The 43908-nt window shown below is 71.7% G+C and carries 39 protein-coding genes and 2 pseudogenes; 32 read left to right on the top strand and 9 right to left on the bottom strand.

The annotated features are described in order from the left end of the window. Positions 1–375: 375 nt before the first annotated feature. A complete protein-coding gene (locus ACFYR3_RS42000) occupies positions 376–798 on the top strand; it encodes a hypothetical protein (RefSeq protein ID WP_389287485.1) in 423 nt (140 codons plus the stop codon). 150 nt (positions 799–948) lie between these two features. Here the strand turns inward: ACFYR3_RS42000 and ACFYR3_RS41995 are convergent. Beyond that, a pseudogene (locus ACFYR3_RS41995) lies at positions 949–1269 on the bottom strand (FAD-linked oxidase C-terminal domain-containing protein); the annotation flags it as partial. Between the two features lie 545 nt (positions 1270–1814). Here ACFYR3_RS41995 and ACFYR3_RS41990 point away from each other — a divergent pair. From ACFYR3_RS41990 to ACFYR3_RS41980, 3 genes are all read left to right on the top strand, one after another. Then, positions 1815–2630 (top strand): endo alpha-1,4 polygalactosaminidase, encoded by an 816-nt coding sequence (locus ACFYR3_RS41990; protein ID WP_389287483.1) that lies wholly within the window; start codon positions 1815–1817, stop codon positions 2628–2630. A 1163-nt stretch (positions 2631–3793) separates the two neighbouring features. Continuing rightward, complete coding sequence (locus ACFYR3_RS41985; RefSeq protein ID WP_389287481.1) at positions 3794–4198, top strand: DUF6009 family protein; 405 nt, start codon at positions 3794–3796, stop codon at positions 4196–4198. A gap of 264 nt (positions 4199–4462) precedes the next feature. Next, entirely contained in the window at positions 4463–5998 is a 1536-nt protein-coding gene (locus tag ACFYR3_RS41980; protein ID WP_389287479.1) for an FAD-dependent monooxygenase, read from the top strand. Here the strand turns inward: ACFYR3_RS41980 and ACFYR3_RS41975 are convergent. Beyond that, positions 5991–6659: a ScbR family autoregulator-binding transcription factor gene (locus ACFYR3_RS41975; RefSeq protein ID WP_326783049.1), complete on the bottom strand. Its 669-nt coding sequence runs from the start codon at positions 6657–6659 to the stop codon at positions 5991–5993. The two genes, ACFYR3_RS41980 and ACFYR3_RS41975, sit on opposite strands and share 8 nt — an antisense overlap. A 197-nt stretch (positions 6660–6856) precedes the next feature. Between ACFYR3_RS41975 and ACFYR3_RS41970 the strand changes: the two genes are divergently transcribed. Beyond that, positions 6857–7708: an NAD(P)H-binding protein gene (locus tag ACFYR3_RS41970; RefSeq protein WP_355857226.1), complete on the top strand. Its 852-nt coding sequence runs from the start codon at positions 6857–6859 to the stop codon at positions 7706–7708. Positions 7709–7786: 78 nt separating this feature from the next. Here ACFYR3_RS41970 and ACFYR3_RS41965 read toward each other — a convergent pair whose 3' ends face one another. Then, the gene (locus tag ACFYR3_RS41965) at positions 7787–8776 is read right to left on the bottom strand and encodes a ScbA/BarX family gamma-butyrolactone biosynthesis protein (RefSeq protein ID WP_389287477.1); all 990 of its coding nucleotides are present in this window, start codon (positions 8774–8776) and stop codon (positions 7787–7789) included. Between the two features lie 829 nt (positions 8777–9605). Here ACFYR3_RS41965 and ACFYR3_RS41960 point away from each other — a divergent pair. Next, a complete protein-coding gene (locus ACFYR3_RS41960) occupies positions 9606–10244 on the top strand; it encodes a ScbR family autoregulator-binding transcription factor (RefSeq protein WP_356785228.1) in 639 nt (212 codons plus the stop codon). Between the two features lie 111 nt (positions 10245–10355). Here ACFYR3_RS41960 and ACFYR3_RS41955 read toward each other — a convergent pair whose 3' ends face one another. Further along, complete coding sequence (locus ACFYR3_RS41955) at positions 10356–11351, bottom strand: ScbA/BarX family gamma-butyrolactone biosynthesis protein (protein ID WP_355857217.1); 996 nt, start codon at positions 11349–11351, stop codon at positions 10356–10358. 262 nt (positions 11352–11613) lie between these two features. On the opposite strand from ACFYR3_RS41955, the gene ACFYR3_RS41950 reads away from it, so the two are divergent. The 4 genes from ACFYR3_RS41950 to ACFYR3_RS41935 all read left to right on the top strand — a co-directional run bounded on the left by ACFYR3_RS41950 (position 11614) and on the right by ACFYR3_RS41935 (position 15499). Further along, positions 11614–11826, top strand: a complete 213-nt coding sequence (locus ACFYR3_RS41950; RefSeq protein ID WP_326783044.1) for an acyl-CoA carboxylase subunit epsilon — start codon at positions 11614–11616, stop codon at positions 11824–11826. 123 nt (positions 11827–11949) lie between these two features. After that, positions 11950–13560 (top strand): acyl-CoA carboxylase subunit beta, encoded by a 1611-nt coding sequence (locus ACFYR3_RS41945; RefSeq protein WP_389287474.1) that lies wholly within the window; start codon positions 11950–11952, stop codon positions 13558–13560. Between the two features lie 11 nt (positions 13561–13571). Further along, complete coding sequence (locus ACFYR3_RS41940) at positions 13572–14192, top strand: ScbR family autoregulator-binding transcription factor (RefSeq protein WP_356785231.1); 621 nt, start codon at positions 13572–13574, stop codon at positions 14190–14192. A gap of 452 nt (positions 14193–14644) precedes the next feature. Continuing rightward, a complete protein-coding gene (locus ACFYR3_RS41935; protein WP_355857431.1) occupies positions 14645–15499 on the top strand; it encodes an AfsR/SARP family transcriptional regulator in 855 nt (284 codons plus the stop codon). A gap of 116 nt (positions 15500–15615) precedes the next feature. Here the strand turns inward: ACFYR3_RS41935 and ACFYR3_RS41930 are convergent, their stop codons facing one another. Continuing rightward, on the bottom strand, positions 15616–16560 hold the full coding sequence (locus ACFYR3_RS41930) for an AfsR/SARP family transcriptional regulator (protein ID WP_356785232.1): 945 nt from the start codon (positions 16558–16560) through the stop codon (positions 15616–15618). Between the two features lie 195 nt (positions 16561–16755). Continuing rightward, positions 16756–16974, bottom strand: a complete 219-nt coding sequence (locus ACFYR3_RS41925) for a hypothetical protein (protein ID WP_355857437.1) — start codon at positions 16972–16974, stop codon at positions 16756–16758. 305 nt (positions 16975–17279) lie between these two features. Here ACFYR3_RS41925 and ACFYR3_RS41920 point away from each other — a divergent pair, with 305 nt between their 5' ends. The 12 genes and pseudogenes from ACFYR3_RS41920 (at position 17280) to ACFYR3_RS41865 (ending at position 30616) form a co-directional block, all read left to right on the top strand. Beyond that, positions 17280–18101: an AfsR/SARP family transcriptional regulator gene (locus tag ACFYR3_RS41920; RefSeq protein WP_355857440.1), complete on the top strand. Its 822-nt coding sequence runs from the start codon at positions 17280–17282 to the stop codon at positions 18099–18101. A 94-nt stretch (positions 18102–18195) separates the two neighbouring features. Next, on the top strand, positions 18196–19002 hold the full coding sequence (locus tag ACFYR3_RS41915; protein WP_326783037.1) for a thioesterase domain-containing protein: 807 nt from the start codon (positions 18196–18198) through the stop codon (positions 19000–19002). Further along, positions 18999–20273 carry a beta-ketoacyl-[acyl-carrier-protein] synthase family protein gene (locus ACFYR3_RS41910; RefSeq protein ID WP_355857444.1) on the top strand — a complete coding sequence of 425 codons (1275 nt, stop codon included), beginning with the start codon at positions 18999–19001 and terminating at the stop codon, positions 20271–20273. The genes ACFYR3_RS41915 and ACFYR3_RS41910 overlap by 4 nt, the downstream gene beginning before the upstream one ends. Beyond that, positions 20270–21520: a ketosynthase chain-length factor gene (locus ACFYR3_RS41905; RefSeq protein WP_389287469.1), complete on the top strand. Its 1251-nt coding sequence runs from the start codon at positions 20270–20272 to the stop codon at positions 21518–21520. The genes ACFYR3_RS41910 and ACFYR3_RS41905 overlap by 4 nt, the downstream gene beginning before the upstream one ends. A gap of 87 nt (positions 21521–21607) precedes the next feature. Beyond that, positions 21608–22185, top strand: a pseudogene (locus ACFYR3_RS41900) (IS607 family transposase). After that, complete coding sequence (tnpB, locus tag ACFYR3_RS41895; protein WP_389287467.1) at positions 22182–23642, top strand: IS607 family element RNA-guided endonuclease TnpB; 1461 nt, start codon at positions 22182–22184, stop codon at positions 23640–23642. Before ACFYR3_RS41900 ends, tnpB begins: the two are co-directional and overlap by 4 nt. A gap of 598 nt (positions 23643–24240) precedes the next feature. Continuing rightward, entirely contained in the window at positions 24241–25197 is a 957-nt protein-coding gene (locus tag ACFYR3_RS41890; protein WP_355857452.1) for an aromatase/cyclase, read from the top strand. Further along, on the top strand, positions 25194–26963 hold the full coding sequence (locus ACFYR3_RS41885) for an acyl-CoA dehydrogenase (protein WP_355857455.1): 1770 nt from the start codon (positions 25194–25196) through the stop codon (positions 26961–26963). Before ACFYR3_RS41890 ends, ACFYR3_RS41885 begins: the two co-directional genes overlap by 4 nt. A 136-nt stretch (positions 26964–27099) precedes the next feature. Further along, complete coding sequence (locus ACFYR3_RS41880; protein WP_355857458.1) at positions 27100–27921, top strand: 4'-phosphopantetheinyl transferase superfamily protein; 822 nt, start codon at positions 27100–27102, stop codon at positions 27919–27921. A gap of 210 nt (positions 27922–28131) precedes the next feature. Further along, positions 28132–29610, top strand: a complete 1479-nt coding sequence (locus ACFYR3_RS41875; RefSeq protein ID WP_355857461.1) for a condensation domain-containing protein — start codon at positions 28132–28134, stop codon at positions 29608–29610. Between the two features lie 34 nt (positions 29611–29644). After that, the gene (locus ACFYR3_RS41870) at positions 29645–29803 is read left to right on the top strand and encodes a hypothetical protein (RefSeq protein WP_326783029.1); all 159 of its coding nucleotides are present in this window, start codon (positions 29645–29647) and stop codon (positions 29801–29803) included. Between the two features lie 393 nt (positions 29804–30196). Next, positions 30197–30616, top strand: coding sequence for a TIGR03618 family F420-dependent PPOX class oxidoreductase (locus tag ACFYR3_RS41865; protein WP_355857467.1), 420 nt, complete (start codon positions 30197–30199; stop codon positions 30614–30616). A gap of 91 nt (positions 30617–30707) precedes the next feature. On the opposite strand, the gene ACFYR3_RS41860 is transcribed toward ACFYR3_RS41865, so the two are convergent. Beyond that, the gene (locus tag ACFYR3_RS41860; RefSeq protein ID WP_326783027.1) at positions 30708–31178 is read right to left on the bottom strand and encodes a nuclear transport factor 2 family protein; all 471 of its coding nucleotides are present in this window, start codon (positions 31176–31178) and stop codon (positions 30708–30710) included. 166 nt (positions 31179–31344) lie between these two features. Here ACFYR3_RS41860 and ACFYR3_RS41855 point away from each other — a divergent pair, with 166 nt between their 5' ends. The 10 genes from ACFYR3_RS41855 (at position 31345) to ACFYR3_RS41810 (ending at position 41934) form a co-directional block, all read left to right on the top strand. Next, complete coding sequence (locus ACFYR3_RS41855; RefSeq protein ID WP_389287463.1) at positions 31345–32817, top strand: FAD-dependent monooxygenase; 1473 nt, start codon at positions 31345–31347, stop codon at positions 32815–32817. A gap of 50 nt (positions 32818–32867) precedes the next feature. Further along, positions 32868–33566 carry an antibiotic biosynthesis monooxygenase family protein gene (locus ACFYR3_RS41850; protein WP_326783025.1) on the top strand — a complete coding sequence of 233 codons (699 nt, stop codon included), beginning with the start codon at positions 32868–32870 and terminating at the stop codon, positions 33564–33566. Positions 33567–33823: 257 nt separating this feature from the next. Next, complete coding sequence (locus ACFYR3_RS41845; RefSeq protein WP_326783024.1) at positions 33824–34153, top strand: TcmI family type II polyketide cyclase; 330 nt, start codon at positions 33824–33826, stop codon at positions 34151–34153. Beyond that, positions 34150–35421 carry a beta-ketoacyl-[acyl-carrier-protein] synthase family protein gene (locus ACFYR3_RS41840; RefSeq protein ID WP_326783023.1) on the top strand — a complete coding sequence of 424 codons (1272 nt, stop codon included), beginning with the start codon at positions 34150–34152 and terminating at the stop codon, positions 35419–35421. Before ACFYR3_RS41845 ends, ACFYR3_RS41840 begins: the two co-directional genes overlap by 4 nt. Next, complete coding sequence (locus ACFYR3_RS41835) at positions 35418–36632, top strand: ketosynthase chain-length factor (protein WP_355857476.1); 1215 nt, start codon at positions 35418–35420, stop codon at positions 36630–36632. The genes ACFYR3_RS41840 and ACFYR3_RS41835 overlap by 4 nt, the downstream gene beginning before the upstream one ends. A 61-nt stretch (positions 36633–36693) precedes the next feature. Next, positions 36694–36963 (top strand): acyl carrier protein, encoded by a 270-nt coding sequence (locus tag ACFYR3_RS41830; RefSeq protein WP_326783021.1) that lies wholly within the window; start codon positions 36694–36696, stop codon positions 36961–36963. 12 nt (positions 36964–36975) lie between these two features. After that, entirely contained in the window at positions 36976–37764 is a 789-nt protein-coding gene (fabG, locus tag ACFYR3_RS41825) for a 3-oxoacyl-ACP reductase FabG (protein WP_326783020.1), read from the top strand. 50 nt (positions 37765–37814) lie between these two features. Beyond that, positions 37815–38759 (top strand): aromatase/cyclase, encoded by a 945-nt coding sequence (locus ACFYR3_RS41820; protein ID WP_326783019.1) that lies wholly within the window; start codon positions 37815–37817, stop codon positions 38757–38759. A 2-nt stretch (positions 38760–38761) separates the two neighbouring features. Further along, positions 38762–40288: an FAD-dependent oxidoreductase gene (locus tag ACFYR3_RS41815; RefSeq protein WP_389287459.1), complete on the top strand. Its 1527-nt coding sequence runs from the start codon at positions 38762–38764 to the stop codon at positions 40286–40288. Between the two features lie 125 nt (positions 40289–40413). After that, a complete protein-coding gene (locus ACFYR3_RS41810; protein WP_355857485.1) occupies positions 40414–41934 on the top strand; it encodes an FAD-dependent monooxygenase in 1521 nt (506 codons plus the stop codon). A 151-nt stretch (positions 41935–42085) separates the two neighbouring features. On the opposite strand, the gene ACFYR3_RS41805 is transcribed toward ACFYR3_RS41810, so the two are convergent. Both ACFYR3_RS41805 and ACFYR3_RS41800 read right to left on the bottom strand, forming a co-directional pair. Continuing rightward, positions 42086–43168, bottom strand: coding sequence for a methyltransferase (locus tag ACFYR3_RS41805; RefSeq protein WP_355857487.1), 1083 nt, complete (start codon positions 43166–43168; stop codon positions 42086–42088). A gap of 338 nt (positions 43169–43506) precedes the next feature. Further along, positions 43507–43908 (bottom strand): zinc ribbon domain-containing protein (locus ACFYR3_RS41800; RefSeq protein ID WP_389287456.1); only part of this gene is annotated, 402 nt, incomplete at its 5' end.

The raw sequence follows: 43908 nt of genomic DNA, 5'->3' as shown, positions 1-43908 counted from the left end.
CACCACTGGTCAGACGGCCATCCACCGGGAATTCCGGTGGCCATCAGCCTGGACTCGACTGGCCACACACCTGGACTTTGCCACGGCCGCCGTCACGGGCGAGGCGATGTCTGATCCCACGGGCGGCGAACCGTCGTCGCAGGCGCCGGTAGTCACAGCCCTTGTCTCCGTGGAGCTTGGCGGGCTTGCGGCCTCCAAGCCGTTCTCGCCACCGTCCGACAGACCGTCTTCGGGCTCTTGTTCGCCCGTCGTGCGGCCAGCTGTTGCGCAGGCGAAGTTCGGCGAGGGCTTCGATCGTGTCGGGACCGGAGGTGGGAGTGGGATGATCCTGTCCTCTCCGGTACACCTGGCGACGCCGCGTCTACCGGGTCGCCGGTGACCGACGAGGAAGACGAAGGATCGATGACGCTGAACGTGGGCCAACGGGTGCGGCTGGCGGCGGAGCTCCGGTTGGCCGGGTCGGTGATCCCAGCCGGGGAGCCCCCGGAGGAGACGGGTGCCTTCGCCGCCTCTGTGGCCCTGGCAGCAGGCATCGAGGGCACTGTCGAGCGTGTGGACGAACATCACCGGCAGCAGAGCCACGAGGTCCGTGAGTATCTGCGCCTCAAGTCGCTCCTCGACGACTTCGGCCACCAGATGCCGCCGGCGAGCAGAAAGCAACTGGGGGAGCAGGTGGAGGCCTTGGAAGAGCAGTGGGCCGCCCACCAGCGACGGATGCTCCGCGTCACGGTCCGCGTCCGGCTCGACAACGGATTCGTCCTCGACGATGTCCCCGAGGAGGCTTTCGCCTGTGCCTGACCAGGCGTCGGGGCGCTCGCTTTCCGCGTGCCGGCCTGAAGTCGGGCAGGACACCCGGGATGGGGGAGGGGGATGGGGGATGGGGATGTGGTGCCGGTCGAGGCTGTTCTTGGCGGCTTGCAGCACCGGTGCGAAGGGTTCGGGCCGCTGGAGGTTGCAGGCGGGGTGGTGGCCGCGGCCCACGCCGTGTTGGTGGGTGATCGTGGTGCGGTGGCTGTGCAGGACGTCGGTCGCGGCGGCCTTGCTGTCGTCCCAGACCTGGACTTCGTCGCCGGAGCGGCCGGCCACGGCCATGGCGAAGTAGGGGGTGGCGCCGTCGGGGTAGGCGTGGGTCGGGCGCCAGGTGACGGGTGCCCGGTGGCCGGTGGCCTTCAGGGCGGCGGCGCCGACCTCGGCGTGTACGGCGTCGATGAGCGCGGGGATCCGGCCCCAGGTGGCGGCGGTCTCCAAGGTGTCGACGATCGCGCCCATGCGGGCCAGACCGTCACGCAGGTAGGGCATGCGAAGGAACGCCGAGCCCGCCGTGCGCTGACGGTCGCGTCGGCTCCCGCGCCGCGTTCGCCCGTCGGTGCCTTCGGCGAGCGCGATCTGTCCACCAGCGACTACGCCTGCACATGGGCCGACGGCATCCACCTACCCAGTACACCTGCACGAGGCGAAGTTGTGCGTGCTCGTGCTGATGGGCGTATGCGCTGACGGCACCAAAGAGCTGATCAAAAGAGCTGATCAGAAGAGCTGATCGCCATGAACGACGGCTGTCGCGAATCCGCCGACTACGTGGGCCGACCTGCTGCCGCGAGCGACGAAACGCAGGAATTCGCCGGCGAGGAGTTCCAGCGTTGACATCTTTACGGGCAGTCGCTTTACTCCCGGACAACACCGGAGCCGTGCTCCGTGTTCAGAGACACGCCCAGCCGGTATGCAGGCCTCGCGCCACGAGCCCGGCCCAAGTCGCCAGGACGTCCTTACACGTCCGAGGCGGGGACGTGCCCTCTTTCCCCTGGGAGCTCATCCACATGAGCCGATTCAGCCCCCCTTCCCGCAAGCTCACGGGCACCCTCATCGGCGCGGCAGCGCTGGTCGGTGCTCTGGTCGCCCCGGCGGCCTCCGCACAGGCCGCATCCGTGCCCCTGCCGCCCGCACACGTCGGCTTCGACTATCAGATCGGCGGTGCCTACACCCCGCCGGCCGGGGTGAAGGTCGTCACCCGGGACAACACCGCCTCCCCGGCGGCAGGCCTGTACAACATCTGCTACGTCAACGCCTTCCAGGCGCAGCCGGGTGCCGAGAGCCAGTGGGACTCCGACCTGCTGCTGCGCGACTCGTCCGGCAAGGTCGTTTACGACGAGGACTGGGGCGAGGCCTTCCTCGACGTCAGCACCGACGGCAAGCGGCAGCGGATCGCCGGCAAGATCGGAAGCCTGATCGACAGCTGCAAGACCAAGGGCTTCCAGGCGATCGAGCCCGACAACTACGACAGCTACACCCGTTCCGGGAACCGCCTGACGGCCGGCAACGCGCAGGCGTTCATCAAGCTGCTCTCCGCCCGCGCCCACGCGGACGGCCTGGCCATCGCCCAGAAGAACACTCCCGACCTGGCAGGCAACCACACCGCCAACGGTCTGGACTTCGCCGTGGCCGAGGAGTGCGGTCAGTACGACGAGTGCGGCGACTACACCAGCGCCTTCGGAAACAACGTGATAGTGATCGAGTACACCAACTCCGGCAGGTCGAAGGCCTGCAACGGGTGGGGCAGCACGCTGAGCATCGTCCAGCGCGACGTGGACGTGAAACCCGCGGGCAGCAGCGGCTACGTGCGCAAGACCTGCTAGACCGCGGGCCGACTCGAGTCGGGTGCCTGCCTGTGGCGGCCGGGGGTGCCGTCGCAGGCAGGCATGACTATTACCGTCCCGCACTCGGCCGTCTTCTTCGAACGGTCCAGCGGGACCCGGGATACCAGGGCTACGGCGTCCGGAACACCCCCGTTGTTAGGACCTCTTAGGCCCGGGAGGATGTCAAGGCAGTTGTTCCATCGCCTGCACGCTGCCTGTCCCCACCCTCGTCTGGACAGACGACCCCTGGCTGATCCCCAGGACCTTCGCCTTCATCCTCGACCGGTGGCAGGAGACCGAGCACGAACTGAGCACTGCCCTGTTTTCGTGCAGTGGCTGCGGCGCGCCCGGCCAGGATCGCTCCTGGCGCGTCCCGACCGCGAGCGGGTGGAGAGCACTGTCCCCCTGTGAAGTGTCATTGCGATGCCGGGGTGGTGGCGTCATTACTGAGCCGGCTTCAGGTTGACGGCACCGGCTCTTTGGGCTGGGTCGCTGCGGATGTGGCCGATGGTATGGCCGTGACGTTACGCGTGGCAGGACGTGACATCTCTGCTGGGCAGGGTCATGACACTTCCTGTGTGGGCCTGCGGGCGCGGTGGTTGGTGTCGTCCTTCGGCGGTACGCGTTTGTGCAGGTGAGCGTCCTTTGAGGTTGGTGCGGGGGAAGGGCCGCGGTCCCGGTCCTGTGCTGTGTGGCGGCTGAAGAAATCCAGTACGTGTCAGGTGCGACGCTGGGTACTGGCTCTTTTCAGGAGGTCCGCCGCGCCGTGGCCGGTGATGCGGACGGTGCAGCCGCGGTGGTCGTGGCCCCGTTGCAGCGGGTGGGGGCGAAGGAGCGGGGCTGGCGCTTGCAGGAGTTGACGGTGGGGGCGTGGAGGGGGCGGGTGGGGCAGTGCGGAGATCGGTCCGGCGGCACCGAGGACCACACCGGCCGTTTTCTCGCCGGGTCCTGCCGGCTGGAGGGTGACCTGCGGGCGGAACGGGCGCAGCTCTACGCTGCCTGCAAGGCGTGGTGTCAGAATGAGGGGCCCCGGTCGTCTCGTCACGCGCCTTCGCAGCCCGGGTCCGCGAAGTGGTGGGACTGGTGTCGCCCGAGGAGATGGTCCTGTCCGGCCGGCGCACGTACTGCCCGGGCGTCGGACCGGTCGCCGACGAGGAGACGGTATGAGCGCTCTCATCGCTGAGGACGAGCTCGTTCACGAGGCCGGCTTGGTCCGGCTCGAGGACCTCGGCACGCTCGACTGCGTACGGCGGAGCCTGGACCTGTTGCCGACGCGGCGCGGCAAGCCGTCCTGCCGCCGCGGCGGACGCATGGTCGGCTGCGCGCTGCTGGGCCCCGGCGCCAAACCGTCCCGCTCCTCGGGCACCTTCCGCCGCCGGGTGTTCTGGCTGCTGCCGCACGACCGCGACACCGGCCCCGAGGGCCTGTACGCGGCCGGGGTGCCGGCCGAGGCCGTCGGTCCGCGGACACCGGCGCCGGGCGGCAAGGGGTGCAGGACCGGGCGTTCGCAGGGCGGGCCGCCGTCGTCGTCGGCGATGCGGGAGCCGGGCGTGGCGCTGGCGTTGTAGCAGCGGGACCCGGGTGATGTGTTCTCCCGGGGGCCGTGTGCGCCTGCCGCCTCAAGCGAGGGGAAGCAGGACCGGCACCGCCGTTGCAAAGAAACCGCTCACCCGGTATATTTTTCTTCGCTCGTACGAACGAGTGAGCTGGGCAGCTCAACTCCTGCGGGGGAGGAGGGACGTTGTTCGGACGGGGTGGACGCCGAGGCCCGGTGCGCTGCGCCTCCTTCGCCTCGCCGCTCGTGTACTGGTCCACGACTGGGGGAGGTCCGGATGGTGCGCTGCGTACAAGGGCAAGTGGTGGTCGTCGGCGGGGGGCCCGTGGGGATGCTCCTCGCCTGCGAACTGGCGGGGCAGGGAGTGCGCACCGTGGTGGTCGAGTCGCGGACCGCCGTCTCCCGGTGCCCCAAAGCGAGCACACTGCATGCCCGCGCGGTGCAGAGTCTCGCGCGGCGCGGACATCTCACCGGGCTCGTGACCGAAGGGGAGGGCGACGGCCCGGCGCCGGTCAGCAGCCCGTTCCACTTCGCCGGCATCCCGGGGCTGGCCATCTCGGCCCCTCCCGCCGAGCCGCAGCCGATCCTGAAGTGCTCGCAGGAAGAACTCGAGCGCCACTTCGAGCGGCGGGCCCGGGCCGCCGGCGCGCGGATCCTGCGCGGACACCGGGTGGCGGAGGTGCGGCAGGGGCCGGGCGGCGTGAGCGTCACCGCGCAGGGGCCGGGCGGCGCGGTGGTCTGCACGGGCAGCTACCTCGTGGGAGCCGACGGGGCGCGCAGCCTCGTACGCCGTCAGGCGGGCTTCGCCTCCCGCACCTACCCCGCCACCATCTCGGCGATGGCGGGCGACGTCCGCGTCGGGGAGGGTATGGGCCTGGAGGCGGGGTGGCACCGCACCGAGCGCGGCTGGGTCGTCGCCAAGCACGTGGGAGGCGGAACGGTCCGCCTGCGGACTCTCAACTGCCAGGGCGCGCACACCCGGCGCGATCTGCCGCTCCTGCTGGAAGAGCTGCACCGCGAGGTCAGCTGGATCACCGGAGGGGACATCGCGATGCGCGATCCCAGGTGGCTGAGCAGGTTCAGCGACTTCTCCCGGCTGGTCGCCTCCTACCGCAAGGGGCGCATCCTGCTGGCCGGGGACGCCGCGCACGTGCACTTCCCGATCGGTGGCCAGGGGCTGAGCACCGGACTGCTCGACGCCGTCAACCTCGGCTGGAAGCTCGCGCTCACGGTACGCGGCAGGGCGGGCGCGGGGCTGCTCGACACCTACGACCGGGAGCGCCGGCCCGCAGCCCAGCGGGTGATCGACAACACGCGCGCCCAGCTCGCCCTGATGCGGCCCGGCCCCGAACTCGACCCGCTGCGCGCCCTGTTCGGCGAGCTGCTGGCCGGGGGAGGGGAGAGCGGTGTGCTGGCCTCCATGGTCAGTGCCCAGGACACCGTGCTGCCCGCGCGCGCCGCGGACTCCTCTCCCTGGGAAGGGACGTTTCTGCGCAACGCCGTCCTGCGGACCCGGGAAGGTACGGCCGATGTGATCGGCCTGCTGCGCGAGGGGTCCCCGCTGCTGCTGCTCTTCGGCGACAGGGGCGGCAGCGGCGGCTATGCCGAGCAGGCCCGGGGCTGGGCCGGGCTGGTGCGGGTGGTGCATGCCGAGCCGGTGCCTCAACTGCCCTGCGACGCCCTGCTGGTGCGGCCCGACGGCTACATCGCCTGGGCGTCGGGGGCCGGCGGGCCGGCCGCCGCCCTGACGGCGTACTTCGGCCGGGGCGCGGGAGCGCAGGCCGCCGGTGTCCTCGCCGGGGTGGTCAGCTGACGGGTGCCGGCTCGAGCTCGGGGTGCAGAGCCTGCAGCTCGGCGTAGACCGCGGCCCCCCTGGTCGCGGTGAGGTCCACCGAGGCGAGGACGGACGGAAGGACCACACTGGGCAGCACATGGCGCAGCAAGGCGCTGACCCTGGGGGGCAGGTCCTGGTAATTGCACACAGCCTGGGACATGGCCTGGACGCCGGCGAAGGCTCCCACCAGGACGTCGGCGGTCTCGCCCGACACCACATGGGGCAGCAGCTCGCCCTGGGCCCTGGCCTTGTCCAGCAGTTCGACCCCCACTTCGCTCCAGCGCAGGAAGGGTCCGCTGCGGTCGAGCCCCTGGGCCTGCTGGTCGAGCGACAGGCGGACGCCCGCCCGGACCATGGGGTCCGTCTGCAGGCGGTAGGCGTGCAGGACCACGGTGTCCACCAGCTGCTGCACCATGCAGGCGCGCTCGGGGATGGGCACGTTGAGGTCCTGGGCGTGCAGGACGCCCTCGGCGAGGTGTTCCTTCGAGGGGAAGTGGAAGTACAGGGCTCCCTTGGTCACTCCGGCGCTGGCGAGGATCTCGCTGACGGTCGCCGCCTGGTAGCCGCGTTCCTCGAAGATCCTGGCTGCCGACGAGAGGATCGCGTGCCGGGTCCGGACCGCCCGCTCCTGCTTCGCCATGCCGGCCTCCTCCTGTCGATGAGCCCGGAGACCCAATAAAAAACCGTCCAGTTTGTATATTACAGCTGTTTGGTGTTTGCGTACCCCCTTCCAGCCGTACGACATTCAATCAGTTGCGGAAAAGCATCGCCGGAGGAGCAGGAGTCCATGGACGGATCGCATGACGGCGTGGCCTCGGCGGGCGAAGGAGACCCCCGGTGATCCTGGTGACCGGGGCGACGGGGACGGTGGGCCGGGAACTGCTCGGGCGGCTTGCGCCCGGCCGGCGTGTCCGCATCATGGCCAGGCATCCCGCGAAGGTGACCGGGGCGGCCGCGACGGCGGAGACGGTCGCCGGGGACTACAGGGATCCGCGATCGTTGGCCAGGGCGCTGGACGGCATACGGACGGCGTTCCTCGTCACGACCAGCGTCGCCGGTGACGACGACGACCGGTTCGTCCGCGCGGCACGAACGGCCGGAGTGCAACGGGTGGTGAAGCTCTCCGCCGCCACGGTGCTGGACGAGCAGGCCGACGATCTCATCACCCGTTGGCAGCGCGCCAACGAGGATCTGCTGCGCGCCTCCGGCCTGGAGTGGACCCTGCTGCGCCCGCGCGCGTTCACCTCCAACGCCCTGTCGTGGGCGCCGTCCGTCCGGTCCGCGCGCACCGTTCGCGCGCTGCACGGGACCTCGGGCAACGCCTGTGTGGACCCGAGGGACGTCGCGGAGGTCGCCGCACGCGTCCTGACCGAGGAGGGGCACGCCGGCCGCGCCTACACGCTGACCGGACCCGAGGCCGTCACCGCGGTCGGGCAGACGCAGCAGCTCGGCCGGCTGCTGGGCGTCCCGCTGCGTTTCGAGGAACTCACCCCGGACGACGCGCGCGCCGCACTCGCACGCCGTTATCCGGCGCCGGTGGTCGAAGCGCTGCTGGAGAGCGCGGAACGCCAGCGCGCAGGCGCGAAGGCCGGGGTGGAGGACACCGTCGGCACACTGACCGGCCGCCCGGCGGGCACGTTCGGTGCGTGGGCCGAGGACCATCTGGCGGCTTTCGCGCCGGGCGGGTGACCGGCGGGCGGACCCGAGTGGCATCCGCTTCCCCCGGAGAGCTGCGGCCTTCCCGGGGGAGCGGATGCCCGAGGGCGGTCACCGCAGGGGCGGGGCCATGGTCACGGTGCACCGGAACACGGTCGCCCCGCCCTGCCGGCCGGTGACGAGCACGGTCCTCGCGCCCTCCTCGCCCGTCCCCGCAACCAGGCACGCCTCGATCGCACAGGGGGCGTCCAGCTCGACGTACCGCAGGAACTCGCTGGCGACGGCGAGCGGCAGGCAGGCGTGTCCCAGGGTCGCCGCCGCGGCCTGGCGGGCGGCCTCGAGGAGCAGCATGCCGGGCACGTGGTCGACCATGTGGTCGAAGAGCACGGGGTGGCGGGTGTCCACCCTCAGCTGCCACCGGTCCGGCTCGCCGACGGGGGAGAGGACCACGTCCATGGGGGACATGCGCCCGACGGTCTGCGGTGGCTCCGGGGCCGTCAGCGGGAGGACGCGCGCGCAGCCGGGGTCGCGGACGGCACGCAGCCGCTGGTGGACCCGGGGGGCGATGCACGTCAGCGTGCCGCCCCCGGTCGCGACGAGGCCGCCGTCGCGGTAGATCTCCACCTCGATGCGGAACCCCGTCACCTCGCCGCGGCGCTCCTTCACGTCACGGCACCTGACGTCGAGTTCGAGCGAGGCGGGAGTTCCGTTGACGCGCAGATGCGCAGGCCGTACCGCCACGCTGAGATCGCTCACGAGGAAGTGGTGGCCGAACGGGACCCCGTACTCGGCGTGCGCCAGGAGCAAGCCGCTCTGGCGGATCGTCTCGGCGGCGATCAACGGGTCGTGGCAGCCGTCGACGTTCGTGAAGAAGCTGTGCCCGCGAGGCCACTGGGCGGCCAGGGCGAAGTGGTGATCGCCCCTGCGCGCCCAGTCGGTCAGCATGACCTCGGCGACGCTCGCGCGGTGAACGAGTTCCTTGGGAACGGTGCTGGTCAGAGGCTGGAGGGCGAGGACGCCGCCTCCTGCGGGGGCTGCACGGCCCCCCAGATCCGTCATGCCGGGTATCGCGCGGTTCATGCGGTACGTACTCGTAGACATGGTTCCCCCGAGCCGCCTAGGCCTTGGCCTGAATGTGGGTGCTGGATCCCCGAGGACATGGAAGATACATACCACCCGGTTTAATTTCTAGAAGGAATGCGAAGTTCCAATGTGCAATATGTGGACCGAGTAGTTCCAAATATGCAGAGGAGTGCCCGTATCCCTTCATGTCGACCCGAAACGGGCAAGCCGTCCGCGGTCGCGGCGCCGTGGACCACCTGCGGTCCACGGGGTGCGCGGGAGGCGTCACCCGCCTGCCCCTCGAGTCGCCCTCGAGCGGACTGTCCGACGGTGTCTTTCGGGGAAAGGGAAAGACCCTGATCAAGGCAGGTCGTCGGCGGCCGGGCGAAGCGCACCGGCCGTGGTCCGGGTGTTGCCCCGCCGGCGGGAAGGCGCGGTGGCCGTGGGCGGGGAGGCGCCGGTGGCCGGATTTCGCCGACGGCCGGATCCGCATCCCGGCGCATCGGGAAACAGCGCCGAAGCGGCACTGGCTTCGCTGTATCTTCGCAGGTAAAATAGAGACCGCGTGTGCGGTTTGTTATCATCGTCCTCGTCGGCCGGGCCGCGAAGGTCCATGAGTGAGGAGCGCAAGTCCGATCCCATGGGCCCGTGTCGCGCGGCTCGGTGGGCGGCCGCGCCGACCACCCGGACACGCCTGCGGGTACGCGCCCGGTCCCTCGCGGGGCCTCGTACGAACCGCGTCGGTCTGCCTTCCCGTGTGCACGCGCGGGGCGCGGCAACCCGCCCCCGGCAGGCCGCACGAGCAGGCACGAACGTGAGAGCCGGTCCACGGTGCGGCCGGCCGACCGCAGGCAGGGGAGATCCGTCGATGGTGAAGCAGGAGCGTGCCGCGCGCACGCGCGAGTCCTTGGTGCGAGCGGCGGCCGAGGTGTTCGCACGGGACGGCTTCGCTCTGGCCTCGCTCACCTCCATCAGCAGGAGGGCCGGAGTGAGCAATGGCGCGCTGCACTTCCACTTCGAGAGCAAGCAGGCCCTGGCGCGCGGGGTCGAGGACGAGGCGGCCGCCGTGGTCCGTGCGATCGCCGCGTCGGCGCGGGCGGGCGGCCCCGGTCCGCTGCAGCGGCTCATCGACGCCACCCATGCGCTGATGGAGCGGCTGGACCAGGACGTCGTGGTCCGGGCCGGCTTCGAGCTGGGCAGCGGCCCGCCGCGCCGCGAGGGGGCCGTGGATCTGCGCGGACAGTGGCAGAGCTGGGTCGAGGAGGTGCTCGGGGACGCCGAGCGCGAAGGCGTCCTCGCCCAGGGGGTGTCCGCCGCCGATGCCTCGGTCACGGTGGTGGCGGCGACCGTCGGTTTCGAGCAGCTCGGCGCGGACGACCGTACGTGGACGTCGGCGCAGACGCTGGTGCAGTTCTGGGATCTGCTGCTGCCCCGGCTGGCCTCGGCCGACGTCCTGAGCGGGCTGAAGCCCGGTGGTGCGACGGCCGCGGCGTCCCGCCCGGGATAGACGGCACGTGTAGTCCCGCCCGGACCCGGCCGGGACCGCTCCCTCGACGCGGCGGTCCTGTGCCGGGACAAACTGCTGCGCGACGAGGTGGGGCGCTCCTTCTTCGCGCGGTCAGTCGAACGGGGCGGCCCGCAGGGTCGAGGTGAACACGGGCCGGCCCTCCTGGCGGCCCGTGACGAGAACCGTCTCCGGGTCCTCGGGCGCGGCCTTGGGCAGGCGCAGGGCCTCGATCAGGCAGGGCAGGTCCAGCTCCACGTACCTCATGAAGGCGCAGTCGAGGCCGAGCGGCAGGATCGAGGGTCTGTCCAGGACCGCGGTCGCCGCCTGGCGGGCGGCCTCGAGGAGCACCATGCCCGGAGCGTGGTCGGCCTGGTGGTCGAAGAGGGTGGGGTGGCAGGTGTCCACGCGCAGTTGCCAGCGGTCCGGCTCGCCGGTGGGGGAGAGGACCACGTCGGTGGGTGAGAAGCGCCCCACGGCGGCCGGGGCCACCGGAGCCGTCGGCGGGAGGGGGCGGTCCCCGGCGTCGAGGACGCGCTGCGGACGCAGCCGCCGGTACACGGCCGGAGTGATGGTGCTGAAGGAGATCCGTCCCGACGCGGCGAGCCGCCTCTCGCGCAGCACCCTGGTCTCGACACACATGCCGGCCAGCCGGTGGCCTCGCTTCCTGATCTTCGAACAGGTGACGTCGAGGTCCAGCGCGGCGGGCGTCCCGCCGACCCGTATCTCCTCGGGACGCACGGTGAAGGCCAGCTCGTCCAGCAGGAACTGGTGGGCGAAGGGAACGCCGAACTCGGCGTGGGCGAGCAGGGCACCGGCCTGGCAGATCGTTTCAGCGGCGATCAGCGGGTCGTGGTGGGTTCCGTTCACGGGAGTGAAGAAGCTGTGGCCCCGCGGCCATTGGGCGGTCATCGCGAAGTGGGCGTCACCCAGGCGCTGCCAGCCGGTGAGCACGACCTCGGCGACGGCTGCCCGGTGCACCAGTTCCCTGGGGACCGTGGTGGTCAGGTGCCCGTGAAGCGGTTCGGCCGACCGGAAAGGTGACTGAGCGGCTTGCGTCGTCGTGTGCTCGATCGACGGACCTTCGAACCGGAACGTGCTCGCGTTCATCGCTCCCCCTGAACGAGACGGAGATGGCTGTGGAGGAAAAATAGAGGGCAACCGGTTTGATTTCCAGAGGAATCGGAGCCTCCGTACGGGATCGTTCGCCGTCGCCGCCCGCGGTCGGTGGCACCGCTGTGCGCAGCCCGCCCCTTCTCCGGCTCACAGCGTGGGTGGCGGTTCGGGCCGCCCGCTCCGGCGCCTCTTGAGCGGCACTGAAGTGCCTCTGTAGCGCGGTAACGGACGGTGGCCGGAACCGAGAGGAGCGGACATGGGTGAAGCGGACGTCACACCCCTCGCGCTGCGGGTCGAGCGCGGACGGGCCGACGATGACGAACTCGCCGCGGTGGCCGTCGTGCTGTGCTCACTGCTGGCCGGGCGGACGGCGGTGACCTGTGAGCAGGAGCCGCTTCCCGCCGTCCCGTCGTGGCGCCGTCCCGAGGACCCCGGCGGCGAGTGGCGTTCCCCGTACGGCTGGCGATAGAGCCATGAGCGCCGGCCGCGAATCGGCAGGCGCTTTTTCCAACGCTGATTCACGCGCGTGCCAGCCCTCACCTCATGTAAACCGCATAGCGGTTTGTTGACTGGGTGCAGTCCGGCCGCGCTCATGAGGGAGGCAGGCACAGTGACAGTCCTCAATGACATTCTCCCAGTGACCGCCGAGCCTTCGGACGCGCGCGGCCGGGTGGCGGAACTGCACGCGATCCGTGCGGAGGCGCTGCGCGGCCCCAGTGAGAAGGCGACCGAGGCGCAGCACGCCAAGGGCAAGCTGACCGCCCGGGAGCGCATCGAGCTGCTGCTGGACGCGGGCTCGTTCCAGGAGGTCGAGCAGCTGCGCCGGCACCGGGCGACCGGTTTCGGCCTGGAGGCCAAGAGGCCGTACACGGACGGTGTCATCACCGGCTGGGGCACGGTCGAGGGCCGCACGGTCTTCGTCTACGCCCATGACTTCCGGATCTTCGGCGGCGCGCTGGGCGAGGCGCACGCCACGAAGATCCACAAGATCATGGACATGGCCATCGCGGCCGGTGCGCCGCTGGTGTCCCTGAACGACGGCGCGGGCGCCCGTATCCAGGAGGGCGTCTCCGCGCTGGCCGGCTACGGCGGCATCTTCCAGCGCAACACCAAGGCCTCCGGGGTCATCCCGCAGATCTCGGTGATGCTGGGCCCGTGCGCCGGCGGCGCGGCCTACTCCCCGGCGCTGACGGACTTCGTGTTCATGGTCCGCGAGACCTCGCAGATGTTCATCACCGGCCCGGACGTGGTCCGTGCGGTGACCGGCGAGGAGATCACCCAGAACGGCCTCGGCGGCGCCGACGTGCACGCCGGCACCTCGGGCGTGGCGCACTTCGCGTACGACGACGAGGAGACCTGCATCCTTGAGGTCCGCTACCTGCTCTCCATGCTTCCGCAGAACAACCGCGAGTACCCGCCGCGCGCGGAGTCCGCGGACCCGGCCGACCGCCGCAGCGAGGTGCTGCTGGACCTGGTTCCGGCCGACGGCAACCGCCCGTACGACATGGCCAAGGTGATCGAGGAGCTCGTCGACGACGGCGACTACCTGGAGGTCCACGAGCGCTGGGCGCGCAACATCATCTGCGCCCTGGGGCGGCTGGGCGGCCAGGTGGTCGCCCTGGTGGCCAATCAGCCGCAGTCGCTGGCCGGTGTGCTCGACATCGAGGCCTCGGAGAAGGCCGCGCGGTTCGTCCAGATGTGCGACGCCTTCAACATCCCGATCATCACGCTGCTGGACGTGCCCGGCTTCCTGCCCGGTGTCGGCCAGGAGCACGGCGGCATCATCCGCCACGGCGCCAAACTGCTGTACGCGTACTGCAACGCCACCGTCCCGCGGATATCGCTGATCCTGCGCAAGGCCTACGGCGGCGCCTACATCGTCATGGACTCCCAGTCCATCGGCGCCGACCTGACCTACGCGTGGCCCACCAACGAGATCGCGGTGATGGGCGCCGAGGGCGCCGCCAACGTCATCTTCCGCAAGCAGATCGCCGAGGCCGAAGACCCCGAGGCCATGCGCGAGCGCATGGTCAAGGAGTACAAGGCCGAGCTGATGCACCCCTATTACGCCGCTGAGCGCGGCCTGGTCGACGATGTCATCGACCCGGCCCAGACCCGCGAGGTCCTCATCAACTCGCTGGCGATGCTCCGCAGCAAACACGCGGACCTGCCCTCCCGCAAGCACGGCAATCCCCCGCAGTGACGGAGCACTCGATGGCCGAACAAGAACGTGCGGTGCGAACGCGGGAGAGGCTGATCGGATCCGCCGCCGAGACCTTCTGCCGCGAGGGCTTCGCGGTGGCGTCCCTCTCCGTGATCAGCGCACAGGCCGGAGTGAGCAGCGGAGCGCTGCACTTCCACTTCGCCGGCAAGGCGGCCCTGGCCGACGCCGTGGAGAGCGCCGCGCTGGACCGGTTGCGGATCATCGCCGGGGTGGCGTCGCGGGAGGGGGCGGGCCGGCTGCAGTGCCTGGTCGATGTGACCCACGGGCTCGCCCTCGGGCTGCGCGGGGACGTGGTGCTGCGGGCGGGTTTCGGGCTGGGCCGCGACACGGCCCGCGTGACGCCCGGCGGTCTGCGTGAGCACTGGCGGTGCTGGGTCGAGGAGGCCGTGGCGGAGGCCGGGAAGGCGCGGGAGCTGCGGCCGGGGGTGGCGCCGGAGAACGCCGTGACCGCGGTGGTGGCCGCGACCGCGGGCTTCGAGGCGCTCGGCTCCCGGGAAGAGGTCTGGCTCATGCCGCGTACGATCGCCCGGTTCTGGGAGCTGCTGCTGCCGGCGCTGGCGGCAGGGGACCGCCTCGCGGCGTTGGAACCGGAAGGATCATCCGGCGACTAGGAAAGACCAGTCGGTTTGTTTCCGCTCGCTGATGAAATCTCGACCCCGGCTGCCCATGCACCGCGTTTCAGCAGGTGAGGGCAGGTGAGGGCAGATGGCCCCTGCTCTTCGCGAAGACGCGAGGGGCCGGGGCCGCTTGCGTGCGGCAGTGAAGAAGGTTTCGGACATGTCGCGGTGACCCTCTTTCGCCGGTGTTCGGCTGGATCGGTGCGCCGACTTGCCTGGAAATACAAGTCAATTGGCGCCCGGATGGGAGCAGTCGGAGTGGTCATGGAGTCAAAGAGTGGCTGGAAATAGTCTGCCGGACCCTCCAGATAGGCATCTGGGATTGACAAACCGACCATGCTGTTTTTTTATCAAGGGGTCCGGTTGGCTGCACACCCGGGCCCCGGCAGCGGGAAACGCGGGAACGCGCAGGCCGGGAACGGCTCCAGGCGACCTTTGGGGAAAACGTGGACATCGAAGTGCTTGGTGCGCTGTCCGTTCATGAAAACGGGGTGTCGATCACGCTGACGGCACCCAAGCCGCGGCAGGTCCTGGCCCTGCTCGCGCTCCACGCCGACCATGCGGTCCCTGTGGCCACGCTGATCGAGGAGTTGTGGGAGCAGAACCCGCCGCGCAGCGCGCGCACCACGTTGCAGACGTACGTCCTGCAACTGCGCGAGCTCATCGGCGTGGCACTGGCGTACGGCGAGAACGAGCGCTGCACCCCGAAGGACATTCTGGCCACTCTCCCCGGCGGCTACCGCCTGGAGACCCGTGGCGGAAGCGTCGACTACCGGGAGTTCGAGCGCAGGGCCGGTGCCGGCTACCGGGCGATGGACGCCGACGACTACCAGGGCGCCGCGCGCCGGCTGGCGGACGCGCTCTCGCTGTGGACCGGTCCCGCGCTCACCGACGTACAGGCCGGGAGCCGGATCGAGACGGAGGTCAGGCGCCTGGAGGAGCTGCGCCTGTGCGCGCTCGACCAGCGCATCGAGGCGGATCTGCGCCTGGGCCGCCACCGCGAGCTGCTGTCGGAGCTGACCGTCCTGGTCAAGCAGTACCGCCTGCACGAGAGCCTGCACGGTCAGTTCATGCTGGCGCTGCACCGCTCGGGCCGACGCGGCGAGGCGCTCAACGTCTACCAGCGGCTGCGCACCATGCTCGTCTCCGAGCTGGGCCTTGAGCCCTCGGCCGCGCTGAGCAGGCTGCAGCGCTCCATCCTGATGGCGCACCCCGAGAGTGCGGCCCCGCCCAAGGCGGCTCTCCCGGTGACCGCTCCGGCGGGGGCCGGCGGCGGGCGGCTCGTGGCGCGGACGAACTGACCGCCCTGGCCTCGCGGCAGCCGGCGGCATGACCACTGAAGCCCTTTTCCCGACCCCTCGAACGAGGGGTCGAGCAAAGGACTTCAGTGCTGTGTACGGGGCGTCGAGGGCGGCCGTCAGCGGCTCGCCGCGCGGTCCGTGGCCAGCTGCTCGAAGCGGTCGGTCAGTTCTCGCTGCTGCCGGCTCAGGACCTCGATCTGGTGGCGCAGCCGGGCCACCTCGGCGCCCAGCGGGTGCAGGCCCGGCGCCCCCTCCGTTTCTCCGGTTTCTCCGGGTGCCGGGTCCTGCCGGTGGCGGATCGACTCCATACGGCCGCGCAGTACGGGCCCTGGCTCCACTCCGAGGTCGTGCACGAGCCGGCGTCGCGCCCGGTCGTAGACGCCCAGTGCCTCGGCCTGGCGCCCGCACTGGTGCAGCGCGGTCATGAGCAGCTCGTAGAACCGTTCACGTAGCGGGTGAGAGGCCGTCAGCTCCGCCAGCTCGCCGGCGACCTCCCCGGCCCGGCCGGCCCGCAGGCAGGCGTCGTACAGCGTCTCCAGGGTGATCAGCCGGCTCTCCTCCAGCAGCGATGCCTCGGTCGAGCAGATGGTGCCGCGGCCCGCGCCCTCCAGTGCGGGGCCGCGCCACAGCGCCAGCGCCTCGCGCAGGACCTCGGCCGAACGGGCCGGGTCGGTGGCGGCCAGCGAGCGGCCCCGGGCCGTGAGGTGGTGGAAGCGCTGGGCGTCGGTGCCGGCCCGGCCCAGGCGCAGTACGTAGCCCAGCGGGCGGGTCACGAGCCACTCGTGGTGGCTCTCGCCGGAACCGGAACCGGAACCGGAACCGGGTGCGGGGACGGGCAGCAGCCGGCGCAGCCGGGCGATATGGGTCTGGAGGGCATTGGCGGCGTTGGCGGGCGGATGTTCACCCCACAATTCGTCGACGAGCCGGTCCGGGGAAACGACCTGGCCGGCCTTCACGACGAGCGTACCCAAAAGGGCGCGCTGCTTGGCGCCGGCCGGTGTGATCCGCATATCGGCGCGCTCGCCGAAGACCTGGACGGGACCCAGGATCCCAAACTCCATCTCATCCTCGCACGGGGAGAGTCGGCAAGTACGCGGCCGCAGATCCGTATTCGGCATTCACTCAGAAATGGCCGCGGACAGATCCTTTCGCTCTTACCGGACTCTAGGCGCTTCTCGGCGCCGGTGGAGGATTTGTCAGCCGTACGCGGGGAGTCGTGGAGTGTTCCTTGAGGGGGATTCAGGTGCCTCGCGTTTTCACGGCTGGTCGCCGGTCAGGTCCGGAAAGCCCACCTGCACCCCGCGCCGATGCCAGGCGCTCAGCAGTCGCAGCAGGGTCTTCGGATCGGGCAGGCCCTGCAGCCCGGTCGGGCCTGCAGCCCGGGCTGCAGGGCCTGCGGCCTGGTCCCGGGCGAGTCGGTTCAGCAGCCCGCGGGTGAGCGGGTCGGCGCTGCGCGCCGTCGAATCCGTTGCCATGGCCGGAAACCTAACAGCGCCGCCTAGGGCGCCGGAAGAGAACTCGGTCGGCCGATATGGGCCTTTACATGACACGCCGGTGTTTTCTCGGCGCTATGTCGGCTGCCTGTGCGCCGGGTCCGGCGGCCCCATTGGAAGGTCGCTCAAGACGCACTCAATTTCTGCATATGCGACGGTCGGGGGAGGATATGGTGCCACTCGTCCGCCGTCGACGGAAAAGACAAGAAGGGCCGGAAGGCGACACTATTGAAAACTCGAACACCGACTTGTTGCCGAAGTCGGCCGGCAAAGTGCGGAGGGGAATAATGAAGATCAAGGTCCTGGGTCCGTTGAATGTCGAAGTCAACGGTATATCGGTCGTCCCGACTGCGGGCAAGCCGCGCCAGATCCTGGCGCTGCTCGCGCTCTACCCGGGCAGGGTGGTGCCCGTGTCCACGCTGATGGAAGAGATCTGGGGCACCCACCTGCCACAGAGCGCGCTGACCACGCTTCAGACCTACATTCTCCAGCTGCGCCGCCGACTGGGCACCGCCATGGGCCCGGACGCGCCCGGCTCGGCCAAGGACGTGCTCGCCACCCGGTACGGCGGCTACCTGCTCCAGATCCCGGCCGAGGCGGTCGACGTGCGCGCGTACGAGTGCCTGGTGGCGGAGGGGCAGCAGGCGCACGAGGACGGCGAGGACGCCCGGGTGGCCAAGTGTCTGCGCGCGGCACTGGACCTGTGGGAGGGGCCCGTGCTGGTGGACGTACGCGTCGGCCCGATCCTCGACATCGAGGTGATGCGGCTGGAGGAGAGCCGGCTCGTGGCCCGCGAGCGCCGCATCGACGCCGACCTGCGGCTGGGCCGGCACATCGAACTCATCGCCGAGCTCACCGACCTGATCGCCCGCCACCCCCAGCACGAAGGGCTGCACTCGCAGGCGATGGTCGCGCTCTACCGGTCGGGCCGGCAGGCCAGCGCGCTCGACGTCTACCGCCGGATGCGCCAGCGGCTGATCGCCGAGCTCGGCGTGGAGCCCTCGCCGCAACTCCAGCGGCTGCACCAGGCGATGCTCGCCGTCGACCCGCGCCTGGACGTGGCCAGCGGGCCGCGGCGCACCTCGACCTTCGATCTGTACGCAGCCTGAATCGAGCACCACTCAAGCCACACAGGTGAGGCTCGGGCCGCGGCGGCGCCGTACGACGAACGTTTCCGCACAGCTTCCCTGAGGAGGGCGACCGATGGCTTCGCTGACGGCGGTAGAGGGGGCGGTGGGGCGACGGGTACGGCTCCACTGCCTTGCCCACGCGGGCGCGGGGGTGGCCAGCTACCGTCGCTGGCCCGTCGCGGCCGGGCCGGGCGTGGACGTCGCGGCGCTGGTGCTGCCGGGCCGTGACAGCCGGCGGCGGGAGCCGCGCATCACCGAGCGCGCAGGACTCCTGGCGGATCTGCTGCCTCCGCTGCTGGAGGCGGCCCGGTCCGGACCGTACGCGCTGTACGGCCACAGTCTGGGCGCCCTGGTGGCGTACACGCTCACCCGGGCGCTGGCGGACGCCGGGGTGCCGCCGCCCCTGTTCCTCGCGGTGGGCGCCTGCCTGCCCCCGCACGCCAGTGCCGCCTTGGTGGCCGCGGCGGAACACTCCGACGAACTGCTGCTGCCCCTCCTGGGTGAGCTCGGCTCGCTGCCCAAGGGAGCAGCCGCCCACCCCGGCGGGCTATGGCACCGCAGTGTGCTGCCTGTCCTGCGCGACGACCTGCGCCTGGCCCGAGCCCTGCGCCAGGCGGCCCTGGACCCCGTCACCGGCGGATCCGTGGACCTGCCCCTGCTCGTCTTCGCGGGCAGTGACGATCCGCTCGCCGTGCCCGCCGCCCTTGAAGAGTGGCGGCAGTGGACCACCGGGCCGATCACCGTACGCACCGTCGACGGCGACCACTTCTTCGCGGGCGCGGACGTACTGCCGGCCCTGGTCGGCGAGGCCTGCCGCGAGTACGAGGCGGCGGATGCCGCCGGGACCGCGGCGAGCGCGAGCGCGGGGGGTGTGCGGTGAAGCGCGTGGTCATCACCGGGGTCGGCGTGGTGGCCCCCGGAGCCGTCGGCACCGCCAACTTCTGGTCCCTGCTGACCTCGGGCCGTACCGCCACCCGGGGCGTCACCCTCTTCGACGCCGCCAGCTACCGCTCGCAGGTCGCCGCCGAGGTCGACTTCGACGCCACCGCGCACGGCTTCACCCTCGCCGACACCGAACGCATGGACCGGGCCGCCCAGTTCGCACTGGTCAGCGCCCGGGAGGCGGTGGCCGACAGTGGCCTGCACGCCGTACTGGCCGCAGGGAACCGGCTGCGCACCGGGGTCAGTCTGGGCAACGCGGCAGGCTGCACCACCGGGCTCGCCACCCAGTACGCGCTGCTGAGCGACTTCGGCAGCACCTGGACCGTCGACCACTCCCGGGCCGCCGAGTGCCTCTACGACTACTTCGTGCCCAGCTCGCTGGCGGCCGCCGTGGCCCGCGACAGCGGCGCGCAGGGCCCGGTCAGCCTGGTCTCCAGCGGCTGCACCTCGGGCCTGGACGCGATCGGGCACGCCGCCGAGCTGATCCGCGAGGGCAGCGCCGACGTGATGATCGCGGGCGGGGCGGAGGCACCGATCTCTCCCATCGCCATGGCCTGCTTCGACCGCATCCGCCTCACCAGCCCCCGCAACGAGGACCCCGCCACCGCCTCGCGCCCCTTCGACCGCACCCGCGACGGCTTCGTGCTCGGCGAGGGCGCGGCCGTGGTGATCCTGGAGGAGTTGGAGCACGCGCGCCGCCGGGGCGCCCACGCCTACGCGGAGCTGTCCGGCTTCGCCTCGTACAGCAGCGCGCACCACATGACGGGGCTGCGGCCGGGCGGCCAGGAAATGGCCGACGCCATCCGGGCGGCACTCGACGAGGCGCGGCTGAACCCGGTCGACGTGGACTACGTCAACGCGCACGGGGCCGGCACCCTGCACAACGACCGGCATGAGACGCACGCCTTCAAGCAGGGACTGGGCGACCACGCCCGGCGCGTCCCGGTCAGCTCCATCAAATCGATGATCGGACACGCGCTCGGCGCCGCCGGAGCCCTGGACGTGGTGGCCAGCGTGCTGGCCATCAAGCACAGTACGGTGCCGCCGACCGCCAACCTGCACGAGCCCGACCCGACCTGTGACCTGGACTACACACCGCTGTTCGCCCGCGAGCAGCGCACCAGTACGGTGCTCAGCGTCGCCAGCGGCTTCGGCGGCTTTCATGCCGCCACCGTGCTGACCCGGCCCCGGCTGCGGGAGACGGCATGAGCGGCGTCAACGGCGCGAGCGGGGGCGTGCGCAGCCGGGCCCGGGCGCTGGTCACCGGCATCGGCGTGGCCGCGCCCAACGGGCTGGGTACCGAGGCCTGGTGGAGCGCCATGCTGGAGGGCCGCAGCGGCATCGTCCCGATCACCCGCTTCGACGCCTCCGGCTACCCGGTGCGGATCGCGGGCGAGATCCGCGGCTTCGTCGACGAGGACCACATCCCCAGCCGCCTGCTCCCCTCCACCGACCGGGTAACCCGCCTGAGCCTGGTCGCGGCCAAGGAGGCCCTGGAGGACTCGGGTGCCGACCCGGCCGCGCTGCCCGGCTACCGGGCGGGCGTGATCACGGCCAGCTCCGCAGGCGGCACCGAGTTCGGCCAGCGAGGGCTGGAGGCATTGTGGGGCAAGGGCGCCCAGTACGTCAGCGCGTACCAGTCCTTCGCCTGGTTCCACGCGGCGGGAACCGCCGAGATCTCCATCCGGCATACGCTGCGCGGCCCCGCCTCCGCCATGGTCAGCGAGCAGGCGGGCGGGATCGACACGCTCGCCCGCGCCCGGCGCGAGATCCGCAAGGGCGTGGGCCTCATGGTGACCGGAGGCGTCGACTCGGCGCTGTGCCCCTGGGGCTGGGCCGCGCACCTGGCAGACGGCCGGCTGAGCACCGACCCCGATCCGGCGCGGGCCTACCGGCCCTTCGACGCGGAGGCCCGCGGCCATGTCGTGGGTGAGGGCGGCGCGCTGCTGGTGCTGGAGGACGCGGCGGCCGCCACCGCGCGCGGCGTCAGCGGGTACGCGGTGGTGGCCGGGTACGCGGCGACCTTCGACGGCGAGCCCGGGGAGGAGCGGCTCAAGGAGGCGGCCGAACTCGCTCTGGCTGATGCCCGGGTGAGACTGGACCAGGTGGACGTGGTGTTCGCCGACGGAGCCGGGGAGCGGGCCGCCGACCGGGCCGAGGCCCAGGCGCTGGCCGCGCTGTTCGGGCCGCGCGGGGTGCCGGTGACCGCGCCGAAGTCGATGACGGGCCGGCTGGGCGCCGGGGGTTCCTCACTGGACCTGGCGGCGGCGGCGCTCGCGCTGCGCGACAAGGTGGTGCCCCCGACCACCGGGACGCGGCGGGTCGCCGCGGACTGCCCGCTGGATCTGGTGACGGGCGCGGCGCGGGAGCTGCCCGGGCTGCGGACCGTGCTGGTGCTGGCGCGGGGGAGGGGCGGCTTCAACTCGGCCGCGGTGTTGCGGGCGGCCGATGCCTGAGCCGGCCCGCGGAAGGGTGACAGCTGCTATGGATTTCCTAATCATTCATAGTCATTTCTACTCAGGCATCTCACGTAGCTTGGTGTTGTGAGGCTTTCGGAGTGGGCGCGTCAGCAGGGCGTGAGCTACCAGACCGCCTGGCGGTGGGTGAGGGACGGGAAGATGCCCGTTCCGGTCCGCCAGGCGCCGTCCGGGACGTGGTTGGTCGACGAGGTTGCCGCCCCGTCGTCCGAACGCGTGGTGGCGTACTGCCGTGTGTCGTCAGCCGACCAGAGGGCCGACCTGGATCGGCAGGCCGCGCGGGTGGTGTCCGGCGCGAATGGACTGGGGGCCTGGCTGTCGCGGAGGTCGTGACCGAGGTCGGGTCGGGGTTGAACAGGCGCCGCCGCAAGCTGCACCGGCTCCTCTGCGACCCGGACACGGCTGTGATCGTGGTCGAGCACCGTGACCGCCTCGCCCGGTTCGGTGTCGAGCACCTGGAGGCCGCGCTGTCGGCGTCCGGCAGGCGCCTGGTCGTCCTCGACCCTGCCGAGACCGCGGACGACCTGGTGCGGGACGTCAGCGAGGTGCTGACCTCGATGTGTGCCCGCCTGTACGGGCGGCGGGCGGCGAAGAGCCGGGCCGCCCGCGCGGTGGCCGTGGCGACCGGCGAGGCCGGCGAGTGAAGAAGTTCCGGCCGCAGCCCGGGTTCGTGGTGCAGGCGTACCGGTTCGCGCTGGACCCGAACGCCGCCCAGGAGAGCGCACTGCGCTCGCACTGCGGTGCGGCGCGCGCGGCGTACAACTGGGCGGTGGGGTGGGTGACCGCGTCCTGGTGGCAGCGCCGGGCCGAGGAGACGTACGGCGTCGCCGGGGCGGAGCTGACCGAGTGGCGGCCGTGGTCGCTGCCATCGCTGCGCAAGGAGTTCAACCAGGCCAAGAAGACTGACCCGCGCTTCGCTGCCTGGTGGGAGGAGAACTCCAAGGAGGCGTACAACACCGGCCTCGCCAACGCGTCGGCCGCGTTCGACAACTACGCCAAGTCGAAGAACGGCAAGCGCAAGGGCGCCCGGATCGGTGCGCCCCGGTTCAAGCCGAAGCGGAAGGCGCGTCTGTCCTGCCGGTTCACCACCGGCACCATCCGCCTCGACGCCGGCGGCCGTCACGTCACCCTGCCCCGCCTCGGGGCGATCCGCACGCACGAGTCCACTGGCGGCCTCCTCGCCCGCATCATGGCCGGGACCGCGCGCATCCTGTCGGCGACCGTCCGCCACGAGTGCGGACGCTGGTTCGCCTCGTTCCAGGTGGAGGTGAAGCGCGACCTCGTCCGAGTCACCCGCCCCCAGGTCGCGGTAGGCATCGACCTCGGTATCAAGACCCTAGCCGTCATGGCCGACAGTGCGGGCGAGATCCGTGAGGTCCCCAACCCGCGGCACCTGAGCACCGCGCTGAAGCAGCTGCGCCGCGCCTCCCGCGCCGTCTCCCGGCGCCGGGGCCCGGACCAGCGCATCGGACAGAAACCCTCCCGCAGGTGGGAGAAGGCCAACGCCCGGCGGAACAAAGTCCACCACCGGGTCGCGAACCTCCGCGCGGACGCCCTGCACAAGCTCACCACGAGCGTTGCTGGCGAGTACGGCACCGTCGTGATCGAGGACCTCAACGTCGCCGGCATGGTGAAGAACCGGCGCCTGGCCCGGCACATCGCCGACGCCGGATTCGGCGAGATCCGCCGCCGGCTCACCTACAAGACCCGCCAGCGCCACGCCACCCGCATCATCGCGGCCGACCGCTGGTTCCCCTCCTCCAAGACCTGTTCCGGGTGCGGCACAGTGAAAGCCAAGCTGCCGCTGCACGTGCGGACCTACGCATGCGACGCGTGTGGCCTGGTCATCGACCGGGACACGAACGCGGCACGCAACCTCGCTGCCCTCGCAGCGGCAGCCTGCACGACTGGTACCGGAGTGGCCGGAGACCAGGACACCGCCCCGGCGGTGTCGAAGCCCCGTGGAGCCGACCACAAGACCCGCACCACCCGCCCCCGCCGCAAGACGGGGACGGGGCGGGCAGGTGGCGCAACCCTGCCGCACCAGCAGCAGAAGGAAGCGGGAGACCGTCCTCAAGCCGAGCCCCTGAAGCTCTGGTGATGTGACGGACCTTCCAGGCAGAAATGCCCGGAATGCTGAGACCTGACTACGGGCTCAGCAACGGCCGCGGAAGTCTTGGACACCCCGGCGGCGCGCAGCCCGAAGCCGCCCACCAGGACGGGGGTGGCCGGGTGGGCGGCGGTCACGAGCCGGGCCGGGGAAGGGGAGCTGCCCCGGGACGCCGGAGGCGTTGTCCGTCAGGTCGACGCCGCCTGAGCTTCCGCCCGGAGAGTCTCGGCGGCCGGGCTCGAGGACGGCTCGAGCGGCGGGGACTCGAACCCTCCCGTGAGACCGGCGTACGTCCAAAAGGGGAGGCCGGGCCTTCGGATCGAGGCGGACGCAGCGGGTGGCTGGAGCCGCGCTCCAGTCAAGCCCGTGCGGTCTGCGAGCGGTTCCGGACAGTGTCGTGGGTACGGCCGTCAGCCCAGCGCCGCACGACAAGGTCTGTCGGCGGCCCTCAGCGGCAGGCGGACGGGTTCGCCGGTGCGAGGTCACCGGCGCAGTGATGGCACCGTGCCGGGCGGAGGTCGGAGTCCCGCCGCAGCCCGGACGCCGCCGGTCGGAGCCGGCCGGCGTACCAATGAGGAGGGTGTGGAAGATGTCGGATGCGCGTGTGCACCGCACGGTCCACGAAGTGATCGCGGCGGCCCCGGCCGGAGTGATGTACGGGCTGATCGCGGACGCCACCCGGTGGCCGTTGTTCTTCCAGCCCTGTGTCCATGTCGAGCAGCTCGACTTCGACGGGAAGCGGGAGCGGTTGCGCATGTGGGTCACCGCGGGCGAGACCGTCAAGTCCTGGGTGTCCAGCCGGCACCTGGACGTGGAGCGGCTGCGCGTGGAGTTCACCCATGACCTGCCCGCCGCGCCCACGCGGTCCATGAGCGGCGTGTGGACGGTGGTGCCGCTGGGTGAGCACGCCGCCAAGGTGACCCTGCAGCACTCCTTCACCGTTGCCCGGGACGTGCCGGCGGACGTGGCCTGGGTCGAGCAGGTCACCCGCGACAACAGCCGTGCCCAGCTGGACCGGCTGGCCGGGCTCGCCGAGTGCTGGACGCGTCTGGACGACCTGGTGTGGTCCTTCGAGGACACCGTACGGGTCGATGCCCCCGGCGAGCCGGTGTTCGACTTCCTGTACCGGGCGCGGGACTGGCCCGCCGGCCTCCCGCACGTCAACCGGGTCGACCTGGTCGAGGACGAGCCGGGAGTACAGCTGATGTCCATGGGCAGCCTGTCCGTCGACGGCGGCGCGCACAGCACCGAATCGGTGCGCATCTGCTTCCCGGGCACCCAGCGCATCTGCTACAAGCAGACCCGGACCTCGCCCCTGCTGACCGCGCACACCGGCGAGTGGTTGATCGAGCCCGACGAGTCCGGGGTGAACCTGACGGCCCGGCACAGCGTGCTGCTGTGCGAGGAGAACATGGAGAGCGTGCTGGGCGAGGGCACCGACGCGGTGGCCGCCGGCCGGCACGTGCGCGAGGCGATGGGCCAGGCGGGCCTGTCCGTACTGCGCCACGCCGCGCAGTACGCCATCGACTCGATCCGCGTCCTGTGACCGCGGTCCAGGACACCATGGTCCCCGCACGGGGCGAAGGTGAGGCGGCGCCCGCCACCGCGTCCGAGCGCGCCGCCCGGCTGGAGGCGGCCCTCGGCGACCCCCTTGATCCGGACAACCCGCACGGACACCTGGCGCTGCTGCGCGCTGACGAGGCCCGCGACGCGCCGGCGGCCACCGAGGCACTGCTCGCCGAGGCGGGCCTGGGCGCCGAGTTCGTCCCGTACGACCTCGGCGGCCGGCTCACCGATCTGGAGGAACTTGCGCGGGTACTGCGCCCGTTGTTCCGCCGTGATCTCGCGCTCGGCTACGGGTTCGGCATCACCTCGCTCTTCGCGGCCTGCGCGGTGTGGACCGCGGGGGACGAGCCGCAGCGCCGGGCGCTGGCCGCGCACCTCCTCGACGGAGGCCGGGTCACGATCGTGCACCGCGAGGTGGCGCACGCCAACGCGATCCTGCGCAACGAGGTCGAGGCGGAGCCCGGTCGGGACGGCGGCTGGGTGCTCAACGGGCACAAGGACGCGGTCATCAACGCCCACCGCGCCGAGGCCTTCGTCGTGTACGCGCGCACCGCGCGTGAGGAGGGTCCGCGCAGCCACTCCGTGCTGCTGCTCGGCCCCGAGCCGCCCGCCTTTGGCGAGGTGCGCAGGCTGGGCAGGGTCGAGATGCCGGGCATGCGCGGCGCTCACTTCTCCGGACTCGAATTCGCCGATGTGGCCGCGGGACCCGAGGCGCTGGTCGGCGAGGTCGGCGAAGGGGTGTCGCTGGCGCTGCGCAGCTTCCAGATCAGCCACTGTCTGATTCCGGGCGTGGTGCTGGCCGGCGTGGACAGCGTGCTGCGCCAGGCGGTGCGCGCGGCCGTGGAGAACCGGCCCGACGGATGGCCTGCCCGGCGGTGGCAAAAGGTGCTCGCCGGGGTCTTCGCGGACCTGCTGGCCTGCGACAGCATGGCCGTCACCGGGCTGCGGGCGATGAGCCTGCTGCCGGAGGACTCGTACCTGCTGGCCGCCGCGGTCAAGTACACGATGCCGGACCTGCTGCGTGAGGACCTGGAGGAGCTGGCGACCGTGCTCGGCGCCCGCGGGTACGACCGCGGGCCGCTGCACGGCGGCTTTCAGAAGCTCGTACGGGACCTGCCGGTGGCCGGTCTCGGACACGCGGGGACGGCCGTATGCCAGGCGGTGCTGGTGCCGCAGCTGCCGGCGCTGGCGCGCACGGCGTGGTTCCGTACACCGGAGCCGCCGGCGGGGCTGTTCGAACCGGGGGCGCCGTTGCCCCCGTTCGACCACCGGCGCCTCGCGCACTCCGGTACGGACGACCTGCTGACGGCGACTCTGGTCGGCGCGGCGGGCCGGCTGGCGAAGGGGCGCTCCGGGTACGCAGACGGGTCGCCGCACGCGGTGCTGGCGGGGCTCGCGCAGGCGTTCGTGGCGGAGCTGCGGGTGCTGAGGGCGCGGTGCGCCGCGTTGAGCGCGCCGGTCGGCGGCACCGGATTCGATGCGCAGGCCTGCGCGCTGGCCGACCGGTACGCGCTGGTGCTCGCGGCGGCGGCGGTACTCGGCATGTGGGAGGGGCAGGCCGGGACCGGATCGTTCCTGGAGGAGCCCGCCTGGGTCCTGCTCGCGCTGAGCCGGATCGCGCGGCGGCTGGGGGCGGTGGTGCCGAACCTTCCCGAGAGCGTGGTGGGCTCGGTGCTCGGTGAGGTGCTGGAGCGGTGCCGGGAGGGGCGGAGCCTCGACCTGTACGGGACGGCGCTGGCGGGCTGAGGCGTGCGGTGACCTCGCCCGCCCGCTTTCGGGTCACGGCACCGGAGACGTGTCGGGGCGGTGGACGAACGCCTCGGCCAGATCGCCGTCCGCTCCGCGGGACCGGGACGGACGGCACTACACGCAGGAGACGACGATGGACCAGGTGAGATGCGCCGCCCCCCTTCGTGTGCCGCGGCCGCACGGTCCGTGGCACGGGGTGAAGGAGAACCTGACCGGGCTCGGCAACGCGGTGGTCCACACGACCTGGAGCGAATGGCTGCCCAGCGTGCTGACCACACCCCGGCTGCGCGAGCTGCTCGGGCCGGACTGGGACCGCTACCGGCGTACCCCCGACGCCACCGTGCGCTACCGCTTCGCGGCCGCCCGGCTGCTCATCAAGTACACGGCGGCGGCGGCGCTCGGCATCCCGCCGGAGTACCTCGACCTGGCCTACCGGCTGGGAGGGCGCCCCTATCTGCGCGGCTTCGACCAGATCGAGCTGAGCCTGTCCCACACCGGCGACCTGATGGCCGTCGGGCTGAGCCGCACGGGCCGGATCGGCGTGGACGTGGAGCTGGCCGGCCGCAACGTACGGCTGGACCTGCTGGAGGCGCAGATCCTGACCCCGGCCGAGGCGGCGGAGATCGCCGGGTTGCCGGAGGCGGAGCGGGTCCCGTACGCGCTGAAGCTGTGGACCCTCAAAGAGGCGTACAGCAAGGCGCTCGGGCAGGGGCTGCGGCTGGGTTTCAAGGAGTTCGGCTTCAAGGAGTCCGGCTTGACGGGCGCGCGGCTGCACGCCGCGGACGGCAGCGCGGCGACCCGGGGGGAGTGGGGCTTCGCCACGCACCCGGTGATGGGCCGCTACCTGCTGAGCACGGCCTGCCACGACGCGGGGCTGTCCACCGCGAACGACACGTCGGTGGGGACCATGCTCGACCAGGGGTTCCTGTCGGCGATGAACCAGAGCGCGAGCTGACCTGCGGCCCGGGTCCGGGGCTTGAGGGTCCGGGGTTTGAGGTGCTCTGCGGCGGACTTCGAGGCGCGCCAGCGCTCTGCCAGGTCCCCGGCAGCGGGTTGCTCCACAGTGGACCCGGGAGTACCGCGCCCTCGGGCGCCCCGCTCTCCGGGTCCCCCGGCGTTCCGGGCGCCCCGTACGGGATGATCTGGACCGGAGGAGGGCGACCACATGGCCAGGCCGAGCCGCCCGCGCGCGGGCCGGGGACGAGGCGGTCGCCAGGCAGGCTCCGCCCTGCCGCTGACCTGGTGGCAGCACGACCTGCTGCTGGACTCACTGGAGCACCGCGGCACCGGCCGCCACGTCGAGCAGCTGTCCTGGCGCTGGTGCGGACCGCTGGACACCGAGCGGTTCACCGCGGCCTGGCAGTCCGTCACCGACCGGGAGGCGGTGCTGCGCGCCGCCGTCGACTGGGAGCCGTGGCCGCGCGTGGTCCTGCACGACCGGGCCGCCGTCGAGGTCGTACGCCACCGGGCCGGCGGCGTCGACTGGGACGAGCTGGTGGAACGCGACCGGCTGCGCGGCTTCGACCTGCGCGGCCCCGGACCGCTGCGGGTCACCCTGGTCGACGACCCGGCGCCCGCCGCGCGCGTGCTGCTCACCTTCCACCACGGACTGCTGGACGCCTGGAGCGTGTTCGTCCTCCTGGACGAGTTCTACCGGGCCTATCTGGCCGGCGGCGCGCTGCCCGGAGGGGAGAGGCGGCCCGACATCCGCGACTGGGCGCGCTGGCTGGAGCACCAGGACCCGGGCCCGGCACGGGAGTTCTGGACCCGGACGGTACCCGAGGGCGCGCCTGCCGTGCTGCCCGCCGCGCCCGGCCCGGACACCCTGGAGAGCGGCTGCGGCCGCGCCGAGGCGCGCTTGTCGGCCCAGGAGGCCGAGCGGCTGTACCGCTGGGCCGCGGCCCAGGCGGTGCCCGAATCCAGTGCACTGCAGGCGGTCTGGGCGATGCTGCTGTATCGCGGCGCGGGCCTGAGCGGCCCCGCGCAGGTCGGATTCGGCGTCACCGTTTCGGGGCGCGGCATCGCCCTGGAGGCCGTTGAGCGGCTGCCCGCGCCGATGCGCAACTGCCTGCCGATGTCCGTCCAGGTCGATCCGGCGCACCGGCTGGGGCGGCTGCTGACGGTGCTGCGCGACCGCGCGCTGGACATGGCGGCGTACGAGTGGGTCTCCGCCGGGCAGATCCACGAGTGGACCGGCCGGGCCACGGGCGGCGGGCCGCTGCTGGCGAGCCTGGTAGCCGTCGGAGGCGTGCCGCGCCCGCCGCGGGAGCTGCGCGCCGGGCTGGCCGACCACGGCGTGCGGATCGAGCCGCTGTACGCGAGCGGTGCGCACACCGCCTTCCCCGTGGCCCTGCTCACGCAGCGCGGCCCCGACGGCTCGCTGACGCTGACCGCCGCACACGACCGGTCCCGGATGTCCGGAGCCGATGCGGTCCGTCTGGTCGGCCACTGCGCGCGGCTGCTGCGCGAACTGCCCGCCACCAGCGCCGAGACGACGCTCGCCCAGGTGCTCGCCGTCCTCGAAGGGGACGAGCCGCCGCGGATCGCCCAGCGGCGCGGCTCGGCCGCTCAGCGGGCGGCACGCTTCCGCCTCCACTCGATCGGTGAGCGATCCGACGTCGAGTGGATCCCTAGCGGGTCTTGACACCGTGGGACGACTCATCGTGAAGGAGCCGCCCATGTTCACCTACGACATCAGGCAAGATTTCCGGGAGGTCGAGATGTTCTTCTTCGGCTTGGTCCCGGTGGGGGTCGCGCCGCCGCTGCGGCTGGCCGGCGTGGACGAGGACGACACGGAGTTCCTCGAGGAGTCCACCATCGTCCGCGGTATCGACTAGCCCGTGTCGTACGGGACACCACCGGCCGACCGGCTTGCCGGTCCTCTCTCCGCTCGGCTCTCCACCCGCCTCTGCGCTCACCCGACCATTCGCGTCGCGCGGCTGCGCCGTGTTGTCCGGCTCGCCGTACGGGGTGCGGATCCGGCCGTCGGCCGCCCCGTCGGCCCGGCCCCCCGGGTGGCCCATGGCCGAAACCAGACGGTTCCGAGCGGAACTCGATCCATCGCGTAGCGCCGCTCCAGCCCCGGCCGAGCGGTCCTTTGCACGCTGCCTGCCTGGACCCCGGGCCGCCTGGCGGACCGGTTCGGCCACCGCCGGGTCCGCCCCCGTGCGGGACGGCGCCGCCGGCCTCGCCGCGGCCGTCGAGCACCAGCGAAAGAAAGGAATCACCCGATGTCGCTGTCGAAGCAGCGCGCCGGCGCACCGCAGGTGTCGCCCTCGGTCGAGGCGTTTCTCAACGACCCCGAGCACGCGGGCGTGCTCACCACCGTCAGGCCCGACGGGACACTGCACACGGCGCCCGTACGGTTCACCTGGGACGGGACGGCCGGCCTTGTCCGGGTCATGACCGTCGCCTCCTCGCGCAAGGCGCGCAACCTGCTGACCGACCCCGGCGGCCGGGTGGCGATCTGCCAGGTGCAGGGCTTCACCTGGGTCACGCTGGAGGGCTCCGGCACGGTGGTGCGCGAACCCGAGCGGGTGGCCGAGGGAGTCGAGCGGTACGCCAGGCGGTACCGGTCGGCGCCGCCGAACCCGCCCGGCCGGGTGGTGATCGAGATCGAGGTCGACCGGGTACTGACCCTCAACACCTGAGCAGTACCTGCGCACCACCGCAGCCCCGGCACCTGAGCGCGCGGCGGCAGCCTTCCCGGCTGCGCCGCGCGCTCACCCGTATCGCGCGCGCCTACGCGACCGGCGGAGGAGTGCCGTCCGCCCACAGCAGGCGGAAGGACAGCAGGGTCAGCCGCCACCCGACGGGGGTGCGCAGGGCCTCGCCGTTGACGAAGGTGCCGGTGGTGAACAGCGGCGCGAGCACGCCCTGCGGCGGGACGTGGCGCGGGTGGTGCACCTGGGTGGAGATCAGGTTGGCGCGGAGGGTGGCCCGGTCCCCGTCCAGGACGACCACGGCCGGGGAGCCCAGGTGCTGGGTGGCGGCGAAGGACGACAGGGCCTTGCGGTGGAACCCGGCCATGCCCTCGGTGCCCTCGTGCCGGCTCATCGGCGGGAAGGCCACCACCGCGTCCGGGGTGAACAGCTCCGCCGCCCAGGCGTCGTCGAGCTCTTCGTCGTCGAGGGAGACCAGATAGCGGTTCAAAAGGGCCGCCACAAGAAGGCTTGCGGTGCCGGATTCCTCGAGGATTTTGGTGGAGGTCATCCTTGAGAATGCGCCTGGCCCGTCCCGTCCGGGCAACCCCGCCTGACAAAGATCTGACATTGCTGACGCTTTTCTGTCATTGATTGTCGAAGGTCTGTATCAATCCGTCTTTACGCCCCGCCCGGGCCCTCGTGATACTGGCCGAACACCAGTGGGAAGAGGCGGGATGAGCACCTTTGATGTAGATGCCATTGTCGTGGGAGCCGGGCCCACCGGACTCATGCTCGCAGGCGAGCTGAGGCTCAATGGAGCCTCGGTGATAGTCCTTGACAAACTTGCCGAGCCGATTATGGAATCCCGGGCGCTCGGCTTTTCTGCACGGACCATCGAGGAATTCGCCCAGCGCGGCCTGATCGCCCGCTTCGGCGAGGTCGGCGTCATTCCGGTCGGCCACTTCGGCGGCGTCCCGCTCGACTACCAGGTGCTCGAAGGCGGCTCGTACGGCGCCCGCGGCATCCCGCAGGCCCGTACCGAGGGCGTCCTCGGCGGCTGGGCGCGCGAACTGGGCGCCGAGATCCGCCGCGGCGTCGAGGCCACCGGCCTGGCCCAGGACGCCGAGGGCGTGACGCTCACCGCGCAGGGCGCGGACGGCACCCTCACCCTGCGCGCCCGTTACGTGGTGGGCTGCGACGGCGCCCGCAGCATCGTGCGCAAGCTCGCCGGCATCGACTTCCCCGGTACCGAGCCGGCCGTCGAGCTGCGCTTCGCGGACGTGGCCGGCGTACCGCTGCGCCCGCGCTTCAGCGGCGAGCGCGTCCCCGGCGGCATGGTGATGGTCATCCCCATCGGCCCGGACCGCAGCCGCGTCATCTACTTCGACAGCGCCGAGCCTCTGCGCAAGAGCCCCGAGGCGATCACCTTCGAGGAGGTGGCCGCATCCTGGCAGCACCTGACGGGCGAGGACATCAGTGGCGCCACGCCGCTGTGGGTCAGCTCCACCACCGACAACAGCCGCCAGGCCGCCGAGTACCGGCGCGGCCGGGTCTTCCTGGCCGGTGACGCCGCGCACATCCACCTGCCCATCGGCGCGCAGGGCATGAGCGCGGGCATCCAGGACGCGGTGAACCTCGGCTGGAAGCTCGCCCTGGACATCCAGGGCCGGACGCCCGAGGGCCTGCTCGACACCTACCACGCCGAGCGGCACCCGGTCGGGGCCCGGATCCTGACCAACACGCTCGCCCAGCGCATCCTCTACCTCGGCGGCGACGACATCACCCCGATGCGCGAGGTCTTCACCGAGCTGGTGGAGAACCACGAATCGGTCCGCCGCCACCTCGTCGGCATGGTCACCGGCCTCGACATCCGCCACGACGTCGGCGCGGGCGACCACCCGCTGCTCGGCCGGCGCCTGCCCGACCGGGAACTCGTCGTCGACGGCGAAAAGACCTCGGTCTTCGCGCTGCTGAACGCCGGCCGCGCCGTGCTCCTCGAACTCGGCGGCGACCACGGCCTGCGCGAGGCGGCCGCCGGCTGGGCCGACCGCGTCGAGGTGGTCCGCGCCGACCAGCCCGACTGCGACGCCCCGGTGGACGGCATCCTCGTCCGCCCCGACGGCTACGTCGCCTGGCTCGCGCCCGAAGGCGCCGGCTCCGAAGGCCTCACCGACGCTCTCACCCGCTGGTTCGGTCCCGCCGGCTGAGCGCTTTTCCGTCCCGCTCCGTCCGTACCCTCCACAGGAAGCGAAGAAGAATGCCTTTCATCTCCCTTGAGGACAAGCACCTGACCGTCCTCAACCTCTTCACCACCGACGCGCCTGAGAAGCAGGACAGCCTGATCGAGGAGATGCGGAAGATCGTCGACGCGGCGACGTACGACGGCTGGATGAACAGCACCGTGCACGCGGGCGTCGACAGCCTGGGCACCGCCAACTTCATCCAGTGGCGCAGCGGCGAGGACCTGGAGCGGCGATACGAGGGCGAGGAGTTCAAGCACCGCACCCTCCCCGTCTTCGGCGAGATCACCACCTCGATCAAGCTGCTGCAGAACGAGGTCGCCTACACGCTGACCTCGGGCGCCCTCGACGGCAAGGTCGAGGTCGGCCCGCACCGCGACGACTACACCGTCCTCGGCGTCTTCTCCGTGACCGACGACGGCCAGGACGAGGCCATCGACGCCCTCGGCAAGGGTCAGGACTTCTTCGCCGAGGTCCCCGGCTTCCGCTCGCACGTGGTCCTCAAGGGCCTGCGCGCCCGCGGCCTGGACGGCAAGTTCGTCGTCTCCTACTCGCAGTGGGACAGCAAGGAGGCCTACGACTCCTACCGCGACCAGGCCCCGGAGCAGCAGTCCGCCGCGCGCCAGGAGGCCCAGAACCGCGTCCGCGCCGTCTCCACCGGCGCCCCGTACATCAACTCGTACACCGTGGTGCACTCCCGCTCTGCCGGCGAGTGAACCGGCGCGCTTTCCACGGCGCGACGGGACCGCAATGCCCTGGACGCCCGGCACCCCGCTCAGGGCGCCGGGCGTCCCGCGTACGTGCCCCCCATCCATGAGAAGGCGCACTGTGCACCCGCTCCGGCGGAATTCGAGAATCCCCCGTGCGGCGCGCTATCGCCAGGCGGGACCGTCAAGCCAGTGGCGAATTCAGGCCGCCACACAGGCCGCGTTTGCACCGCGCTCTCCCGCGCACACGCTGAGGAGCAAACCTTATGCACAGCACGTTGATTGTCGCCCGGATGGCAGCAGCCTCGTCCGTCGATGTGGCAAAGCTGTTCTCCGAATTCGACGCGACGGACATGCCCCAGCGCATGGGAACGCGGCGCCGCCAGTTGTTCTCGTACCGGGGCCTGTACTTCCACCTCCAGGACTTCGACGAGGACAACGGAGGCGAGCTGATCGAGCAGGCGAAGGGCGACCCGCGCTTCGTCGGGATCAGCCAGGACCTCAAGCCCTTCATCGAGGCCTACGACCCCAAGACCTGGCGCTCACCGGCCGACGCGATGGCCGCGCGCTTCTACAACTGGGAAGCGTCCGCATGACCCGCCGACGCGTCGTCATCACCGGAATCGAGGTGCTCGCCCCCGGTGGTGTCGGCAAGGAGAGGTTCTGGAACCTGCTGAGCGAGGGCCGCACCGCCACCCGCGGGATCACCTTCTTCGACCCCGCGCCCTTCCGCTCCCGGGTGGCCGCCGAGATCGACTTCGACCCGTACGCCCACGGGCTGACCGCGCAGGAGGTGCGCCGCCTGGACCGGACCGCGCAGTTCGCGGTGGTCGCCTCGCGCGGCGCGGTCGCCGACAGCGGCATCGAGCTGGGCGGGATCGACCCGCACCGCATCGGTGTCACCGTGGGCTCCGCGGTCGGCGCCACGATGAGCCTCGACGAGGAGTACCGGGTCGTCAGTGACGGCGGCCGGCTCGACCTGGTCGACCACGCCTACGCGGTCCCGCACCTCTACAACCACATGGTGCCGAGCTCCTTCGCCTCCGAGGTCGCCTGGGCCGTGGGCGCCGAGGGCCCCTCCACCGTGGTCTCCACCGGCTGTACCTCCGGCCTCGACTCGGTCGGCTACGCCGTCGAGCTGGTCCGCGAGGGGTCGGCGGACGTGATGATCGCAGGCTCCTCGGACGCCCCGATCTCCCCGATCACGATGGCCTGCTTCGATGCCATCAAGGCCACCACCCCCCGCCATGACGATCCGCACAGCGCCTCGCGCCCCTTCGACGGCACCCGCAACGGGTTCGTGCTGGGCGAGGGCACCGCCTTCTTCGTGCTGGAGGAGCTGGAGAGCGCCAAGAAGCGCGGCGCGCACATCTACGCCGAGATCGCCGGCTATGCCACGCGCTCCAACGCGTACCACATGACGGGCCTGCGCCCCGATGGCCTGGAAATGTCCGAGGCCATCAACATCGCCCTCGGCGAGGCCCGCATGAACCCCGAGGCGATCGACTACATCAACGCGCACGGCTCGGGCACCAAGCAGAACGACCGGCACGAGACGGCCGCCTTCAAGCGCAGTCTCGGCGACCACGCCTACCGCACGCCGGTCAGCTCCATCAAGTCGATGGTCGGGCACTCGCTCGGCGCGATCGGCTCCATTGAGATCGCCGCGTCCGCCCTGGCCATGGAGTACGACCTCGTACCGCCCACGGCCAACCTGACGACGCCCGACCCCGAGTGCGACCTCGACTACGTCCCCGTCACCGCGCGGGAACAGCTGGTCGACGCGGTCCTCACGGTCGGCAGCGGATTCGGCGGCTTCCAGAGCGCCATGGTGCTGGCCAGCCCTGAAAGGAACCTCGTATGACCGCGTCGGTAGTGGTCACCGGCCTCGGCATCGCCTCCCCCAACGGGCTGGGTGTCAAGGACTACTGGTCGGCGACTCTTGGCGGAAAGAACGGCATCGGCCGGATCACCCGCTTCGACCCGTCAAGTTACCCCGCCCGCCTGGCGGGTGAGGTCCCCGGCTTCGTCGCCGAGGACCACCTGCCCTCACGCATCCTCCCGCAGACCGACCGGGTCACCCGGCTCGCGCTGGTGGCCACGGACTGGGCGCTGCAGGACGCGGGCGTCGACCCCGCGGAGATGTCCGCGTTCGACATGGGCGTCATCACGGCCTCGGCCGCGGGCGGCTTCGAGTTCGGCCAGGGTGAGCTGCAGAGCCTGTGGGGCCGGGGCAGCCAGTACGTCTCGGCGTACCAGTCCTTCGCCTGGTTCTACGCCGTCAACAGCGGCCAGATCTCGATCCGCAACGGCATGAAGGGCCCGGCCGGCGTCGTGGTCAGCGAGGGAGCCGGCGGCCTCGACGCCGTCGCCCACGCCCGCCGCCAGATCCGCAAGGGCACCTCGCTGATCGTCACCGGAGCCGTCGACGCCTCCATCTGCCCGTGGGGCTGGGTGGCCCAGCTGGCCACCGGCAAGCTGTCCACCAGCAACGAGCCCGCCCGCGCCTACCTGCCCTTCGACCGCGACTCCTGCGGTTATGTGCCCGGCGAGGGCGGCGCGATCCTCATCACCGAGGACGCCGACGCGGCGCGCGCCCGCGGCGCCCGCATCTACGGCGAGATCGCCGGCCACGGCTCGACGATGGACCCCAGGCCCGGCAGCGGCCGCGAGCCGGGCCTGCGCAAGGCCATCGAGCTCGCCCTCGCCGACGCGGGCGTCGACTCCGACGACATCGACGTCGTCTTCGCCGACGGCGCCGGCGACCCCGAGCCGGACCGCATCGAGGCCGAGGCGATCACCGCCGTCTTCGGAGCCCGGGCCGTCCCGGTGACCGTGCCCAAGACAATGACCGGACGCCTGTACTCGGGCGCGGCCCCGCTGGACCTGGTCGCCGCCTTCCTCGCCATCCGCGACGGGATCATCCCGCCCACCGTGCACGTCGACCCGTGCCCGGACTACTTGCTCGACCTGGTCCTGGGCCAGCCGCGCCCGGCACCGGTGCGCAGCGCGCTGGTCCTGGCCCGCGGCAGCGGCGGGTTCAACTCCGCCATGGTCGTGCGCGCCGCCGAGTAGGGCGGCCTCGTCCGCACATACGCCACCACCCACGCAGCATCATGATGAAAGGGACTCCACCATGGCCACCAAGGCGTTCACCCTCGACGACCTCAAGCGCATCCTGAAGGAGGCCGCGGGCGTGGCCGAGGGCGTCGACCTGGACGGCGACATCCTCGACACCGAGTTCGACGTGCTCGGCTACGAGTCCCTCGCCCTGCTGGAGGCCGGCAGCCTCATCGAGCGCGAGTGCGGCATCTCCCTCGACGAGGAGGCCGTCAACGACGCGCACACGCCGCGGACCTTCATCGACGTCGTCAACATGCAGCTCGCGCCTGCCACGGCTGCCTGAAGGGATCCGGACATGACCCAGCACGCCACCCCCAAGGTCGCCGTCGTCACCGGCGCCACCAGCGGCATCGGCCTCGCCTCGGCGCGCCTGCTCGCCTCGCAGAACCACAAGGTGTTCATCGGCGCCCGCAACGCCGACAACATCGCCGCCACCGTCAAGGAGCTCCAGGCCGAGGGCCTGGACGTGGACGGCGCGGTCGTCGACGTCCGCGACACCGCCTCGGTGGACGCCTTCGTCCAGGCCGCCGTCGACCGCTTCGGCACCGTCGACGTCGTGGTCAACAACGCCGGCCGGTCCGGCGGCGGACCGACCGCCGACATCACCGACGAGCTGTGGCAGGACGTCATCGAGACGAACCTCAACAGCGTCTTCCGCGTCACCCGCGCCGTGCTCAGCACCGGCGGCATGCGGCACAAGGACCGCGGCCGGATCATCAACATAGCCTCCACCGCGGGCAAGCAGGGCGTCGTCCTCGGCGCTCCGTACTCCGCCTCCAAGCACGGCGTCGTCGGTTTCACCAAGGCGCTGGGCAACGAGCTGGCCCCCACCGGCATCACCGTCAACGCGGTCTGCCCCGGGTACGTCGAGACCCCGATGGCCCAGAAGGTCCGCCAGGGCTACGCGGCCGCCTACGACACCTCCGAGGACGCCATCCTCGAGAAGTTCCAGGCGAAGATCCCGCTCGGCCGCTACTCCACCCCGCAGGAGGTCGCCGGCCTGGTCGGCTACCTGGCCTCGGACACCGCCGCCTCCATCACCTCGCAGGCGCTCAACGTCTGCGGCGGCCTGGGCAACTTCTAGCAGGGCCCGCCCCCACGCACCCCCCGAACACCACCTGAGGAGAACCCGTCATGACCACGCGTGAGGTCGAGCACGAGATCACCGTCGGCGCCCCGGCCGCCGCCGTGTACCAGTTGCTCGCGGACGTGAGCAACTGGCCGCGCATCTTCCCGCCCACCATCCACGTGGACCAGGTCGAGGCCGGGGGCGCCGAGGAGAAGATCCGGATCTGGGCGACCGCCAACGGCCGGCCGAAGAACTGGACCTCGCGCCGCACCCTGGACCCGGCGGGCCTGCGCATCACCTTCCGCCAGGAGGTCCCGGCAGAGCCCGTCAAGCACATGGGCGGTACCTGGATCATCGAGCCGCTCGGCGAGGCGGAGTCCCGCGTCCGGCTGTTGCACGACTACAGCGCCATCAACGACGACGCGCACGACCTGCTGTGGATCGCGCAGGCGGTAGACAAGAACAGCACCTCCGAGCTGGCCGCGCTCAAGGTCAACGTCGAGGCGGCGCACGCCGCGCAGACCGAGGAGCTGACCTTCTCCTTCACCGACACCGTCCAGGTCGCGGGCTCCGCCAAGGACGTGTTCGACTTCATCAACGAGGCCCAGCTGTGGGCCGAGCGGCTCCCGCACGTGGCCGTGGTGCGCCTCGAGGAGGACACCCCGGGCCTGCAGGAGCTGGAGATGGACACCCGCGCCAAGGACGGCTCGGTGCACACCACCAAGTCGTACCGGGTGGTCTTCCCCCACGACAAGATCGCCTACAAGCAGGTCACCCTGCCGGCGCTGATGACCCTGCACACCGGCGAGTGGACGTTCGTCGAGACCGACGAGGGCACCGCCGCATCCTCGCAGCACACCGTCAGCCTCAACACGGAGAACATCGCACGCATCCTCGGGGACGAAGCCACCGTCGCCGACGCCCGCGCGTACGTGCACACGGCGCTGTCCACCAACAGCTGCGCCACCCTCGCGCACGCGAAGGCCTACGCCGAGTCGAAGGCCTCCTGAGCATGGCGCCCGACCTTGCAACGGGCGGTGCCGAACCGGCACCGGGCGGCGCGGGCCGCCCGGACCGGCTCGGCACCGAGGTCCTGGTCGTCGGTGCCGGACCCGTCGGGCTGATGCTCGCTGCCGAACTCGCACGCGGCGGCGTGGACGTGGTCGTGGTCGAGAAGCGCAAGGCCCCGTCCACCGAGTCCCGGGCCTCCACGCTGCACGCCCGTACCATGGAGATCCTCGACGCGCGGAAACTGCTGCCCGACGTCGGCACGCCGCCCCACGAGCCGCGCGGCCACTTCGGCGGCCTCCCGCTCGACCTCACCCTGCCCAGCACCCACCCGGGCCAGTGGAAGGTGCCGCAGACCAAGACCGAGGCGGTCCTGGAGGAGTGGGCGATCTCGCACGGCGCCAACATCCGGTGCGGTCACGAACTGGTCGCTGCCGGCGAGGTCGGCGAGTACGTCGAGGCCGAGGCCGTCGGACGGGACGGAGTCCTGCGGCTGCGCGCCCGCTACCTGGTCGCCTGCGACGGCGAGGACAGCACCGTACGGCGGCTGACCGGGGTGGACTTCCCCGGCCACGACGCCGGCCGGGAACTGCTGCGCGCCGACGTCGAGGGCATCGACATCCCCAACCGGCGTTTCCAGCGCCTGGAGCGGGGGCTGGCCATCGCCTGGCGCAACGACAAGGGCGTCACCCGCGTCATGGTCCACGAGTTCGGCTCGACGGCCGGCCCGCGCACCGCGGACGCTCCGTTCGAGGAGGTCGCCACCGTCTGGAAGCGGGTCACCGGAGAGGACATCAGCGGCGGTACCCCGCTGTGGGTGAACTCCTTCGGCGACGCCTCCCGGCAGCTCGCCTCCTACCGGCACGGGCGCGTCCTGTTCGCGGGGGACGCCGCCCACCGGCAGATGCCGGTCGGTGGCCAGGCCCTCAACCTCGGTCTGCAGGACGCCTTCAACCTCGGCTGGAAGCTCGCGCTCACCGTGCGCGGGCTGGCTCCCGAGGGCCTCCTCGACACCTACCACGAGGAGCGGCACGCGGTCGGCCGCCGGGTCCTGGCGAACATCCGGGCCCAGGCCCTGCTGCTGCTCGGCGGCCCCGAGGTGGAGCCGCTGCGCGCGCTGGTGGTCGAGCTGACCGGCCTGGAGGAGGTACGGGCCCACCTGGCCGGGATGATCAGCGCACTCGACGTGCGCTACCCGGTGCCCGGCCCCGCGCACCCGCTGCTCGGCGCCCGGCTGCCGCACACCGTCGTGCGGTCCGGCGGGCGCGAGCGCGGCAGCACTGCCGAGCTGCTGCGCGCCCGCGGCGGTCTGCTGCTCGACGTGGACGGGACCGGCGTACGGGTGCCCGCCGGCTGGGCCGACCGGGTCACCGCGGTCGCCGGCGACCCGGAGCCCGGCTCGCTCCCCGGTGAGCCGGGGGCCGTTCTCGTACGGCCCGACGGCCACGTGGCGTGGGTGGGCCGGGACGAGGTCGGGCTGGCCGAGGCGCTCGACCGCTGGTTCGGCCCGGCCCGCCCACCGACCCCCTGAGCGTCCCCGGAGCGGGGGCACGTCCGCAATCCCCCCACGAGTGCGTCCCCACATGTACGTCCGCCCGCCGCACACCCACGCACAACCCAGTCACCAGTGATCCCCACTGTCAGGAAGGACAGCCCATGCAAGGGAGCGAAGGGACAGCGGCGGACACCGACGTCATCGTCGTCGGCGCCGGCCCGACCGGACTGATGCTCGCAGGCGAACTGCGCCTGGGCGGAGCCCGCGTCGTCGTGATCGAGAAGCTGGCGGCGCCTACCGGGCAGTCCCGTGGCCTGGGCTTCACCGCCCGTGCCATGGAGGTGTTCGACGAGCGCGGGCTGCTGCCCCGGTTCGGCCAGGGCGAGACCCTCGCCACCAGCCCCGTAGGACACTTCGGCGGGGCCCAGTTCGACTTCACCGTCCTTGAGGACGCCCACTTCGGCGCCCGCGGCATCCCGCAGGGGCAGACCGAGGCCGTGCTGGAGGGCTGGGCCGCCGAACTCGGCGCCGACATCCGGCGCGGCTGGGAGTTCGTCTCGCTCGCCGGCGGCTTCCTCGACGGGGACCACGTCGAGATCACCGTCCGTACGCCCGAGGGCGACGAGCAGCGGCTGCGCGCCGCGTACCTGGTGGGCGCCGACGGCGGCTCCAGCCGCGTCCGCAAGGCGGCCGGCTTCGAGTTCCCGGGCACCGACGCCACCCAGGGCATGTACCTCGCCGACGTCACCGGCTGCTCGCTGCGGCCGCGGTTCCTCGGCGAGCGCCTGAGCAACGGCATGGTGATGGCGGCCCCGCTCGCCGAGGGCGTGGACCGGATCATTGTCTGCCCCGACGGCCGGCCGGCGCACGACCGCGAGCGGACCGTCACCTTCGAGGAGGTCGCGGAAGCCTGGCAGAGCATCACCGGCGAGGACATCTCGCACGGTGGCGCCGACTGGGTGTCCTCCTTCACCAACGCCACCCGCCAGGCCTCCGAGTACCGGCGGGGCCGGGTGTTCGTGGCCGGCGACGCGGCACACATCCACCTGCCGGCCGGCGGCCAGGGCCTGAGCACCGGCGTGCAGGACGCGGCCAACCTCGGCTGGAAGCTGGCCGCCGTGGTCCGCGGCGACGCCCCCGCGGCGCTGCTGGACACCTACCACGCCGAGCGGTGGCCGGTCGGCCGCCGCCTGCTGGCCAACACCCGTGCCCAGGGGATCGTCTTCCTCGGCGGCGCGGAGTCGGACCCGCTGCGCGAGCTGTTCGGCGAGCTGGTCCGGTACGACGACGTCAAGCGGCACCTGGCCGGAGCGGTCAGCCACCTCGACATCCGCTACGACCTCGGCGCAGGTGAGGACGCCCACCCGCTGGTCGGCCGCCGGATGCCGACGCGGCTGCTGGTCGGCGCCGACGGCGAGCAACGCACCACGCGACTGCTGCACCCGGGCCGGGCCGTACTGCTCGACTTCGCCGACGATGCCGGGGCGCGCCGTACGGCAGCCCGCTGGCAGGGCCGCCTCAACGTTCACACCGTGTCCGCCAAGCCGGTTGACGGCCCGGACGTACTGGTCGGCGTCCCTGCGCTGCTGCTCCGTCCCGACGGGTACGTGGCCTGGGCCGGCGAGCCCGCGCAAGGGCTCGCGGCCGCGCTGGAGCGGTGGCTGGGAGCCGCTTCCGCCTGACCACCTCAGGGCGCCGCAGCCCCCGCCCCGCCGTCCGACCGGCGGGGCGGGGGCTCCGGCGTGCGGGGGGCGACGTACGGGGCGGGCACGCGCAAAGCCCCGGTTCCGCATCGGGGGAAACGCGGAACCGGGGCAGCTCAGGGGCGGCGCGTCAGACCGCGATGGCCTCCACGACCGAGACGGCCGCAGCGGTCTCCACGACCCGCTCCAGCTTGAAGCCGGCCTTCGCCACCAGCTCCGCGTACTGCGACCGGGTGCGCTCCTTGCCGCCCACGAGCAGCAGCAGCCACAGGTCGACGAGCTTGCCGGAGTGCGGCTCGTCGCCCTCCGGGACCACCATCTCCACCAGCAGCAGCTTGCCGCCCGGCTTGATCGCGGCGCGCACGTTGCGGAGGATCTGCAGGGCCTGCTCCTCCGGCCAGTCGTGCACGATGTGCTTGAGGACGTACGCGTCCGCACCCGACGGCATCGGGTCGAACAGGTCGCCGTCGGCCAGGGCCACACGGTCCGCGACACCCTGCGCCGCCAGGAACTCCGCAGCGCCGTTCGCGGCGATGCGCGGGTCCGAGAGGACACCCTTGGTGCCGGGCGCGCTGTTGAGGATGCCGGCCAGCAGCCCGCCGTTGGCTCCACAGAAGTCCAGGACCGTGCCGAACTGCGAGAAGTCGTACGCGGCCACGACCGGTGCGGTCTCGGTGGAGGACATGTTGCCCATCCCGCCGATGAACACCGCACCGTATTCCGGATTCTGCATGAGGTATTCGAAGGCACCCATTCCGCGCCGCTTCGGCAGGCTCGGCTCGCCGGTTCGCACCGAGTCCAGGAAACCGTTCCAGTCGTCCCAGTGCGTCGGGTGGCCCATCAGCACGCAGAGATCGCGCATCGTCACCGGGTGGTCGGCGCGCAGCGCGTCGGCCATCGGAGTCAGCGCCCAGAGGCCGTCGTCCTGGCACGTGAACACGCCCTGGGAGGCGAGCAGGCGCAGCACCCGGCCCAGCGCCCCGGCATCCGCGCCGACCTCAGCGGCCAGGTCTTCGATCGGTCGCGGACCGGCCTGCAGGGCCTCGGCCACGCGCAGTTCGGCGGCGGCGTACAGGGCCTGGGTCACCATGGAGCCCATGGCCAGTTCGAGCAGGGCGAACGGGGGCGGGGCCAACTCCCGGACCTGCTTCTGCAGGTCCGCCCGGGTCTTCTCCGCGGCGCGGACGACTTCGGGGGGCGGCACAGCGGGCATGTGGTTCCTCCATGGCAAGAGCGAGAACTCTGTCCCAACCGCCGGAAGGGACCCGTCCCGCCACGGTAAGGAGGAGGGATAGACCCGCCCTGGAAAGCGACTTGTACATATCTGGAGCGGGGCGGACGCCTCGCACGCCCCAGGAGTTTCGCCGCGGCCGCCGGACGGCCGGCCCAGAACTGCTCGGCGGCCGCTCGACATGGGCCGGAGACCGGTTCGTTCGGGACGAAGTACTCGGCATCCTTGGCCCGGCAGCGCGTTGCGCAGTCCGACGCCGTTGCTGAGTCCGTAGTCAGGTCTCAGCATTCCGGGCATTTCGGCCAGGAAGGTCCGTCACATCACCAGAGCGTTAGGGGCTCGGCTTGAGTACGGTCTCCCGTTTCCTTCTGCTGCTGGTGCGGCAGGCTTGCGCCACCTGCCCGCCCCGTCCCTGCCTTGCGGCGGGGGCGGGTGGTGCGGGTCTTGTGGTCGGCTCCACGGGGCTTCGACACCCGGGGGGTGTCCTGGTCTCCGGCCACTCCGGTACCAGTGACTGCGGTTGCTGCGGTTGCTGCGAGGGCGGCGAGGTTGCGGGCTGCGTTGTCGTCCCGGTCGATGACCAGGCCACACGCGTCGCATTCGTAGGTCCGCACGTGCAGCGGCAGCTTGGCTTTCACTGTGCCGCACCCGGAGCAGGTCTTGGAGGAGGGGAACCAGCGGTCGGCCGCGATGATGCGGGTGGCGTGGCGCTGGCGGGTCTT

Origin of the sequence: Streptomyces sp. NPDC005784 (assembly GCF_042871525.1) — a bacterium.
Classification (GTDB): domain Bacteria; phylum Actinomycetota; class Actinomycetes; order Streptomycetales; family Streptomycetaceae; genus Streptomyces.
The sequence above is the reverse complement of the archived record's forward strand: the minus strand, read 5'-3'. Positions and strand labels throughout refer to the sequence as shown.

Bases quoted from the DNA above. Each gene is read 5' to 3' on its own strand.
- ACFYR3_RS41815 (WP_389287459.1), top strand. From the start codon at position 38,762: ATGGCGCCCGACCTTGCAACGGGCGGTGCCGAACCGGCACCGGGCGGC.
- ACFYR3_RS41965 (WP_389287477.1), bottom strand. From the start codon at position 8,776: ATGTCTACGAGTACGTACCGCATGAACCGCGCGATACCCGGCATGACG.
- ACFYR3_RS41980 (WP_389287479.1), top strand. From the start codon at position 4,463: ATGGTGCGCTGCGTACAAGGGCAAGTGGTGGTCGTCGGCGGGGGGCCC.
- ACFYR3_RS41835 (WP_355857476.1), top strand. From the start codon at position 35,418: ATGACCGCGTCGGTAGTGGTCACCGGCCTCGGCATCGCCTCCCCCAAC.
- ACFYR3_RS41945 (WP_389287474.1), top strand. From the start codon at position 11,950: ATGAGGGAGGCAGGCACAGTGACAGTCCTCAATGACATTCTCCCAGTG.
- ACFYR3_RS41890 (WP_355857452.1), top strand. From the start codon at position 24,241: ATGTCGGATGCGCGTGTGCACCGCACGGTCCACGAAGTGATCGCGGCG.
- ACFYR3_RS41870 (WP_326783029.1), top strand. From the start codon at position 29,645: ATGTTCACCTACGACATCAGGCAAGATTTCCGGGAGGTCGAGATGTTC.
- ACFYR3_RS41875 (WP_355857461.1), top strand. From the start codon at position 28,132: ATGGCCAGGCCGAGCCGCCCGCGCGCGGGCCGGGGACGAGGCGGTCGC.
- ACFYR3_RS41940 (WP_356785231.1), top strand. From the start codon at position 13,572: ATGGCCGAACAAGAACGTGCGGTGCGAACGCGGGAGAGGCTGATCGGA.
- ACFYR3_RS41840 (WP_326783023.1), top strand. From the start codon at position 34,150: ATGACCCGCCGACGCGTCGTCATCACCGGAATCGAGGTGCTCGCCCCC.
- ACFYR3_RS41805 (WP_355857487.1), bottom strand. From the start codon at position 43,168: ATGCCCGCTGTGCCGCCCCCCGAAGTCGTCCGCGCCGCGGAGAAGACC.
- ACFYR3_RS41855 (WP_389287463.1), top strand. From the start codon at position 31,345: ATGAGCACCTTTGATGTAGATGCCATTGTCGTGGGAGCCGGGCCCACC.
- ACFYR3_RS41985 (WP_389287481.1), top strand. From the start codon at position 3,794: ATGAGCGCTCTCATCGCTGAGGACGAGCTCGTTCACGAGGCCGGCTTG.
- ACFYR3_RS41810 (WP_355857485.1), top strand. From the start codon at position 40,414: ATGCAAGGGAGCGAAGGGACAGCGGCGGACACCGACGTCATCGTCGTC.
- ACFYR3_RS41830 (WP_326783021.1), top strand. From the start codon at position 36,694: ATGGCCACCAAGGCGTTCACCCTCGACGACCTCAAGCGCATCCTGAAG.
- ACFYR3_RS41925 (WP_355857437.1), bottom strand. From the start codon at position 16,974: ATGGCAACGGATTCGACGGCGCGCAGCGCCGACCCGCTCACCCGCGGG.
- ACFYR3_RS41915 (WP_326783037.1), top strand. From the start codon at position 18,196: ATGGCTTCGCTGACGGCGGTAGAGGGGGCGGTGGGGCGACGGGTACGG.
- ACFYR3_RS41950 (WP_326783044.1), top strand. From the start codon at position 11,614: ATGGGTGAAGCGGACGTCACACCCCTCGCGCTGCGGGTCGAGCGCGGA.
- ACFYR3_RS41990 (WP_389287483.1), top strand. From the start codon at position 1,815: ATGAGCCGATTCAGCCCCCCTTCCCGCAAGCTCACGGGCACCCTCATC.
- ACFYR3_RS41960 (WP_356785228.1), top strand. From the start codon at position 9,606: ATGGTGAAGCAGGAGCGTGCCGCGCGCACGCGCGAGTCCTTGGTGCGA.
- ACFYR3_RS41975 (WP_326783049.1), bottom strand. From the start codon at position 6,659: ATGGCGAAGCAGGAGCGGGCGGTCCGGACCCGGCACGCGATCCTCTCG.
- ACFYR3_RS41845 (WP_326783024.1), top strand. From the start codon at position 33,824: ATGCACAGCACGTTGATTGTCGCCCGGATGGCAGCAGCCTCGTCCGTC.
- ACFYR3_RS41920 (WP_355857440.1), top strand. From the start codon at position 17,280: ATGAAGATCAAGGTCCTGGGTCCGTTGAATGTCGAAGTCAACGGTATA.
- ACFYR3_RS41865 (WP_355857467.1), top strand. From the start codon at position 30,197: ATGTCGCTGTCGAAGCAGCGCGCCGGCGCACCGCAGGTGTCGCCCTCG.
- ACFYR3_RS41850 (WP_326783025.1), top strand. From the start codon at position 32,868: ATGCCTTTCATCTCCCTTGAGGACAAGCACCTGACCGTCCTCAACCTC.
- ACFYR3_RS41955 (WP_355857217.1), bottom strand. From the start codon at position 11,351: ATGAACGCGAGCACGTTCCGGTTCGAAGGTCCGTCGATCGAGCACACG.
- ACFYR3_RS41820 (WP_326783019.1), top strand. From the start codon at position 37,815: ATGACCACGCGTGAGGTCGAGCACGAGATCACCGTCGGCGCCCCGGCC.
- ACFYR3_RS41860 (WP_326783027.1), bottom strand. From the start codon at position 31,178: ATGACCTCCACCAAAATCCTCGAGGAATCCGGCACCGCAAGCCTTCTT.
- ACFYR3_RS41930 (WP_356785232.1), bottom strand. From the start codon at position 16,560: ATGGAGTTTGGGATCCTGGGTCCCGTCCAGGTCTTCGGCGAGCGCGCC.
- ACFYR3_RS41905 (WP_389287469.1), top strand. From the start codon at position 20,270: ATGAGCGGCGTCAACGGCGCGAGCGGGGGCGTGCGCAGCCGGGCCCGG.
- fabG (WP_326783020.1), top strand. From the start codon at position 36,976: ATGACCCAGCACGCCACCCCCAAGGTCGCCGTCGTCACCGGCGCCACC.
- ACFYR3_RS41880 (WP_355857458.1), top strand. From the start codon at position 27,100: ATGGACCAGGTGAGATGCGCCGCCCCCCTTCGTGTGCCGCGGCCGCAC.